The organism is uncultured Dysgonomonas sp., assembly GCF_900079725.1.
GTDB lineage: Bacteria > Bacteroidota > Bacteroidia > Bacteroidales > Dysgonomonadaceae > Dysgonomonas.
Genome location: NZ_LT599032.1, coordinates 4,292,727 through 4,350,397 on the forward strand (window position 1 = coordinate 4,292,727; position 57,671 = coordinate 4,350,397).

The 57,671-nt window shown below is 38.4% G+C and carries 51 protein-coding genes (2 of these 51 cut by a window edge); 10 read left to right on the forward strand and 41 right to left on the reverse strand.

Going from position 1 to position 57,671, the window contains the following annotated elements:
- From pyrF to QZL88_RS17710, 10 genes are all read right to left on the reverse strand, one after another.
- A protein-coding gene (gene pyrF / locus QZL88_RS17665) for an orotidine-5'-phosphate decarboxylase (RefSeq protein WP_296943345.1) crosses the window boundary here: on the reverse strand, window positions 1-800 show its 5' portion. 25 nt of this gene lie to the left of the window's left edge; 800 of the gene's 825 nt are visible here — the first part of the coding sequence; the start codon lies at window positions 798-800; the stop codon falls past the left edge of the window.
- Window positions 797-1,882 carry a peptide chain release factor 1 gene (prfA, locus tag QZL88_RS17670; protein ID WP_296943349.1) on the reverse strand — a complete coding sequence of 362 codons (1,086 nt, stop codon included), beginning with the start codon at window positions 1,880-1,882 and terminating at the stop codon, window positions 797-799. Before prfA ends, pyrF begins: the two co-directional genes overlap by 4 nt.
- Before the next feature lie 564 nt (window positions 1,883-2,446).
- Complete coding sequence (uvrA, locus tag QZL88_RS17675; RefSeq protein WP_296943353.1) at window positions 2,447-5,281, reverse strand: excinuclease ABC subunit UvrA; 2,835 nt, start codon at window positions 5,279-5,281, stop codon at window positions 2,447-2,449.
- A gap of 27 nt (window positions 5,282-5,308) precedes the next feature.
- Window positions 5,309-6,289 carry a lytic transglycosylase domain-containing protein gene (locus QZL88_RS17680; protein WP_296943355.1) on the reverse strand — a complete coding sequence of 327 codons (981 nt, stop codon included), beginning with the start codon at window positions 6,287-6,289 and terminating at the stop codon, window positions 5,309-5,311.
- A 176-nt stretch (window positions 6,290-6,465) separates the two neighbouring features.
- On the reverse strand, window positions 6,466-7,284 hold the full coding sequence (gene ispE, locus QZL88_RS17685; protein WP_296943357.1) for a 4-(cytidine 5'-diphospho)-2-C-methyl-D-erythritol kinase: 819 nt from the start codon (window positions 7,282-7,284) through the stop codon (window positions 6,466-6,468).
- A gap of 110 nt (window positions 7,285-7,394) precedes the next feature.
- A complete protein-coding gene (locus QZL88_RS17690) occupies window positions 7,395-8,291 on the reverse strand; it encodes a diaminopimelate dehydrogenase (protein WP_296943358.1) in 897 nt (298 codons plus the stop codon).
- A gap of 59 nt (window positions 8,292-8,350) precedes the next feature.
- Window positions 8,351-9,040, reverse strand: a complete 690-nt coding sequence (locus tag QZL88_RS17695) for a DUF2461 domain-containing protein (RefSeq protein ID WP_296943359.1) — start codon at window positions 9,038-9,040, stop codon at window positions 8,351-8,353.
- 176 nt (window positions 9,041-9,216) lie between these two features.
- Window positions 9,217-10,602, reverse strand: coding sequence for a phosphoglucosamine mutase (gene glmM, locus QZL88_RS17700; RefSeq protein WP_296943361.1), 1,386 nt, complete (start codon window positions 10,600-10,602; stop codon window positions 9,217-9,219).
- Window positions 10,603-10,610: 8 nt separating this feature from the next.
- Window positions 10,611-11,222, reverse strand: a complete 612-nt coding sequence (locus QZL88_RS17705) for a DUF4827 family protein (RefSeq protein WP_296943363.1) — start codon at window positions 11,220-11,222, stop codon at window positions 10,611-10,613.
- Window positions 11,223-11,249: 27 nt separating this feature from the next.
- A complete protein-coding gene (locus QZL88_RS17710) occupies window positions 11,250-12,281 on the reverse strand; it encodes a DHH family phosphoesterase (protein WP_296943367.1) in 1,032 nt (343 codons plus the stop codon).
- 229 nt (window positions 12,282-12,510) lie between these two features.
- On the opposite strand from QZL88_RS17710, the gene QZL88_RS17715 reads away from it, so the two are divergent.
- On the forward strand, window positions 12,511-13,227 hold the full coding sequence (locus QZL88_RS17715; protein ID WP_296943370.1) for a phBC6A51 family helix-turn-helix protein: 717 nt from the start codon (window positions 12,511-12,513) through the stop codon (window positions 13,225-13,227).
- Between the two features lie 62 nt (window positions 13,228-13,289).
- Here QZL88_RS17715 and QZL88_RS21230 read toward each other — a convergent pair whose 3' ends face one another.
- Window positions 13,290-13,355, reverse strand: coding sequence for a CRISPR-associated DxTHG motif protein (locus QZL88_RS21230; protein WP_363927932.1), 66 nt, complete (start codon window positions 13,353-13,355; stop codon window positions 13,290-13,292).
- 12 nt (window positions 13,356-13,367) lie between these two features.
- Between QZL88_RS21230 and QZL88_RS17720 the strand changes: the two genes are divergently transcribed.
- Complete coding sequence (locus QZL88_RS17720; protein WP_296945135.1) at window positions 13,368-14,741, forward strand: rRNA cytosine-C5-methyltransferase; 1,374 nt, start codon at window positions 13,368-13,370, stop codon at window positions 14,739-14,741.
- Here the strand turns inward: QZL88_RS17720 and QZL88_RS17725 are convergent.
- The 22 genes from QZL88_RS17725 to QZL88_RS17830 form a co-directional block, all read right to left on the reverse strand.
- Window positions 14,738-15,556: a glycosyltransferase family 2 protein gene (locus QZL88_RS17725; RefSeq protein ID WP_296943373.1), complete on the reverse strand. Its 819-nt coding sequence runs from the start codon at window positions 15,554-15,556 to the stop codon at window positions 14,738-14,740. The genes QZL88_RS17720 and QZL88_RS17725 overlap by 4 nt on opposite strands.
- 3 nt (window positions 15,557-15,559) lie before the next feature.
- Window positions 15,560-16,438 carry a glycosyltransferase gene (locus tag QZL88_RS17730; RefSeq protein ID WP_296943376.1) on the reverse strand — a complete coding sequence of 293 codons (879 nt, stop codon included), beginning with the start codon at window positions 16,436-16,438 and terminating at the stop codon, window positions 15,560-15,562.
- 1 nt (window position 16,439) lies between these two features.
- The gene (locus tag QZL88_RS17735; protein WP_296943378.1) at window positions 16,440-17,393 is read right to left on the reverse strand and encodes a hypothetical protein; all 954 of its coding nucleotides are present in this window, start codon (window positions 17,391-17,393) and stop codon (window positions 16,440-16,442) included.
- A gap of 65 nt (window positions 17,394-17,458) precedes the next feature.
- The gene (locus QZL88_RS17740; RefSeq protein WP_296943380.1) at window positions 17,459-18,157 is read right to left on the reverse strand and encodes a WbqC family protein; all 699 of its coding nucleotides are present in this window, start codon (window positions 18,155-18,157) and stop codon (window positions 17,459-17,461) included.
- Window positions 18,154-19,275 carry a DegT/DnrJ/EryC1/StrS family aminotransferase gene (locus QZL88_RS17745; protein ID WP_296943382.1) on the reverse strand — a complete coding sequence of 374 codons (1,122 nt, stop codon included), beginning with the start codon at window positions 19,273-19,275 and terminating at the stop codon, window positions 18,154-18,156. The genes QZL88_RS17740 and QZL88_RS17745 overlap by 4 nt, the downstream gene beginning before the upstream one ends.
- A 12-nt stretch (window positions 19,276-19,287) precedes the next feature.
- Complete coding sequence (locus QZL88_RS17750; protein ID WP_296943386.1) at window positions 19,288-20,136, reverse strand: glycosyltransferase; 849 nt, start codon at window positions 20,134-20,136, stop codon at window positions 19,288-19,290.
- A gap of 11 nt (window positions 20,137-20,147) precedes the next feature.
- Window positions 20,148-21,026: a glycosyltransferase family A protein gene (locus QZL88_RS17755; RefSeq protein WP_296943391.1), complete on the reverse strand. Its 879-nt coding sequence runs from the start codon at window positions 21,024-21,026 to the stop codon at window positions 20,148-20,150.
- Window positions 21,011-21,799 carry a glycosyltransferase family 2 protein gene (locus tag QZL88_RS17760; protein WP_296943395.1) on the reverse strand — a complete coding sequence of 263 codons (789 nt, stop codon included), beginning with the start codon at window positions 21,797-21,799 and terminating at the stop codon, window positions 21,011-21,013. The genes QZL88_RS17755 and QZL88_RS17760 overlap by 16 nt, the downstream gene beginning before the upstream one ends.
- 4 nt (window positions 21,800-21,803) lie before the next feature.
- On the reverse strand, window positions 21,804-22,637 hold the full coding sequence (locus QZL88_RS17765) for a DUF5672 family protein (protein ID WP_296943397.1): 834 nt from the start codon (window positions 22,635-22,637) through the stop codon (window positions 21,804-21,806).
- A gap of 42 nt (window positions 22,638-22,679) precedes the next feature.
- Window positions 22,680-23,519: a glycosyltransferase gene (locus tag QZL88_RS17770; RefSeq protein WP_296943401.1), complete on the reverse strand. Its 840-nt coding sequence runs from the start codon at window positions 23,517-23,519 to the stop codon at window positions 22,680-22,682.
- Between the two features lie 63 nt (window positions 23,520-23,582).
- Entirely contained in the window at window positions 23,583-25,469 is a 1,887-nt protein-coding gene (locus QZL88_RS17775; RefSeq protein WP_296943403.1) for a glycosyltransferase family 2 protein, read from the reverse strand.
- Between the two features lie 3 nt (window positions 25,470-25,472).
- Entirely contained in the window at window positions 25,473-26,450 is a 978-nt protein-coding gene (locus QZL88_RS17780) for a glycosyltransferase family 8 protein (protein ID WP_296943406.1), read from the reverse strand.
- Window positions 26,451-26,466: 16 nt separating this feature from the next.
- A complete protein-coding gene (locus tag QZL88_RS17785) occupies window positions 26,467-27,429 on the reverse strand; it encodes a glycosyltransferase (RefSeq protein WP_296943409.1) in 963 nt (320 codons plus the stop codon).
- Window positions 27,422-28,663, reverse strand: coding sequence for a glycoside hydrolase family 99-like domain-containing protein (locus QZL88_RS17790; RefSeq protein ID WP_296943411.1), 1,242 nt, complete (start codon window positions 28,661-28,663; stop codon window positions 27,422-27,424). The genes QZL88_RS17785 and QZL88_RS17790 overlap by 8 nt, the downstream gene beginning before the upstream one ends.
- 11 nt (window positions 28,664-28,674) lie before the next feature.
- Complete coding sequence (locus tag QZL88_RS17795; protein WP_296943415.1) at window positions 28,675-29,526, reverse strand: hypothetical protein; 852 nt, start codon at window positions 29,524-29,526, stop codon at window positions 28,675-28,677.
- Between the two features lie 11 nt (window positions 29,527-29,537).
- Window positions 29,538-30,698: an acylneuraminate cytidylyltransferase gene (locus QZL88_RS17800; RefSeq protein ID WP_296943418.1), complete on the reverse strand. Its 1,161-nt coding sequence runs from the start codon at window positions 30,696-30,698 to the stop codon at window positions 29,538-29,540.
- A gap of 28 nt (window positions 30,699-30,726) precedes the next feature.
- The gene (locus QZL88_RS17805) at window positions 30,727-31,599 is read right to left on the reverse strand and encodes an N-acetylneuraminate synthase family protein (protein ID WP_296943421.1); all 873 of its coding nucleotides are present in this window, start codon (window positions 31,597-31,599) and stop codon (window positions 30,727-30,729) included.
- Window positions 31,596-32,807, reverse strand: a complete 1,212-nt coding sequence (locus tag QZL88_RS17810; protein WP_296943425.1) for a polysaccharide pyruvyl transferase family protein — start codon at window positions 32,805-32,807, stop codon at window positions 31,596-31,598. Before QZL88_RS17810 ends, QZL88_RS17805 begins: the two co-directional genes overlap by 4 nt.
- A 36-nt stretch (window positions 32,808-32,843) precedes the next feature.
- Window positions 32,844-34,121, reverse strand: coding sequence for an ABC transporter ATP-binding protein (locus tag QZL88_RS17815; RefSeq protein ID WP_296943430.1), 1,278 nt, complete (start codon window positions 34,119-34,121; stop codon window positions 32,844-32,846).
- Between the two features lie 17 nt (window positions 34,122-34,138).
- Window positions 34,139-35,002 carry an ABC transporter permease gene (locus QZL88_RS17820; RefSeq protein WP_296943433.1) on the reverse strand — a complete coding sequence of 288 codons (864 nt, stop codon included), beginning with the start codon at window positions 35,000-35,002 and terminating at the stop codon, window positions 34,139-34,141.
- A 179-nt stretch (window positions 35,003-35,181) separates the two neighbouring features.
- A complete protein-coding gene (locus QZL88_RS17825; protein ID WP_006797558.1) occupies window positions 35,182-35,409 on the reverse strand; it encodes a hypothetical protein in 228 nt (75 codons plus the stop codon).
- A 174-nt stretch (window positions 35,410-35,583) separates the two neighbouring features.
- On the reverse strand, window positions 35,584-37,251 hold the full coding sequence (locus QZL88_RS17830; RefSeq protein ID WP_296943438.1) for an AMP-binding protein: 1,668 nt from the start codon (window positions 37,249-37,251) through the stop codon (window positions 35,584-35,586).
- 559 nt (window positions 37,252-37,810) lie between these two features.
- Between QZL88_RS17830 and mtaB the strand changes: the two genes are divergently transcribed.
- From mtaB to QZL88_RS17850, 4 genes are all read left to right on the forward strand, one after another.
- Window positions 37,811-39,121, forward strand: a complete 1,311-nt coding sequence (gene mtaB / locus QZL88_RS17835; protein ID WP_296943442.1) for a tRNA (N(6)-L-threonylcarbamoyladenosine(37)-C(2))-methylthiotransferase MtaB — start codon at window positions 37,811-37,813, stop codon at window positions 39,119-39,121.
- Between the two features lie 3 nt (window positions 39,122-39,124).
- On the forward strand, window positions 39,125-40,036 hold the full coding sequence (locus tag QZL88_RS17840) for a lysophospholipid acyltransferase family protein (RefSeq protein ID WP_296943445.1): 912 nt from the start codon (window positions 39,125-39,127) through the stop codon (window positions 40,034-40,036).
- Entirely contained in the window at window positions 40,033-41,067 is a 1,035-nt protein-coding gene (locus QZL88_RS17845) for a glycosyltransferase family 2 protein (RefSeq protein ID WP_296943448.1), read from the forward strand. The genes QZL88_RS17840 and QZL88_RS17845 overlap by 4 nt, the downstream gene beginning before the upstream one ends.
- A gap of 250 nt (window positions 41,068-41,317) precedes the next feature.
- Complete coding sequence (locus tag QZL88_RS17850; protein WP_296943451.1) at window positions 41,318-41,944, forward strand: DUF4294 domain-containing protein; 627 nt, start codon at window positions 41,318-41,320, stop codon at window positions 41,942-41,944.
- Between the two features lie 86 nt (window positions 41,945-42,030).
- On the opposite strand, the gene QZL88_RS17855 is transcribed toward QZL88_RS17850, so the two are convergent.
- Both QZL88_RS17855 and QZL88_RS17860 read right to left on the reverse strand, forming a co-directional pair.
- Window positions 42,031-42,891, reverse strand: a complete 861-nt coding sequence (locus tag QZL88_RS17855; protein WP_006797564.1) for an RNA polymerase sigma factor RpoD/SigA — start codon at window positions 42,889-42,891, stop codon at window positions 42,031-42,033.
- Window positions 42,892-43,124: 233 nt separating this feature from the next.
- On the reverse strand, window positions 43,125-44,657 hold the full coding sequence (locus QZL88_RS17860) for a Do family serine endopeptidase (RefSeq protein ID WP_296943458.1): 1,533 nt from the start codon (window positions 44,655-44,657) through the stop codon (window positions 43,125-43,127).
- A 288-nt stretch (window positions 44,658-44,945) separates the two neighbouring features.
- On the opposite strand from QZL88_RS17860, the gene QZL88_RS17865 reads away from it, so the two are divergent.
- Window positions 44,946-46,589 (forward strand): glycosyltransferase family 39 protein, encoded by a 1,644-nt coding sequence (locus QZL88_RS17865; RefSeq protein ID WP_296943460.1) that lies wholly within the window; start codon window positions 44,946-44,948, stop codon window positions 46,587-46,589.
- A 7-nt stretch (window positions 46,590-46,596) separates the two neighbouring features.
- A complete protein-coding gene (locus tag QZL88_RS17870) occupies window positions 46,597-48,039 on the forward strand; it encodes a sodium:solute symporter (RefSeq protein WP_296943462.1) in 1,443 nt (480 codons plus the stop codon).
- Window positions 48,040-48,420: 381 nt separating this feature from the next.
- Here the strand turns inward: QZL88_RS17870 and alaS are convergent, their stop codons facing one another.
- Window positions 48,421-51,039 (reverse strand): alanine--tRNA ligase, encoded by a 2,619-nt coding sequence (gene alaS / locus QZL88_RS17875; RefSeq protein ID WP_296943464.1) that lies wholly within the window; start codon window positions 51,037-51,039, stop codon window positions 48,421-48,423.
- A gap of 174 nt (window positions 51,040-51,213) precedes the next feature.
- Here alaS and QZL88_RS17880 point away from each other — a divergent pair, with 174 nt between their 5' ends.
- Window positions 51,214-52,185, forward strand: a complete 972-nt coding sequence (locus QZL88_RS17880; RefSeq protein ID WP_296943466.1) for a M23 family metallopeptidase — start codon at window positions 51,214-51,216, stop codon at window positions 52,183-52,185.
- Between the two features lie 74 nt (window positions 52,186-52,259).
- Window positions 52,260-52,610, forward strand: coding sequence for a MerR family transcriptional regulator (locus tag QZL88_RS17885; protein ID WP_296943468.1), 351 nt, complete (start codon window positions 52,260-52,262; stop codon window positions 52,608-52,610).
- 5 nt (window positions 52,611-52,615) lie between these two features.
- Here the strand turns inward: QZL88_RS17885 and QZL88_RS17890 are convergent, their stop codons facing one another.
- The 5 genes from QZL88_RS17890 to QZL88_RS17910 all read right to left on the reverse strand — a co-directional run.
- A complete protein-coding gene (locus tag QZL88_RS17890) occupies window positions 52,616-52,999 on the reverse strand; it encodes a nuclear transport factor 2 family protein (protein WP_296943470.1) in 384 nt (127 codons plus the stop codon).
- Window positions 53,000-53,087: 88 nt separating this feature from the next.
- Window positions 53,088-53,957: a helix-turn-helix transcriptional regulator gene (locus tag QZL88_RS17895; RefSeq protein WP_296943472.1), complete on the reverse strand. Its 870-nt coding sequence runs from the start codon at window positions 53,955-53,957 to the stop codon at window positions 53,088-53,090.
- A 34-nt stretch (window positions 53,958-53,991) separates the two neighbouring features.
- Window positions 53,992-55,473: an MBOAT family protein gene (locus tag QZL88_RS17900; RefSeq protein WP_363927934.1), complete on the reverse strand. Its 1,482-nt coding sequence runs from the start codon at window positions 55,471-55,473 to the stop codon at window positions 53,992-53,994.
- Window positions 55,474-55,492: 19 nt separating this feature from the next.
- The gene (locus tag QZL88_RS17905) at window positions 55,493-56,962 is read right to left on the reverse strand and encodes a LysM peptidoglycan-binding domain-containing protein (protein WP_296943476.1); all 1,470 of its coding nucleotides are present in this window, start codon (window positions 56,960-56,962) and stop codon (window positions 55,493-55,495) included.
- 16 nt (window positions 56,963-56,978) lie between these two features.
- Window positions 56,979-57,671, reverse strand: partial view of a hypothetical protein gene (locus QZL88_RS17910; RefSeq protein ID WP_296943477.1) — the 3' portion only. 690 nt of this gene lie beyond the right edge of the window; 693 of the gene's 1,383 nt are visible here — the last part of the coding sequence; the start codon falls outside the window, past its right edge; its stop codon occupies window positions 56,979-56,981.

The following is a 57,671-nucleotide window of genomic DNA, read 5'->3' on the forward strand; positions in this document are numbered from 1 at the left end:
GCCATCTCTGCTTGTACTTTCTTAGCCTCCGCTGTTGCAGCAAAAGCAAATTCGCGTGTATTATCAGCATAGATAATCGCACGTGATGAGTTAACCAATAGTCCGCATTGCGAATTCATCCCATATTTCACTACTTCGGCCAGACTACCCCCCTGAGCACCGACTCCGGGTACTAAAAGAAAATGATCAGGCACAATCTTCCGGATATCGGCAAACATTTCACCTTGCGTAGCTCCTACCACATACATCAGTTGTTCATCGGTAGCCCACTCCTGGGATTTCTTCAATACTTTCTCAAATAAGCGTTCCCCTGCTTTATCTTCCGTTAACTGGAAGTCTGCAGAACCCTTATTAGAGGTTAGAGCCAATAGGATAACCCATTTCTTCGGATATTTCACAAATGGTTTCACACTGTCTTCTCCCATATAAGGCGCTACTGTTACGGCACTTGCTTTCAGGTGTTCGAATGCCGATACGGCATACATTTCAGATGTATTACCTATATCACCCCGCTTGGCATCTAGTATGATAAACTGATCGGGATACTTGATCCGTATATATTCTATTGTTTTCTCCAGAGCAATCATACCTTTTACTCCAAGGCTTTCATAAAAAGCAGTATTAGGTTTATAGGCCACACAATATTTGGCTGTGGCATCTATAATCGCCTTGTTAAAAGCATATATAGGATCTTCTTCTTCCAAAAGATGAGAAGGTATCTTTTTTATGTCAGTATCCAGTCCTACACACAGAAAGGATTTTTTCTTTTTAATATTTTCAAATAATTCTTGCTTTGTCATAGTTCACTCTCTTTTAATCTTTCAGTATTCTCTGCTATAATCAACTGGTCTATTATTTGTTGTATTTCACCATCCATCACACCCGACAAGTTATAGAGCGTGAGATTGATACGGTGATCGGTCACTCTTCCCTGCGGATAGTTGTAAGTCCTGATTTTGGCAGACCGGTCACCCGTAGATACCATTGTCTTGCGTTTCGATGCTATTTCGGCCTGATACTTGGACAATTCTATATCATACAGTTTTGTCCTCAACATCTGCATTGCCAATTCTCTATTTGCTAACTGGGAACGGGCCTGCTGACAGACAACAACCAATCCTGAAGGCTTATGTGTCAGCTGTACTTTTGTTTCCACTTTATTTACATTCTGACCTCCAGCCCCGCTCGATCTGGCTGTTTGCATCTCTATATCGGCCGGATTTATTTCCACGTCTACTTCCTCTGCCTCGGGTAGTACGGCAACGGTAGCAGCTGATGTATGCACTCGCCCTTGTGTCTCAGTAGCGGGTACACGCTGTACGCGATGTACGCCTGATTCGTATTTCAATATTCCGTAAACACCTTCACCTGTAACAGTGAATATTACTTCTTTATATCCGCCCGAAGTACCTTCTGTAAGGCTGGTTATTTCTGTTCTCCACCCTTTGAGTTCACAGTATTTGATATACATACGGTAAAGATCACCTGCAAAAATAGCAGCTTCGTCTCCACCTGTACCTCCACGTATTTCTACAATCGCATTTTTGCTATCTTCGGGATCGGCAGGGACTAACAGGAGTTTTATTTCCTCCTCCAGTTCCGGTAAACGTACATTAGCCGTATCGAGCTCTTCTCTGGCCATTTCCCGCAGTTCAGCATCATTTTCTGAGTCGAGGATATTTTTTGCTTCTTCTACAGTAGTCAGCAACTGTTTATACTCGTTACGGGCTATACTTATTTTCTCCAAATCACGATATTCTTTATTCAACTTGACATATCGCTTCATATCAGCAATAACTGAGGGATCGGTTATAAGCTTGCCTATTTCTTCGAAGCGCATAACCAAAGTATCAAGTTTTTCCAATAAAGATAGCTGACTCATAGTAATTTATTTCTTTTCCTTTAAATTCGGGGACAAAGGTAAAAATAAGTTGTAAGTTATGAAATTATATAATATAAGTATTTTCAACAACTCTATAATAATTAAATGTTAAGTTGGTCGTATAAAAAACAGAAAGTCCGCGAAATCACCTTCGCAGACTTCCCAACCTTAACACAAACTTTACAAAACTACACAATAGAGCTGATTGCAGCCTGATATTTGGTTCATTCGTAATTTCAGGAACCAACTCTGTGTTCGATTATATCTTTTTAAGATAAAGATAACGTGTGCCTAGATAGTAACATGTCATCAATTCTTCTTATTTTATTTCTTTTCTGACAAAAACAGATATTGGAAACTATAGGTTGGATGTGATATTCTCCCGTTCAAAGTAGTAAGTGAAGTCTATTTATTGACATGAGGAAGCCCTCATTTTTCTTTACATTTCTACCTTCAAATGTTATAGTTGCCGTTTCTCTATTATCACCCGACAAAGATAGTAAATTTTACACATTGGCAATAGATAATATCTATTTTTTTGAAAAAATTATCTTTTCTCATAAATTAACTTAACTCATCTCTTAGATATTCAGCCGTAAAGCTATTTTTCTCTTTAATGACCTCTTCCGGTTTTCCCACAGCAACAACTGTACCTCCTCCGATTCCCCCATCAGGCCCCATATCTATAATATAATCGGCACTTTTTATAATATCCTGATTATGTTCTATTACAATGATTGTATTGCCTCTGTCTACCAGTTTATTTAATACACCGAGCAATACTCTGATGTCTTCGAAATGAAGTCCTGTTGTAGGTTCATCCAATATATATATAGTATTCCCTGTATCTATTCTGGCCAGTTCGGATGCCAGTTTTATACGCTGCGATTCTCCACCCGATAATGTAGTGGAAGGCTGACCGAGTTTGAGATATCCCAGACCTACCTCTTGCAACACTTTCACTTTATGCAATATAATAGGGACATTTTCGAAAAACTCAACAGCCATATTGATTGTCATATCCAGTACATCAGCAATAGACTTACCTTTAAAGCGGACTTCCAACGTTTCTCTATTGTAGCGTTTTCCGTGACATTCTTCGCATTGCACATAAACATCAGGAAGGAAATTCATACCGATAGTCTTATAGCCGTTTCCTCCACAGACTTCACACCGCCCGCCTTTTACATTAAATGAAAATCGTCCGGGTTTATATCCTCTGATTTTCGACTCCGGAAGTCCTACAAAAAGATTACGGATATCGGAAAATACACCAGTATAGGTCGCAGGATTGGAACGCGGTGTACGGCCGATAGGCGATTGGTCTACACTGATAACTTTATCCACATTGTCGATTCCGTCTAATGTCTTATATGGCAATGGATCGGTTAAAGACTTGTATAGGTGCTGGCTCAATATCGGTTGCAGCGTTCCGTTTATAAGACTCGACTTGCCGCTACCCGATACTCCCGTCACACAAATGAATGTATTGAGGGGGAATGTAACTGATACATCTTTCAGATTGTGCCCGGTCGCACCTTTTATTGTTATTTTCTTACCGTTACCTTTTCGCCTTTTCTTCGGTATCTCTATTTTGAGCCTACCATTCAGGTAATCGGCAGTCATTGTGCTTGCACTAAGCATTTCTTTCGGTGTTCCCGCAAACACGACCTTACCTCCGCGACGCCCTGCATAGGGACCAAGATCGACCACATAATCGGCATCGAGCATAATATCTTTATCGTGCTCTACTACAATGACCGAATTGCCCGAATCACGTAATTTCTTCAACGAATCTATGAGCCTGTTGTTATCCCGCTGATGCAAACCGATACTGGGTTCATCGAGTATATAAAGAACATTCACCAGTTGGGAACCTATCTGTGTGGCAAGCCTGATTCGTTGACTCTCGCCACCGGACAGCGTTACCGAGGCCCTGTTGAGTGAAAGGTAATTCAGTCCCACATCGAGTAGGAATGAAAGACGGGATACAATTTCCTTTTTAATCTCTTGAGCGATCACCTGCTGACGCTCCGAGATATGCACATCCATATCCTGTATCCACTCATATAGCCGTTGGATATCCATTTCTGCCAGTTCGGCTATATTCTTTTCATTTATCTTGTAGTGAAGTGCTTCTTTATTCAGGCGTTGACCGTTGCAATCTGGACAAACATCGGTTTTAATGAACTGCTCCGCCCATTTCTGCGCCGAGGCCGAAGAATCACTATCTTGTTGCATCTCTATATATTTGGCTACACCCTCAAATGCCACTACATAATTCGATGTTCCCAACGATTCGTTTTTAATCTGCAAACGCTCATCGGTACCGAACATGATATCATCCATCGCTTCTTGTGGTATATCCTTTATCGGGGTTTTGATAGAGACGCCATGCTTTTCGCAGATGGCTTCTATTTGCCAGAAGAACAGTGAATTCTTATATTTTCCAAGCGGGGCTATACCACCGGCATAAATACTAAGTTGGGGTTTGGGTACGATTTTACCCATATCTATCTGGTTAACTATGCCCAGTCCTTTACAGCGGGGACATGCTCCGTGCGGTGAATTGAACGAAAATGTATGTGGGGCAGGCTCGCTATACGACAGGCCTGTAGTAGGGCACATCAACTGACGACTGAAATGGCGTACGTCCCCGGTTTCCACATCCTGAATCATTATAAGTCCGTCTCCCTGTTTCATCGCCGTGCGCAAACTGGCTTTCAGGTTGTCTGCAAATTTATTGGATACCTGCAGTTTATCTATCAGGACTTCGATACTGTGCATTTTGTACCTGTCGACACGCATGCCGGGAAGTATTTCCCGTATCACACCATCGACACGCACTGTAAGGTAACCTTTCTTACTGATTTGCTCGAACAACTCTTTATAATGTCCTTTACGGTTACGGACTACAGGGGCAAGCAGGTATATCCTTTTCCCGATATAGCGCTCCATGATGAGTTCCAAGATCTGCTCTTCTGTATATTTTACCATTTTCTCCCCGGTAAGATAGGAATAAGCATCTCCCGCACGCGCATACAGCAAGCGGAGAAAGTCATATATCTCGGTGGTTGTACCTACCGTAGAACGGGGGTTTCGGTTAGTTGTTTTTTGTTCGATAGAGATAACCGGACTAAGCCCTGTTATCTTATCCACATCGGGACGCTCCATACCACCCAGAAAGTTACGGACATAGGCCGAAAATGTTTCAATATATCGTCTTTGTCCTTCGGCAAAGATAGTATCGAATGCCAATGACGACTTTCCGCTACCACTAAGGCCTGTGATGACCACAAGCGAATCGCGGGGTATTTCTACGTCTATATTTTTGAGATTGTGAACGCGTGCTCCATACACGCTTATCGTTTCTTTTGCTTCCTGTGTATTTGTTTCCATTAAATAAAAATGTTCTTTACTAAACACTTATCTGTCTCTGTAAATCCAGGCCTTATCGTGTACTTTTATATTCTCACCCTTTTTGTAATAGAGCGATTCCTGTGTAGGTAAAAGAATTGTATATGAACTACGACTTTTGGAAGTAATAGTTAGTTTTCTATCTCTGAGCCATGAATTGAAATCTTTCAACTGAGCATAAGTAAGTCCTTTTTCTTTGGCAAAGCTCGCCAAATCGGGGATAGACTGTGTCACTTCTACTTTTGTAAACTCGATAGGTTTGTATAAGTCGTTTTCGGTAAGGACAAACCCGTATTTGGACGGATCTTCGAATATTTGCTTAATTGCCAGCATACGGTAATAATAGCGGGTAGTTTCGTTTACCAACCATAGGTCGAGACTATCTTCGGCCTGCTGCTTATCCAGTTCGGTACTTATCCGCCCTTGTCCTGCATTATAGGATAAAGCGACGCTCGCCCAACTTCCATATTTGGCATAAGCCTCTTTGAAGTAACGGCATGCAGCTTCTGTCGATTTCTCTATCGAATATCGTTCGTCCACTTCCGACGACACTTCCAATCCGTAGCTGGGTGCAGTTTTAGGCATAAATTGCCACAATCCGGCCGCTCCGGCCGACGAAACCGCACGGTGGTCGAGACTACTTTCTATTACGGCGAGATATTTAAAATCTTCAGGAATACCATTTTCCTTCAATATAGGTTCTATAATGGGGAAATAGCGGTTGGCTTTCTTTATCAGGAGTAAAGTTGTAGAATGTAGATAAGTAAACCCGTTTATCTCACGGTCGTAACGTTCATGCAGATCATACCTGTCCAGAATGAGCTCTTCTCCGGCAAACTCTACCTTATGGGGAACTTCCACGGACTTAGTCATCGACAGTACATAGGGTACTTTCGATTGTACTTCTTCGCCACTATTATTGGAAAGTAAAAAAAATGCCAGAAAGCACAAAATGAGGACGGAAAGGGAATATATTATATATTTTTTCATCGGAGAAAACTAAGGTCGCAGACCTTTTTGTTAATATTTTATGTATAAAATATTCAATCAGTAAGAGCTAAACAATATTTCATTAAATACAGTCAGGCCCCTATTCTTTTTGAATAGATAATAACTATCAAAGGTACGATTTTATTTTCAGAAATGAAATTACATATATAGCCCTATTATGCGGGTCCCTGCCACACAATGCAGTCCTGATAAGAGTTTTGAATATCAGATTGCTCTTCCTTAAAAATTCCAAAAACAGAAGAGCCCGAACCTGTCATGGATGCATACAATGCCCCTTTCTTATATAAATCCTCTTTCAAACCTCCAATTACAGGATATTTGACAAATACACTTTTTTCAAAATCATTTACCATCAACCCTTTCCAGTCTGAAACAGGCTGTTTTATGATTTCCTTCAATGATATATGAGGCTGTTTCGGCTTTACTTCGGCAAAGGCATCCTTGGTAGGCACATGAATATCCGGCTTAATCAGTACCATAAAGTATCCTTTGAGAGATAAATTGATATCTTCAAATACTTCTCCTATCCCACTTGCAAATACGGGCCGGTTGTAGATAAAAAAAGGACAGTCGGCTCCCAGTTGTACCGCTAATGCAGCCAGTTCCTCGTCGGAAATATTCAGTCCGCAAGTGCTGTTTATAAGTTTCAGCATGAAAGAGGCGTCTGCCGACCCCCCTCCAAGTCCTGCGCCAAAAGGTATCTTTTTTAAAAGGTGTACCTCAACCGGGGGAAACTTAAACTGCGTCCGCATCAGCCTCAAGGCCTTCATTACCAAATTGTCTTCAGCAATAGAGTCCACTTTTATTCCGGCTTCAATAAAGGTGTCGGAAGGTTGCTCTTCACAGATTATTATCTCCAGAGCGTCTTTTATACCAATGGGGTAAAAGATGGTTTCCAGATTGTGATATCCATCTGCCCGCTTAGATACAATATTCAGACCTAAATTTATTTTTGCGTTGGGGAAACAAATCATGTTTTTGAATTAAGAATTAAGAATTAAGAACGAAGAACAAAGAATAGAAAGTGTTGTAACATGCAATACCCTATTCTTAATTCTTCATTTTTAATTCTTAATTAATTTTTTTACACCAATTTCTTTATCAAGGCTTCTTTGTCGCCATATATATAATCTATTATAGGCACTTCGATCATAGTGTACGCTCCCGGCTTTTGTTTCAGGGTAGCACGTGCCGACGCCACAAGTACCTGGGCCGTAAGGGCTGGATTGTTTATCTTCATGTTGAAGTCCAGAAGCTGATTCTGTGTATCTCCCGAAACACCTTTACGTACCATATTCACACCATGTCCCATATCCTTGAGGTTATCCACGCATTCTACCTGCATTACATGCGTTTCGTCATGTGCAAAATAGTCGTCAGCTTTGATTGCTGCCGCTACATCAGCAAAATTATGTCCATCTTCCACTTCTATATAAACCATACGACGATGAATCCCCGTACCCACAGGGATAGTCATGGACAATGCCGCTTTTACTCCTTTTATGGCTTTCACGGCAACCGTATGTCCCATACTCATACCCGGACCGAAATTTGTATATGTGATACCTTTAGGCGCCATGAATTCAAACATGGAACGCACCATAGAATCTGTACCCGGATCCCATCCCGCTGAAATGATAGACACGGTGTTGTTAGCTTTGGCTACTGTATCCAGCGATTTGCGCAAAGCAACGATCCCGCCATGTATATCGTAGCTGTCCACGGTATTGATTCCGGCAGTAAGACATTCTTTTGCATATTCTTCGACACTGCGTGTAGGTGTACAAAGTATTGCCACCTCTACATCTTTCAGTTCCTTTACTGTTTTTACTACAGGATATTTTTTCAGTTCGTCTGGAACATTATTAGGGTCGCGGCGTACAATACCTGCCACTTCGAAATCCGGCGATGATAATATCGCATCCAATACATATTGTCCGATATTTCCGTATCCGACAATTGCTGCTCTGATTTTTTTCATTGAAATATATTTTTAATTATGAATTAAGAGTTATGGGTTGTAAGTTAAAAAATTGACGATTAATCCATCGTTACTTCTTTCATAAAGTTATAGAGCCATTCCATAGCCACAAAGTCTTCTTTCATCAGGTTAGCAAAATCAGCGGAGAATAACTCTTCTCCTACCGGTCTGTGTTTGCTCACCCATATACCTTTGCGCTGTATCCATGGCTGGAAATATTCGGGTAAGTTGTTAGCTATCGGACGTTTGTATTCTTCGCCGTTTATAACATACCCCCTGTCTAATACAGTCTTTTGGGTTACTTTACGGAATTCTTCTGCATCATAGGTTATCTCTTCCCTGAATGCATCCATTACTTTCTTCTTCGGTTGGAAAAGCCCCAGTCCTAATGCATATCCCTCACCGGAAATTTCAAGAAAATAGCCCGGATAATCTTTCCAGATATCATTTGTAACAGGTATCTGAAATGCCATCCACATAAAATCTTTATACGGATCTTTATTCTTCGAAAAGCGGATGTCGCGGTATATTCTCGACAGACAGCGATGTGGGCGCAATTCGAAAGAAGTATCTATATTGTGCATAGCAGGCGATAATGTAGTAACTAAGGCTTTCAACGGGTTCAAGACCTCCTTTTCGTAGATATGCTTGTGTTCATCGAACCATTCTTTATAATTATTCTCTTTCAGGTCGTTAAAGAACCTGAATGTTTCCGGAGTAAAACCTTTAAATGTTTCTATTTTAGCCATAATGTTTCACTTAATAAGCAAAAGATATATCTGATGCAACGTTATTTGATCGTAACCAGCTATTGTTGCTATAGATATAAAAATAATAAATAAGTCTGCGACCTGACATAAAAAAAGGATAACAAATCTATAAAGAAAAAGATTGTTATCCTATATTTTTTTAGCATCAGCCTTATTTATTTTGCCAACTGCCTGATTACATTCATTATTTCGCCGCCTATTTCTTCGGCCTCTTTCATTGTATGCGCTTCGGAATATACTCGGATAATAGGCTCGGTATTCGATTTGCGAAGGTGTACCCATTTGTCGGGGAAATCTATTTTTACACCATCTATATCCGTTACATCATATTGGCTGAATTTGTCTTTAACAGCCTTCAGTATGCCATCCACATCGAGTCCGGGAGTCAGTTCTACTTTCTGTTTTGCTATATAGTACTGTGGATAAGACGCGCGTACCTCACTTACTTTCTTTTTTTCGTGTGCCAGATGCGACAGGAACAAAGCAATACCCACCAGCGAATCGCGCCCATAGTGGCTGGCCGGATAGATAACCCCGCCATTTCCTTCTCCACCTATAACAGCATCGGTAGCTTTCATCTTGGTAGTCACATTTACTTCTCCTACTGCAGCAGGATTGTATTCACAACCGTATTTACGTGTCACATCGCGCAATGCCCGACTCGAGCTAAGATTGGACACAGTATTGCCCGGAGTATGCTTCAATACATAGTCGGCTACTGCAACCAGCGTATATTCTTCACCAAACATATCACCATTTTCGCAAATAATTGCCAGACGGTCTACATCGGGATCAACAACAAAACCGACATCGGACGATGTGGTTTTCATCATTATCGATATATCTTTCAAGTGCTCCGGAAGCGGTTCCGGATTGTGCGGAAATTCACCGTTAGGAGTACAGTACAATTCGTTTATTTTATTTACACCCAATGCCTTTAACAGCTTGGGAATAACAATGCCGCCTACAGAATTGACGCAGTCGATAGAGACTTCAAAGTCAGCCGCTTTAATGGCTTCCACATCTACCAATGTAAGGTCGAGGACTGCCTGTATATGTTTGTCTGTATAATCTTTCTCTTTAATACTGCCAATATGGTCGATATGTGCATAATGAAAATCTTCGCTTTCGGCTATACGAAGAACCTCTTCGCCTTCCTTAGCATTGAGAAACTCTCCATTTTCGTTGAGCAGTTTCAATGCATTCCATTGCTTTGGATTGTGACTTGCTGTAAGGATAATTCCACCACAGGCATGTTCCATAGCGACAGCGAGTTCGGTAGTAGGTGTTGTCGCCAAACCGATATTTACCACATCGAATCCCATCCCCATAAGCGTACCTACAACTATCTGCTCCATCATTTTTCCCGAAATACGGGCGTCGCGACCAACAACAATAGCATTGGAACCATTCTTTACATTTTCCCTTATAAAAGAAGCGTATGCAGATACGAATTTCACCGTATCAAGCGGATTGAGGCCATCACCGACTCTGCCACCGATAGTCCCCCGTATTCCTGATATAGATTTTATTAAGGCCATCTTTCTATTTACTCTTTAGTTTCTTCGGTTTCATCCAATGTAAATTGGTATCTCAAACGGCCATAAAACATCGGAATGTAATTTGCCTGCTGATAAGTAGACCCGTTTGCAAACGGAACAATCAGGCTAACTTCAGCGCCATTTCCTAATCCTTGTTCTAAAGGCAAAACACATGCCTGAGACAGGAAGTAATACATCTGAAGTTGATAGGTAGTAGAAGTGCCGCTACCCATATATGTGGATGTATTTCCATAGCGGAAAGTCATATATGTACCCTGAAAATTATTTTGAGCCAACGTATCGTTTTCGTTCAGCAAATTAAGAATACTCTCATATCTGAGATACACGTCTGTTTTTCCTTTTACCGGCAGTTTACTTTCATCTCCCGGATCGATCACCCGGAAATAAACCCCGGTATTTTCATCCAGATAATACTCGTTATCGGCAAATTTATGATCGGCCGGATATGTTCCTCTGGTCGTAATCTTATTATCATTTATAAAGCGTTCGAGACCTTTCTTTTCTTGTTTCAGTTTATCAGCATATGTTTCTCCGCCACATGCAGAAAATACAATCGCTAAGCTCATAAAAGTAAATATTGCGCCAATAATCTTTCTCATGTATTCTTTTATATATTTAGTAATACTTTATTTCTTTGTCAATAAATCAGCATATTCCGGCAATGCTTTTTCAAATATAGCGATTGCCTCATCCATTGTTCCGTAAAATTCCCCTCCCGAAGCATTAAGATGGCCTCCACCATTGTAACATTGAGCTGCAAACTTGTTGCTAGGAAAGTCCTTCTGAGAACGAAACGAAATTTTTATCATTTCATTGTCTTCACGTATAAAAACAGAGAAAATAATTCCTTTAATATTTAAAGGCAGATTGGCAAAGCCCTCTGTGTCGCCTTTTTTTACTTTATATCTTTTCTGTTCTTCATTTGTCAGCCATATCAAAGCCGAATTATATTCAGGATATATCTTCATCTTTTCAGACAGGGTAAAACCCAGCATCCGGTAACGGTCTTCTGAATAATTATGATATACATTCGAGTATATCTGGTCTTTGTTTATGCCTTTTTTTAGCAATTCACCTATAATGTAATAGATTTCGGCACTATTGGAATTATAGGTAAATGCACCCGTATCGGTCATCATTCCGGTATAGATCGCGGTAGCGCTTTCGTGGCTCATCACTTCAAAATCACCCATACGGCAAATGAGACGGAAAATGAGCTCGCTGGTCGATGATATTTCGGGATATGAGATCATCACATCACAAAAATCGGTTGGTTCGGGATGATGATCTATCAATACCTTTTTCCCTTTTGCCGCTTCTATAAAAGGCCCTAAATGATAAGAGCGTTTTGGTACATTAAAGTCGAGGCAGAATATCAATTCAGCCTCAGCTATCAACTTTTGCGCAAATTCAGGATATTTTTCATAATCGAGAATATCCTTCGCACCGGGTATCCATTTCAGAAAATCGGGAAAAGAATTTGGAACAATTACATTTACATTGTTGCCCAAATTGTTCAGATAATGATATAATCCCAAAGATGATCCAATAGCATCACCATCAGGCGATACATGTGTCACAATCACTATTTTATCATATTTGTCGAGTAACTCTTCTACCTCTGTTATTTTCTGACTGGCTATTATCTTTGAAATCATTCAGTTATACTTTTTCCTCCAATACTGCATTATGCAGGCACAAAAATACTAAAAAAACAAACTAAACACACCTTTTTGAACCATATCGTTATAGGGAAAGTTCTGTTTTTGACATTCTTTAGATAATTTTGTTTGTAGATTGTTTGATAATGAAGCATCTAAATCGAACAATTTTATATTTCAAATCATTATCAAAACCCAAATCATTTATCTATACCATAAAAACCTTATGGCAAAGTATAGTGAAGAATCAGTAGAAAAAATCGTATCCCTGATAGAAGATGATTTTTGTTCGGTAGCTGAAATATGCAGGGTAATGGGTATCAGCCGTAAAACATTTTACATGTGGAAAGACACCAAGCCCGAACTGGCGAGGGAAATAGCTAAGGCCGAGAATCAGCGGGAGGAAAGAACTCGCCAGATGTTATATTCGTCCCTGAAAAAACGGCTCGACGGATATATCATGGTTGAAGAAAAAGAGATTTACCTGCCTGATCCCTGTAATCCGGAGAGAGTGTCCTTACAATCGAAAACGATAAAACGGAAGAATTGCCTGCCCGATCTGCGTACCATAAAACTGCTGTTGGACAGGCAGGACAGGAAAAGCCTTTCCCGTCCACCGCAAGACGAGGAGCAATCCGACTCAAGGAAAGGTGAGGAAAACAGTAGAATTGAAACATCCGAACAAAATGAGGAGCCGGAGAGAGAACCCGTACTTGTACCAGCAGAGATAGCGGAGGTGGAAGATGATGATATGGAACAGTACATAGCAGAGAATGGCGATGAAGATAGCTCTGAGATTGATGAAGCAGAAATGAATGAATATTTTGAGCGGATGGATAAGGCGTTTGCAGCCCGTCAGGAAATAAAGCGGAAACTGATTGCTAATAATAATCGAAAGGCTGCGAGTCAACAGAGTAAAAGGAAAAAGAGACGTAGAAAATGAAATATGTAGCAGGTGAAAAAAATGGAAAAAGTGTTACCTTTGTTACCTTTTAATCCTCCAGCCTACCTAAGGGGGCTTCGGAGAGAGTGAGTAGTATCTAAAGTCACCTCTCGGGGAGTGGGGGCCAATAAATGAAAAAAATGAATTTACCTGATGATTTTATAATACGGACCAAACCGCTCCTGAGAGAAGAATGGAATGAGCTTATCGCCGCATTAAGCAGTGATTCACCAACCAGCATCCGTTTGAGCCGAAAGAAGGGAAAAGGAATATCCGGAGTAAAAGTTCCCTGGTGCGAAACAGGTTACTATCTCGACAAACGGCCGCAATTTACGTTCGATCCGTTGTTTCATGCGGGATGTTACTATGTACAGGAAGCGTCTTCCATGTTTGTAGGGCAGGCGTTGAAGCAGTATGTTGAGGGAGATGTAAGAGTTTTGGATTTGTGTGCGGCTCCCGGCGGCAAATCTACTCTGATAGCCGATTTATTGAACAAAGATAGCTTGTTGGTATCGAATGAGGTAATCCGTTCGCGGGCAAATGTTTTGTCTGAAAATATGACTAAATGGGGCAATCCGAATGTCGTGGTAATAAACAATGATCCTGCTCAAATAGGCAAACTGAAAGGCTTCTTCGATATCATACTTGTCGATGCTCCCTGTTCGGGTGAGGGGATGTTCCGGAAAGATGAGGGAGCAATATCCGAGTGGTCTGTGGATAATGTAAGATTATGTAAAGAACGGCAGCAACGGATTTTAGCGGATATCTGGCCTGCATTAAAGCCCGACGGATTATTATTATACAGTACATGTACTTATAATCAGGAAGAGAATGAAGAAAATGTGGAGTGGATTCGCGATGAATTAGGAGCCGAAGTATTACCTGTAGATATACAGGAAGAGTGGGGGATAAGCCCGTCTTTTGTGGAGGATATCCCTGCCTATCGCTTTTTTCCTCACAAGACAAAAGGGGAAGGTTTTTTCTTTGCTTTGTTGCGGAAGCAGCAAGAAGAGGGTGTTCGTACCGACTTCAGGAGAAAAAGGAATGAGAAAAAGAACAGAGTGGAATTGCCTGATCAATACAAAGATTATATCTCGGATAAAGAGCAATTTGTATTTTATTCGAAGGGTGATTCCTGGTATGCCTTTACGGAGGAACTGTATAATGATGTCTGTATTTTAAATTCGAGTCTGAATATTGTATCGGAAGGTATTTGTCTGGGTGAATTTAAAGGAAAGGATTTTATTCCTGCGCAATCGTTGGCTTTAAGCAATTATCTGAATGTAAAAGCCTTTGAAACTTACGATATGGATTGGAAAACAGCTATAAGCTATCTAAGAAAGGAAGCCCTGATATTACAGGATATACCGAAAGGCTATATTCTTCTGACATATAAGAACATTCCAATAGGATTTGTGAAAAATATAGGGAATCGCGCTAATAACCTTTACCCGCAGGAATGGCGCATACGTTCTGCAAATATACCCGAAAGCGAAGTAAATGTGATGGATTAGCCCTTTACAAAACCGAAGATACGCCCGATTTTGCAGAATGCACGGAATCCGTTGTATATCCAACGTTTAGACTTCATAATATCGGTCACAAAACCATTTTGTTCTAGATAATAGAGCCGTTCCAGTTTTTTTACAGCATTTTCGTTGAGGAATTCACGGCAGACTTTCAGCTTTTCAGGATATATAACACTGCCGCCGATTTGTGTACTGAAGCCCTCCATATTGTAGATGACTATAAATGTGTCTACATACTTTACAGGTAGCTGGTGTATTCCTATTCCCTGAAAGAATAGTTTCCAGTCGGCTACTACCCGCAGGGTCTCGTCATATAGTCCATATTTTTCGAAGTTGCTGCGATGAATAAAGAATGCCTGATGGCAAAGGAATCCGGAAAACAGTTCGTAGATGGCTATATGCCAGTCGCGGTCTTTATATGAGGTGTCGGCTTCCAGTTTGCCTTTTTGCTCCATATAGAAGCTGCCGCAGATGAAAGGGGTATGCGGATCGCCTGTAAAGACCTTCTCAAGGGTATCTTTTTCATATAAGGCATCGCCGGAGTTGAGAAAGTATAGGTATTCCCCTTTGGCTTGTTTTATGCCTTTGTTTTGAGCGTTATATATGCCGCTGTCCTTTTCGCTTACCCAGTATGAGATTTTATCTTCATATTTGCGGATAAGGTCTACACTGCCGTCAGTGGATTTTCCGTCAATGATGATAAATTCATAGTCGGTAAATGTTTGTGAAACAACACTGTCAATGGTCTTTTTTAGACCAGTTTCGTCATTCAGGTTGATGGTTATTATGGACAGTTTCATATTTTATTTACGTTGCGATTCTATAAGGAAAGGATTAATGAATACAAGCTTTTGGAATAAGGAGAGAACAGCAGCGGCTTTTCTCAGTCTGTAACCTTTGGCATAGTAAATTTGTACCTTGTACATCCTTTTTATGCGCTCTTTGACAATCTTTTTATACTTATGACTGGTATACTTATCAAACTCATGCAATAAATATACCATCCATGCGGTTTGGTTCAAAGGTTTCAGAGTTGATGACATTCCGCCCAGATGTTGCCGGTACACAGCCATATATTCAGGTAAGAACTTGATTTTACCCGAGAGGGAAACAATGAGTTGCAGGGCATAGTCCCCATTCTTTACTGTATAATACCAGTCGGGTGTTTTATGCGCATCTTTACGGAAAAAGATAGAAGCAGTGAGCAATCCCCAGTCTTTGCTGATAAGGTCTTCCGTAGTCAGTATATCCCGTTCCATTTCTATATTTTCGTCCAAAACGCCACACATGAGCGTATGAACTTTGTGAGAACACATCGCGAAATCGGGATTAGCTTCCATGAAGTCTACCTGTTTTTGCAATTTATAAGGGTCGGTCCAGTAGTCGTCTCCATCGCAAAGAGCAACGTATTTGCCCTGTCCGGAGGTTATATTGTTTATCCAGTTGAGCATCATACCTTGATTGGTTTCGGGTAGTCTCAACTTGATAATATCAGGATATTTTTTCTGATATTCGATGCATATGGCCCGCGTGTTATCGGTACTGCAATCCTCGCCGATAACGAGTTCGAAAGGGAAAGTTGTTTTTTGCATCACAACTCCCTCGATGGCTTCGGCAATGAACTTCTCATGATTGTAGGTTATCATGGAAACAGAGACCATTATGTTTTTCTGTTCAGTCATTTTAGCTATATATCACATCTATGATCCGTTTCATATCTTCCTCGTTATACCTATGGTCGCAAGGTAAAGGTAGCAGATAATTTACAATCCTGTATTCGGCAGAATCTTTTTGTACCAAGTCCAGTGTTGCTTTCCAGTATGTAGATACAAAAATCTTATTGTCTATCAGCTTTTTTCTCAGATCAGGGTCTTCTGAGTAAAACATATAGCTGAGCGGACAAGTATCTTCGGGGAAGTTGTCGAACTCATATATATTGTCTTTACCCAAGACTGAATGCAGATACTTGAAGTTGCTTATCTGTCTTTGTTTCAGATTCTCATAGTCTATATTCGCCAGCAAGGCATTTGCCAGATTAGACATTCTTTTTATCGGCTGATCAATGAGACTGGCGCAATAGTCGAGATAATCCTGATAGGCTGCACCCGCATTCCCATATTCGATACGCTTCATCAGGTGCGTCATATGCGGAATGGCATTATCCTTCCCGAATACTTCATCCAGCAATGTATCTGTATAAAGGTATGCACCATCGGGTAGTCCAAAAAACTTGCGTGGAGAGTAGATTGTATCTATTCCTTCATATGGACGGGAATAGAATGCATGGGTATTATCCACAATGAGTTGCTTGCCAAACCTCCGGACTAGTTTTTCGACTGTATTGCATTTGATTCCATATATGTCTGAGTAAAGGAATACTTCATCCCCGGCCAGTTTCTTATCGAAGATCGGGTCTATTTTGAAATCGACGGAGTAGAATTCACACTCGATACCTAATTTCTTTATAGGCTCCCATATTACCTCCGAGTTGAGATATGGTATATATATCTTCTTATACTTTTTTGCTCTCAGAATATATTCAAGGCAATTACGGGCAGTATTCAGTTGTACTGCTCCTTTGTGATAATGCTCGCCTTTGCGGAGCTGAAGTTCGAAGTATCCTCCTATTTCTTTCATCGTTAAAAGCCTTTAGCTCCTAGCCATTAGCCATTAGCTTCTCACTATATTGGCACATTGGCATATCAGTTAATTAGTTTATAGTCATTTAGCATACTCTTTATTTTCTCCACCGGATTGAACATCATTACATCCAATATAGAAAGCCAGGGTACAAATTCATTTGCGAATTGCTTATACTCAATCGGATTGGAGGAAATAAAATGCAGGCTTATATCTTCTTTCTTGAATGCATCGGAAGAATATAACTCTTGTCCCCCAATTGCATTATAATAATCCGTAGCATTCAGTTCCTTACAGATTGCAATTACTTTATCCTGCCCTTTTAGTGAATGGTCGACATTGAGGGAAGAGGATATAATTATCTCTGTATTAATTTCCAAATATCTGCATATTTTGCGAACAGAGTTATCTATATAATGAAACAGATTGTTATCGTCGAAATTGACGATTCTCTCTGTTAAAGGCATTACCTGTTCAAGATAAGGAGCTTTCCTATAAGATTCTCTTATTTGATTTAATAATTTCTTTTTATCGAAACCAACAGATAAACTTCGTTCTTTGACATCCAGATAATCCGAATCTTTTTCCAGCGGAATAGTAATCATCAAATCTTTACCGTTTTGCAGAATCCGGTTCCTGTTAATCCAGCCTTTCTTGGTATATTGAATATTGTCGTATATCACATATTTATCAACAGCATTCAGCAATTGAAAATATCCGATATACGGCAAAAAGTAAGGCTGCATTATCCCCAGCCTCATTTCTTCCAAGGTTTATTTTTTATTAAATCGCAGATTCGGCGCACTTCGTCAAATTCCAGATTGGCATATATAGGAAGGCATACGATTTCTTTTGATACCTGCCCTGCTATCGGGAGGTTAGCCACGCTTGCCGACGGTAATCCTTTGTATGTAGGGAAATCGCTGATAAGCGGGTAGAAGTAGCGGCGTCCGAAAATATCATATTCCTGTAATTTGAAATAAAGTTCGTCCCGGTTCATGCCGTATTCTGCCGTATTGATGCGCACAGGATAATACGGGTAGGTGTGCTGTACTCCTTCGGCTACTTCCATGTAAGATACTCCAGGGATATCTTTCAGCAGGCTATCATATAATTTTGCCAATTCCAGGCGTTTGGCTATATAGCTGTCAACATATTTGAGCTGAAGGGACCCGTAAGCTGCTTGTAACTCATTCATCTTGGCATTGATACCCGGTTCTATGACAGTGGTTTCGTTGCGGAACCCGAAGTTCTTGAGTAAGTCGATGCGTTGCTTGGTCTTTTCATCCTGACAAACGATAGCACCGCCTTCAATCGTGTTATATACTTTTGTGGCATGGAAACTCAGTATGGAAAGGTCGCCCCAGTTCATCACCGACTGTCCGTCTTTCTTTACTGAAAAAGCATGGGCTGCATCATAGATTACACGCAGGCCGTATATATCGGCGATACGTTGTATTTCCTCTACATTGCAAGGATTGCCATATACATGCACAGGCATGATCGCTGTTGTTTGCGGTGTTATGGCCGCTTCGATCTTTGCCGGGTCTATATTGTAATATTTATCGTCGATGTCCACAAATACAGGCTTTATATTATTCCACCAAAGGGAATGGGTGGTAGCGACAAAGCTGAACGGCGTAGTAATTACTTCTCCTGTTATACGCAGAGCCTGCAATGCTGTAATGAGAGCCAGTGTTCCGTTAGAGAATACCGAGATATATTTCACACCGAGATAATCGGCCAGTTCCTGCTCAAACTGTTGGTGAAAAGGCCCGTTGTTGGTCAATATTTTATTGTCCCATATCTGTTGCAGATAAGGGATGAATTCTTCTAATGGCGGTAGTGCCGGTTGCGTTACAAATATTTGTTTACTCATAATCTTTGTTTTCTAAAGTTTCCGGTATATTTTCCTAATAAAACCCGGGGTAATGTTTTTTATACGTCCCCGTAGCGATTTGTCGCCATAGAGTAGTATTTCCAGCCTCCGTTTATGTTTTGTAAAAGCTTTTGTATATTTATAGTTGAAGTATTTGTCGTACTCGTTTATGAATTCAATGATTCGCAGATATTGCGTTTTATCGTCCATCTTCGACCATTGGCCGTTGTCATGTATACGATAAGCCGACGTAACATCTTCAAGATAGAGTAAAGGTCCGAATTGTCCCATATACATTCCCAGCATCCAGTCGGCAATTTCCATATCGAACAGCCTGGGATCAAGGTTTTGCACATGCTTTCCCTTGAAAACACAACATGACAGGTTACCTATCTTGTTTCCCAAAGCCAGTTGCTCGGTGGTAATGAGTTCATAATCATTATTTGCTGTCCAATCGAATATTTCGTCTCTGTCTTGGTCGATAAACAGACGCAGGTGCCTGTTGTAACTCATCGAAGATTTGGGTTCGACTTCAAGATGGTCTATGTGATTTTGTAAATGATTCGGCTTCAGCCAATAATCATCTCCTTCCATAATGGCTACATAATCACCAGTGCAGGCGGCAAAAGCTTGCTGGTAATTTTTATTATAGCCTACATTATGGGATTTTTGAAGGTGTATGAATTTGAACCCGGTCTTATTCTCGTATTCTTTTATGATATTCACTGTATTATCAGTAGAACAATCGTCAGCCACAATAATCTCTACATCATGCACAGTTTCCTGCATCAGTATGCTTTCGAGCGTCTGAGGCATATATGCAGCCTGATTATAAGTGATGAGTATGACGTTTATCTTCATAATAGTTTGTATCAGTCCTTTTCTCCGGAAAAAATCCGTCGGAATACTTTCCTGAAAAATTTGAACGGTGAATAAAAGAAGTCTCCTATCTTATATTCTATCGATTTTTTGTATAAATCAGCCTCCCATTTATAATAGGTAGCTTCAATATGATTTCTTAGAGGGTTGGTGTATTCGAGGAACAAAGGTACATGATTCTTGAAGATTTGTAGTAATAATCGCTCATTTTTCTCTTTGTCAAGGGACGAAAGCATCGAAACCTCTTTTATGCGATAGTAGAAATGGTATTTTTCCAATTTTACGACTTTGTCTTCTTCTTTGATAAATCCCAGCCAAAAGTCCCAATCTTCGAGCCCTCCTGCCATATTGGTATTGTAACCTCCTGTTTGCAGGAAATCACTTCGCCTGTATATCCCCGAGCAGAATATAGGGTTCTCGGTGAATAATCTTTTATAGTTATAGTCGGGGGTTTTAAGCTTTTGGTTTTTCGTCCCGAATAAGATGAGATTGCTATAAACGACCTTCACTTTCGGATCTTCTTCGAGAACATCCACAGCTTCGCTAATATATTGGGGGCTTATCTTATCATCAGAATCCAATGGCAGGATGTATTTTCCTGAAGCATGTTTTATGCCGAAATTGCGGGCGTCGGACAGTCCGCCGTTCTCTTTTCTGAAATATCTGAAACGCTGATCTTTTTCTGTCCACTGTGCGGCTACTTCGCGGGTATTATCAGGTGAACCGTCATCTATTATAATGCATTCCCAATCAGTATAGTCCTGCTCTAATATCGATTGTAGTGTTTCCGGTAGGTATTCGGCCTGATTGTAACAGGGAATGATTACCGAAATCGAGGGTAGGGGAGTTGTCTTATTTATAGTTTCAGCCATTTCAATAATCCTATCTTTTTAAGAAACCTAACGCTTACAGATGTCTTCAGTTTGTACAGTTCCTGTTTTTTCTCTATCCAGCCAATGTACAAGCTTTGATATAGTGGGTATATAGTAGCAATATGATTATTCCTTTCGTCTGTTAATATATGGCGGTTTTGACTATCGGAGCTCATTCCGTCAAGATAGAATGTAGAGAAACAATCATCGATATGTTTATATGAAGCATTATTAAGGCAGATAGCATCGATAAAGAAAGCCCAGTCGGAAGCTATTCTCATCTGCTCCGAATAACCGCCATAATCGATCAGGGCATTTCTTTTTATAAAAGTACCCATATGTGGGAGTCCGTCTTCAATCAGGTATTTAAAATCTATATAATCAGGATAGAACTTGATAAACTTATTGTTGTTTGTTGTATCACAAATTTCGAGGTTGTAATAGATTATATCCTCTCCTGTCAGTTTATCAATAATTCCAGTCAGTCCGGCATCTTTAAGGAGGGTATCCCCGCTATTGAGAAAAAGGAGGTATTCTCCGTTGGCGTGTTTAATACCTTTGTTCATTGCATTATATACGCCATTGTCGGGTTTGCTAATCCAATAGGTTATGTGACTGCTGTATTCTTCTATTATATCTTTACTGGTATCGGAAGAACCTCCATCTATAACGATATATTCAATTCCGGAACAATCTTGCGAGATAACGCTTTCAATTGTCCGCTTCAGGCCTATGGCATTGTTGTAATTGATTGTTATAATGGATAATTTCATATGTTTAGTCATATTTTATGAAGGGTTGCCAAAATTCGGATTCATACTTTAGCCAAGCATGACATCCAAATGGTAATCTATTATCATTCATCTCATATAATAAAGACGGGTTTGTTTCAAAACTAAATTTCAAAGCCTCTTCTACAGGTGCTACTTTATAATCAAAAATAGAAGGTACATTTAATGCCCAAACACCATCTTCTTGCATTTTAGGCTCACGATCAGAGATTAATTCATAGAAAGTATATCCATTGGACTTTTTCAAATTCAATAGTGCCCTGAATAAGATAAAGGCTCCATAAAACGATGTGAGTTTGTTGATCTTCAGTTGTGTATATAAAGTGTTGTATTTTTTTAATCTGTCTAACTTATTTAAAACAGATAATGAGGTTTGTATATTTCTGAGAGAAAAGCCTCCATTTCCCACTCCTTTAAATTTTTTGGTAGGTTTTTTCCAGCCTTCAAACCAAGGGGCTCCAATATAATCATATCCTTGCCGGCACCAATACTCTAATTCATCCCTAAATACGTAGGCGTCAAGTTGATAAATCAACATATATTCGTAAGCTATAAATCGTTGATACAATTGCTTGCTCAACATTAATTTATTATAACCTGATAAACTCTCAAAATATGCCTTATCAAAATATTCTATCGAAAAATCGACTTTGAATGTTTGCAATATGTCTTTGTACCAGTCTATATTTAATTCGCTGAATGTAACGATACAAAGCGGATGTTTTGATAATATCTTGATGCACTGCCTGAATGATATCTCTTCATATCTATCGGGTAATGGTTTATATACAGGTATAATGACTACTGCTTGTTTTGGCATATTTTGGGTTTTAATATTTTATATATTAGAGTTTGTGCCAATTTATATATGTAACATTTGTCTGATTTTATTAATCGGTTTTAATATGCTGTGACCCAACCTATAAGATCGTGAGTGATATATTGTATATCTGACATAATGGATATAGCCTTCAAAATCTAACAAAGGATAATTATTGGGATTCAGATTTCTTCTTAAGCAAGTATCATGACGAACAATTAAATTCCAGTAAATTGCCTTATCAATAGATGCGGATATTCCATTTTTGTGAGAACGATATTTATAAGTAAATTTATTTAATATATAAACATCTCCTGTTTCTTCTAATCTAAAGTAAAGGTCCTGATCTACGGCTAATTGATAGTTGGGAGAAATACCTGTGGTCTTATCATAACAGCTCTTTTTGAATGAAGCAAAATGCTCAGGTCCATAATCTCTATTCGTAAAATATGATTTATTTTCGCTTATAATTAATAATCGGCATTCTGATTTTATTTCCAAATTTTCATTACAGAAATAGAACCGAGAAAACACTAATGAAACCTCAGGCTTTTCGGTATGAATTTTTACCATATCGGCTAGAGCATTCGGCAATAACGCATCATCAGGATCTAGAAAACCACAGATTTTACCAGTAGCCATTTCTACACATTTTCTTTTTGTGAATCCGGCTCCATGATTTTCATTATTGTAGTATATTTTTATACGGTCATCATTTTTTAATTGATTGTATATCGTAAATGAATTGTCTTCTGAATGATCGTCCACGATTATAACTTCCCAATTGTTATATGATTGCCTATAAATACTTTCCAAGGCTTCTTCAAGGAAACAGCCATTGTTGTAGTTAGCTATTAAAATGGAAAATAAGGGTGTTGTCATCTCGATTGTAAATGTTATTAATGATTCAGTATTAATTTGGACAGGGAAAACAAGTCACAATTTTTACATCAATAATTTATATATATCATATTTAGAAAAGACATTTTTTATTTGCTCATCATTTTTTGTAATATTAATATTCCATAGAGCTGTTTCATCCTGAATATCATTATTTAATATGGTATAGTCTATTCCGTTTACATTATGGGTATATACTTTTCTAGAGAATGTTCCTTTTAGTAAGGACATTGCCTTAAACCATATATCATCAGCTGTGGGACAAAGCACCATGAATAATTTTTCATTTGTAACATCCTCGTGTAAACAATGAGGGGGGTATAAAATGCCTCCAACTCCGGTCGGAAAATTTAGCTTGTCAGTGAGGGTGTTATTGATAAAAAAGTCCCATCGGGTATAGCTGTCCAATATTCCGTCTTTTGTGATTTTCATTTTGTGTCCACGACAAAAGTGAATTAAATCAGGATCTTTTCGATAAGAGTGCAATAAATTTTCGATCAGATCTTGTTGGTAAGCAACATCGTCATCTATTGTAATAATGATACTATCCGGATATTTCTGCAATGCCGGCACAAGTTTTTTATAGGATTTTATATCTTCACAAAACTCGATAGTGAGTCCCCTATCTATTAATCTTTTAAGAGAAATGGGTATAGTATTCATTGTGAATTCATCTTCCGCTAACCAAAGGATTATTTTATTGGATTTTGCGGTTTGATGCATTATGCTTTCAATCGTAAGATAAACGTCATGTATCCTTTTGCCATAAGTGGTCAATGAAACAATTACTTCATGGTCAAAATATTTACTTGTTGTGACTCCGGTTGTAGTAGATTCTTCAGCTAAATGCCTGTATCGCTCAATTTTTATAAAATTTTTATTGTGTTGGACTTCTTCATAAACTATTTCTCTAACAATCTGGTTGATATGTATAGCATTATAAATTGCTTGTTTCAATTTAGAGAACATAGATATTTTATATTTTATATTTTTTAGCTTATTCTTTCCTTCGGAAAGTGATTTAGGTAATGATAGCTGATAATATGCAATTTTGTAATACCGATGTTTACCAAATCCCGGATATAGTTGTAATGTTTTTTTATAGGCTTTTTTATATTCTTTTTGCGCTTCTCTTTTATTTACATCCGGGATCATTGACAGATACATAAAAAAATCATCATATAATTGCCTTACCGGATGTTCAAAAAAAGATTCGGTAATATTATTCAAAATGCAAAATTCGAGAAAATCATTAGCAGCCCAGATATTACATATACTGCTATGTATGCTGATTGGTCTATTAACAACGGAATCGGGACTATTGTAATAATTGTATAATACTTTATTCAATGATACAATCTTGTCGCACTTTGATATATATTTGAGTAAGAAAGCCTGATCTTCCGAATATTTTAATTTATCCGGAAATTTTATATCATTTTTTTGTATTACAGAATTTCTGAATGCATATGCCCATACAGAATGTTTATAGTACGGTGTTTTAACAAAATTGTGGTTATTCTCCACTGTATATGGTGGCAAGTGAATATATTCTACGGATTGATTATTGATCCGTTGAGAGCCGAAAGTATATAAATCCAGATCGAACGTTTGTATCTTTTTTATCAGAGTTTCCAACCATATAGGTTCTATCCAGTCATCAGCATCGACAAATAGAACCCATTCACCATTAGCCATTACCAGTCCTTGATTACGCGCAGAACTTGCCCCTTTATTTTCCTGATGAAAAACCCTGATTCGATTATCCAGGATGGCATAATTATCGCAGATTTCACCCGAACTGTCACAGCTACCATCATTCACAAGGATTAATTCAAAATCCCGAACGGATTGTGATAATACACTTTTTATACTACGCGAAAGATAATCAGCAGCATTGTATACAGGGACAATAATGGTGAATTTGCACATAACTCAATAATCTTCTATATGGTATATATCTCCTCTGTATCTGTTTCTACATGTTTTATCTATAGATAATTCATGTGGCAACCCCAGACGGGAAACAATTCTATAAATAATATTTCCTATTCTATCTTTTATTCTTTGTTTTTTTGAACGTTGATAAGTATAAATATCTGAAATATATTCTTGTTTATCGGCATATTTGCAAAAAATATATTTGATCGGGCTGGAATATTCTATATGCCATGGTTTTATATGTCCACAAAAGTGGATAATCGTTGGTTTTTTAATTGCTCTTTCTATATCGCGGAAATATTTCCGGCTTATAATGAATTTACTATAGCTGAACAGAAAAAATTCCATTAAATTGAATTTGAAGTCAAGAAGTAATTTTCTGTCACAATAAAATTCATTGATAAAATCTTGATCCCAATAGCAATACTTTCTGGGATTAGAAGTTATCCTCTTTATTGCTTCCGAAAGGATATTGTCCTTTCTCCACTCCTTTAAATTCATCAGGAGAACACCGGCATTGATATATCCCAACGATGGGTCGTAACCTAAACGGTTATACAGCCTTATATTATCATTTTCGGAATCGCGGACACCGGCTATAGCATAATTTTCTATATTAATATCCCATAACTCTTTTAAATTGCCATCAACAATCATATCGCAATCCAAATATAATACTTTATCTAAATCAGTTAATACTGAGGGAAGTAGAAATCTCAGGTAGGTGGCATAGTTTATATGTCCGGATATAGGGAAATCTTGAAATAAATCTTTGTCTATATGATAAAAAAATACGGTTTTCCCATAATCAGCGACCATTTGCTGTATAGTTTTACGGTTAACCTCATTCATATTGTTTGTTAAGAGGTGAAACGTTATATCATCTTGCTTATTATTCTCTAATATCGAATACAGAAGAATTGTGCAATATGGCGCATAATTGTTATCCAAACCACAGGCTATATGTATCATTTTCTTATCATTCTTTTTAATTAAAGATACGAATAAATTTGAACTTTACCCGGAACCAACATTCTTTCATTTTATATAATCTCAGGGATAAAACAGGAAATGAAGTTTCTTTCTCCCACATTGCCCTCAATTCGTATTTTTTTTCATCCGGGTCGAACTGTACGGTATTCATCCAGGCCAGATAACGCCCTATAACCAATAGTTTATTTGTCCAGTAGACATATCCTTTTTTTATGTTGTAATGAAATATTTTCAATTCTTCTTCAAACAATAGTCCTCCGCTAAGGGATTTTGGTGTTACTTTGGAATTATGTTGTCTGAAATAATTGAGATTTTCATAATAATACATTACTTTACCTTGTGCAGCTAATTCGATCCAAAACAAATTATCACCACATGATTTATAGTTCATATATTCTTGTGATATGGAACTTAAAAAAGATTTCTTGAATATTGCTGAACTTGCATTATAGATATCGTTATTGTCTATCAGATGTTTCTTTATATAATCGACACCGTTATATATTTTATATAGCTTCCCTCTGGCTTTGGCTTTCAAGTATGGTTCGCTGCGTAATCCGTTTCGGGTAATTTCCCCTTTTTCATTTACAAAGTAAGAGGTTGAATAAGCTATTGCAGTATTTCTATTTTCTGCTACAGCTTTCGTCAGTTTCTCCAAAAATGTGATATCTGCGTAATCATCGCTTTCTGCAATCCAGATATACTCACCCTTTGCTAATTCAAAGCCTTTGTTCCATTGTATAAAAGTCGAGCCTGAATTGATTGTATTATATACAACATGGCTGACTTTTGGGTGATTTCTATATAATTCTATAATCTCTCTGCTATTATCTATTGAACAATCATCCAGTATTATCAGTTCAAAATCTTGGAAAGTCTGATGCAAAATACTATCAATGCGCTGTTTTAAAAAAGGCGCATGATTGTAGTTGGGTAATATGATAGATATTTCAGACATTTCTTAACTTCTTGTATATGTTATGCAGGTTCTCTATAAGTCTATGCCTACGCGTATTAATTAATTGTTGCAAGGGGAATAGTTCATGTCTTAAATGTTCTGATTCATCTTTTTCGGTTTGGATACATTCAATTAATTTTTTGAGATCTAATTCTAAGAAATCGATATACTTATCTTTATTTTTTATTGGCTTATTTTGCAGGATGTCCGATATTGTTTCTAAATATAAATATCCATGTTTTTTATCCGGTTCAATATGGCATCCTTCTCCCCATTCGTTCCAAGCATTTATAAAAAAATACTGCTGGTCGTCTTTAAATTTTTCTCTTGTATATCCAATTGATTCTTTTAAAGAAAATTGAAATGCTTCCAGAATATTGTTTATAAAAACTGTACCATTTTCTTTTTTTCGGGCTACGTTGTCCCAACACGGGAATACTGTTCTGTATCTCGGATAAGACCGTTTAGTATTAAGATATTGGTAGCTGATGACTTTTGCATAATCATAGAAACGTAAACTACCGTTAGTCTGTATACTTGCTCCAGACGTATTGAAATTTGGTGAAAATTCCATTGCCGCGTCGAATCCGAGTTCTAAGGGATTACTGTTCTTAATGAAGCTTTCTACCCGAATGAGATATAAATCGTTGTATCCATAATTTTTGGCCTTTGATCTCCATATTTTAAGAGTAGCTTCGATATCTGGAAATAATTCACTTCGATAGATTGCAAATACAGGCTTCCCGTCGATTTTGATATATCTCTCGTCACTAAAGACGTGTTCACAGAGATACTTTATATGCTCTGAATCATCTTCCAGAGAATAATCTTGTTTTATGATAATTTCGTTATCCAATCCATCCCATCTTTTTGTCCAGTTCTCATTGGCCCAGATATATAAGAAAGGAAAGTCGGGTTTTCCTGATTTCAGCATGTTTTCCAGAGGAGTCTCAAGCAACTGCTTCCCATTAAACCAGTAATGATAAAACGCAAAGCCATATATTCCATATTCTTTAGCTATTGCTGCTTGTTTTATAAGAACCCCAGGGTCTCGTAAATCATAATAACCGATATCCTCATGAGGTACATGAGGCTGATAATGTCCCTCAAATAAAGGTTTGGCTTTCTTTACATTGGTCCATTCTGTAAAACCATCACCCCAGGCTTTGTCATTTTCGGGTATAGGGTGATATTGAGGGAGGTATATCGCGATGGGACGTATATTATCGTTCATAAATTTAATTCTTAAAGTAAAGATTTGTATTTAACACCTAATTTGATTAATAAACTATTACTATTAATGCAATATAGAGTATTACCCGTCTTTTTTACAGAACTTATGATATATGGAAACGCATTTTCTATTGTTTTTCCATCCGTTTGCTGAAAGCTATAATGAATACCCGCATCCTTAACTAATTGGTATGTAAAGTCTTTCCACTCGAAATCTAATTTTTCTATTTCTTCCTCAAAAAAATAAGAAGATGAATTAAAATCTGTACCTACAAGAAAGATTTCTTTCCCGGGAAACATGATACCGCATATATTCAGTACGGAGGTCAAACTTCCTTTATAATGAAATACTTTCTCATTTAGATTTTCTGCCCATTTTCCACCCTCCAGTTCAGGCGTTATCTCAATGCTATATATGGTACTTTTGTGGGGATATTTATATAATTTTCTACATAGATAATCCCCCATCCAATTAGTAACACTTTCATTTAATTTCTTGTGAAATATACGTCGTTGGATTCTGAATATATTGAAACGGAAAAATGAAAAATATTTATACTTCTGAGCAAATTCTTTATTTGTAATAAAAGTAAGATGTGTCAAACGATCTTTACAACAAACTTCTAAGATATGTTTATAAAAATTTATAGAATTACCGTGTCTGTCATGAAAATATATATGAGTCGGGAGAACACCTGCTTTCTGATAGAAAGCCATAAACTTATTAAAAGCAATTACATATTTACATCTGTTTATATGCTCCTTTTCTTCTTTTGTTAGATCAAGTATAGATAAGCCACTGCCTAATACAATGACCTTATCGATATCTCTATTGTTTAAAACATTAGTATAAAAAATATTCATAATACACAATACTATGCCAGTATCCAATTATCTATAAACTCTCTAACGACACCTTCTCCCCCTCTTTTGTTGAGTATCTTTATATTGGGGATACCCTTAACTTTGTCCACAGCATCGGAAGGACACGCTGCTAAACCTACGTTAGATAATAAGTCGAAGCAATTGAGGTCATCTCCTATATAGGCTACTTCCTGCAACGTAATGCTTTCTTTCTTACATATATCTTTTGCTGCATCCAGCTTGCCTCCACTGATTTTTCCTTGATATAGATAATCTACATTCAGCTTTTTTGCCCTGTTTTCTACTATTTTTGTGTTTTCAGATGTAATTATACCTGTTTTTATTCCGTTTTCCTTTAATAGCCTGATTCCCATACCATCTCTGGTGTTGAATTTTTTTAGCTCATCACCGTTTTCTGAATAATACATTCCGGCATCAGTGAGTACACCGTCCACATCGGTAAGAAATAGTTTTATATTGTGAGTCTGTATTGCATCTCTTTTTAGGATATGCCTTCTCATTATATCCTCTGCAGCACTCCAGTCTTCGAGTTCATCTATTTCAACAGCAGTGTAGTCTGGCATTTCATATATTCCAACTTTTCCGGATAACCGATTTGTCGAATCAATAATATTCCCAACTGTATTGATATAAAAAGCCCCATTCTCCATTAATTTCCCATCAAAGTCTTGCCTGCGGGGGCGATTTTTAAAATCATAGTTGAAGGGGGTACCATCATTATTCCAAAGGAATCGCTTAAATCTTACGGTACTTAGTACCGAATCGTATTGTGATTCTAATAAAAGATTCAATCCGCCTTCTATATCGGCCTTCTGAGTGAAAGGAGATGTTGCTTGTACAAGAATAAAATAGTCGTCCTTAGTCAATGAACTCTTTTTGATATATTCTAGCATTACACTTTCTGTAGATGCCGTATCTGTTGCATTTTGAGGGAGTCTTCGGTATATTCTAACTTTTGAGAAATTAAATTGTAGTATAGTGTCTTCAATTTCGTCGCAATCTGTGGCTACTACTACTTCATCTACTTTGTCCATATCTTGTAGCGCCCCCAATGTCCAAAAAACAAGTGGCTTACCGCAAAAAGATTTAATATTTTTATGTGGTATGGATTTACTTCCACCTCTGACCGGAATAAATGCTATTATAGACATATATTTGTATATAGATAAATGTGGAAAATTACCACTTGATTTGATTCTTCTTCAGTTTATCACGTTGAACTTTTTCTATATCGAGTATTTGCTCTTTTTTGAAAGTGAGAGCTTTATATACAGCGTTGCAATCTCTTACTAATTTGCGTAGACCATCAGGTTCCAATGATGCGGCGTGGTCTGTTCCTTTCCATGTACGGTCGAGTGTAAAATGTCTCTCTATCCATTCTGCACCTAAGGCTACAGCAGCTGAATCTACAGCTATACCCAGATGATGCCCTGAAAAGCCAATTGCTTTAACCCTGTCTTTATATAGGTTCTTTAATCGTGTTATTTCTAATAGTGAGATGTCTTCGAAAGGTACTGGATAGCCCGATGTACAACTATATATAACAAGATCTTTGGCTCGCCCTTTTTGCTCAAAGAATTTAACAATAAGTTCTTCTTCCTCTAAGGTTGTCATTCCGAATGATAGATGTATCTCGCCGGGAAAATGGCCACATAGATGTTTCAATAAATCCTTGTTAAGATTGCAGGCCGAAGGTACTTTTATCAGTTTAGGATCGATACTGATTATTTCTTTTGCAGATGTCTTATCCCATACGGAAGTTGAGTATATCACACCATATTCTTCACACCATTTTTTCAATTGCTTATGCTGTTCCAAATCAAATTCGAGGAATTCTCTATGCGCACCGTAAGTGGCTCCGTATGAATTTGCCGGATTGGGGTGGGGGGCATTATATTCCTCTGAAGTTAAAAGTTCTTTATTACACCTCTTTTGAAACTTTACAACATCGGCTTTACAAAATGTAGCTGCCGTAATTATCATTTCTTTGGCTATGGCCATATCTCCTTTATGGTTGCCACCTATTTCTGCAATAATGGTTGGTTTGGTCATAAGTCATATATTTTTCTAATTTCAGAGACATTATCCATTGTTATATTAAAAAATGTTTCTTGGATATTTGTAATGTCTTCAATAACTATATTCTTATTGTTAAGTAAATATATTGCTTTTTCTAGTAAATCATTTTCGAAATCAGGATTAGTTACTTCACTGCCCCACTCAGAGCGATTGATATCTTTGAGAAACCAACCCATTTTCTCATGGGAAATAATGGATAAAATAGGAGTTTTACAGCCAAAAGGAATCATTTGTGAATGCCCTCTCATCCCAATGACTAATGACGGCTTACTATACTCTTCTATTATTTCAATGGGTGTTTTTATATGCATTAACTCATATTTTATACCGAATGAGTCTAAAAAGGGAATAAAATAATTATCACTTGGCATATGTGAATAATATTTTATCTTGTAGTCCTTACTCAATACTTTTACAACCTTTGCTATAGAAGTCAATATGTTCCCTATCTTTTCACCAAATCGAAGTTGAGTTCTATCAAAAGCACAATTTAATGCAATAAACTTTTCTTCACTATTTCTTTTAACTATGTTTACATTATCAGGGTATAACATTGAAATGATTGTAGTAGGGCATGGCTGGTATCGTAACTTCTCAAAATTTTCCGGATGCAAATAATTTTTTATCATCTCTATTGAACCATAATTTCTTAGCCCTAAGAATGTGCTTTTTTCTGCTAATATATTTAAATGCTCTTTGAAAACGGGTTCAAAATCAGCCTGATTACGGAATCTATTATATCCCACTGCAAATAAGGCTATAGGAACATTAATTTTTTTTAATTGATCCACAGAACAATTCCATTGCCATCCGCTATTATTGTTTGGATTGGTATCCTTAAGAAAAAGACCACCTCCTCCTATGATAATTCCATTACTGCTATTAGCTAATTCAACAATTTTGTCATCTACATATTTGTGAGCATGAATACTTCTCCAATCATATTCGTAATCCAATCCATATTCAATACTGTCTTTAACATTTATCGGTAATATGACGTCTCCTGCATTACCATAGTTGAAAGCGGAGAAGTGAACTACTTTTTTTTCTTTACATATCTCTTTATGAGGTAATATCTCAGGTAGTGATAACTCTTCTATATCATTATTAATCCGACTTTGTTCCTTAACTGCTGGAATTCCTTTTAATAACCTATTCAATATATTTGTAATCTTTTTCATAATAATCATAACTATCTTATTCTAATAAAAGATTGCTTAACTTATCTTTTTTGTAGCCCAAGGGGGAGTGATTTTTATCATTCCACCTCTACTATAACTGAGTGTATGCCCATCTTGAATAATATTTTCCACATCAAATACAATAATATCTTCCATGATTTGTATGGGGCCAACTCCAATAATGCCACAAGCAACGGTCAGGCTATAACTCCCAACGTTTAGTAAGTCAGGTAAAGATATATCCGCTTCATAATCACCTGCTTTTCTCATTTCATAGAGTTGTTTATCTGTATCTATGTCCCACGACCTGAAAAGAAGAGTTGCATCCTTACTCAGAGAAAAAGACATATTTGTTCCCTTTATATCACGATGAACTGTATATTTTATTTTTATTTTGAATTTATCATTAATGTCATAAATATCCTCCTCTGTTTTGTTTTCGGCCAGTATAGAGACATCAGTAATTGAGATTTCTTTTCGAGGGTCAGCTTCTATATGTACGCTTTTTTGTCCATCCCCACCATTACTCCTGATGTATAGATCTGTAATTTTTTCGATTCCTCCGATTTCTCTGATTGTTCCGTTTTCCAATAGTACTCCGGTGTGGCATAATCTTCGAATAGATGCCATATTATGACTTACGAATAAGACAGTCTTACCTTCACCGGTTGAGACTTCCTTCATTTTATTGATTGCTTTTCTTTGAAATTCAGCATCCCCAACAGCCAAAACCTCATCAACTACCAGTATTTCCGGTTCAAGATGTGCGGCGATAGCAAATCCCAAACGTACAGTCATACCTGAAGAATATCTTTTAGCAGGAGTGTCTATATATTTTTCCACGCCAGCAAAGTCTATTATTTCATCCAGTTTTCGTGTTATTTCATGTTTGGTCATACCCATGATGGTACCATTCATGTAGATGTTTTCTCGTCCGGTCAGTTCAGGGTGAAACCCTGTACCTACCTCTAATAAGGATGCAATCCGTCCTTTTGCTTTTATTATTCCTGTCGAAGGAGTAGTTACACGCGATAATAGTTTCAAAAGGGTGGATTTTCCCGCTCCATTTCGTCCTATAATCCCAACTACATCCCCTTGTTCGACTTCAAAATTGATATCTTTCAACGCCCATACATATTGGCTTATAGCTTTAGAGCTTCTGTCGTTCACCTCTCCCACTTTCAGGTATGGGTCTTCTTTCCCTCTTACAAGATGCCACCACCGGTTAAGGTCATGGCTGATAGTTCCCGTACCGACCACCCCAAGACGATATTGTTTTGATACGTTTTCAAACTTTATTGCTATATTCGACATTTTCCGTTTTTTTATTATTATACTACATCTATAAAGTTTCTTTCAACTTTATTAAAGATCCCAATCCCGGCAATCAATACAACCACGGTAACACCAAAACTATATCCAAGTGAAGCCCACGAAAACTCGCCTGTACCCATCGTGGCAAATCTGAAGGTTTCTACGATAGGAGTCAGTGGATTTAATGCAATAATCCATTTGTATTCACTATATCTCTCCGACATTATCGACAAAGGGTATATTATAGGGGTTATATACATCCACAATGAAACCAGAAAGCCAATGAGGATACCCATATCCCTGTATTTTGTTGTCATAGAAGAGATGATAATGCCTGTTCCGATGGCGAAACAAGCTGTCATTAATATCAGAAGAGGGAATAATAATATGTATATATTGGGTGCTATATTTGTTCCTTCAGCATAATGAAAATATAGGTAGATCACTGCAAAAGTAATAACCTGTATAGCCAGTTTCAACATTGTGGATATGGCACCCGAAATAGGTACAACCATCCGGGGAAAATACACTTTGCTGAAGACGCCCGCATTGCCAAGAAATGTTCCCTGAGCTCTGCCTAAGCATTCTGCAAAATAGTTCCATATCAAAATTCCCGATAAGTAAAATAAAGGCTGAGGTAAGCCGTCTGTCGGAATATTTGCAATTCCTGCAAAAACAAACATGTACATAATTGTAGTAAACAAAGGTTGAATAATGTACCAGAGAGGGCCTAAAACAGTTTGTTTATATGCTGTTACAATGTCACGATGTATGTACCTCTTTATGAGGTCTCTATACTTCCATGTCTCCCCGAAGTTCAAAGAGAAGTTACTTTCACGAGGTTTTATTATTATATCCCAATGCTCTTTTTCAGATTCCATTTATTATGTTTTTGTTTGTGTTCTATTGATCCGCGTGCAAAGATAGCTATTTTTACTCAATTATTTATTAAAATAACTGCCTTTGATTGTGAATATTACGGATAAATAGTTAATAAAAAAAACCTATATGAGTCTTACTCATACAGGCTTCTGTAATCTTTAGCTGGTTATAGCTCAGATTATTTCTTTGGAGCAGTAGCAGCAGCGATTGAATCTTCAATAGCTTTAGTAGCAGCAGCGATTGAATCTTCGATAGCTTTAGCTTTAGCAGCAGCTTCTTCAGCAGCTTGAACTGCAGCGATTGAGTCGGCAGTAGCTTTAGCTTTAGCTTCTTCAGCAGCTTTATTACTACATGATGCGAAAGAGATTGCAATAACAGCAACAGCAAATAATACTAATTTTTTCATTTTTCTTTTCTATTAAAACTTAAACGGTAAATGTATTTGAGTTATTTCTGATAACACGATGCAAAGATATATATATTTCTTTACATGTTGTATAGCATAATTATGTTTTTTTTAGTGTTTTTCTTATTTTCTTCCAAAATGATGCATTTAAGTCTAATTTTGTGAAATAACTCTTTAGTTTTCATAGAGATATCTTTTTATGCTTTTTTTAGGAGTTTTCTCAAACTCGCTCGGATATATCTGTATTGCTGTTATGTTTTCGTAACTGGCCAACTGCTTATTCAGGTTCTGCCTGTTTTCTTCCATGATAGCCGGAAGCATTTCCTGTTCTACATGTGCGGCATCCATTGTTTCATAATCGGGATGAGTTAATGCAACCAGCTTCCCGTTCCTTTCTACGACAAGGCTTTCGAGTACAAACGGCATATTATTCAATCGGGCTTCTATCTCCTCCGGAAATATGTTTTGTCCGCTTGGGCCTAACAACATTGTTTTGCTACGACCTCTGATAAATATCCTGTTGTTGCTGTCTATTGTACCCAGGTCGCCTGTTCGCAGCCATCCGTCTTCGGTAAATGAAGCTTTGGTTGCCTCTTCATTCTTATAGTATCCCATCATTACATTCTCCCCTCTGACCTGTATCTCTCCTACTGTATTGTAAGGATCGTCGGAATCAATCCTGACCTCCATTATATTATCTAATATTTTACCGCATGAGGTTGGAATAAAATCATAATTATGGTCATATGAAATAAGAGGTGCACATTCGGTCATGCCATAACCTACAGTAAACGGAAATTTTATTTTGTGCAGAAAGGCTTCCACTTCTTTGTTTAAAGCGGCTCCACCGATAATTACCTCATGGAAGTTGCCGCCAAGACCTTCCATCATGCCCTTTCGTATTTTTGAATATATCTGATCTCTTACAATCGGTATTTTCAGAGCCATTTTAATGGCCGGCTTTTCTATTTTTGGGAGTATGGATTTTTTGTATATTTTTTCTATAACCAAAGGTACGGAAATAATTAGGTGAGGTTTTATTTCGGCAAAGGCTTCTGCCAGTATCTTCGGAGATGGCGCTTTCCCTAATAGGGTTGTATGAGAACCTTCGGTAAGGGAATACAGGAATTCGAAGGCACAGCCATAGGCATGGGCCAAAGGCAAGAATGATACTATGTTTTGCCCTCTGAATAAAAGTTTCAGGTAATGCGCATGCGTGATATTGCCGGCGAGGTTGTTTGCAGAAAGCATTACACCTTTGCTAAATCCCGTTGTACCTGAAGTATAATTAATGAGTACAAGTTCTGAGTTGTCTACCTTGGCATATTTTATATCGTCTTTTTTATATCCGTCGGGATATTTCTTTTTCATCTTTTCGTCTAATGAATCGACGATAAGCGATAGTTTTTCGCCTTTTTGTTCATGGAGGCATTTATAACTGTTGTCGTTCACCGAGAATACCCCTCGTATTTTGGGTAGGTGATCTTCGTCAAGAGAGTCCCATATCTGGCTACTCGAAAACAGAAGGACTGCTTCGGAATGATTTATGATATGCTGAACACTGTCGGCATGGAAATCCTGTAGTATAGGTACTATAATGCCGCCGTATGTGATGACAGCCAGGTAAGTGACGCACCAAGGTATATTGTTTTTTCCTATAAGGGCTATTTTTTCACCTTTTTTTATTTGAGCTTCTTCCAGTATAATATGTATACGGGCTATCTCATAAGCTAAGTCTTTGTAGTATAATGTTTTTTGTTCTGAATAATCGGATAGTCCTTTTAATTCCCAGTTATTTTTAAAGCTATTGGCGTATAAATCGATCAGGTTTTCTTTAATCATGAAAATTGCTCATTTTAGGTGAATTTGTGCAAAAATAAATAGTCTCCTTATATTCTACAAGTATTTTATCACTAAAATTGCGACAATTGTTGTAATTTTGTACTCTTTTAAATTGAGGGTTCATTCGAATTTGGTGCTATATGGTTTAATCCCAGATGAATGTATGATTCCCTCGAAAATTTATCTATATACTAAACAGCGTGATATTTTCAGCTGTTTAATTTATGGTTCTTTGAAGATTGGAAAAAGTAAAAATAAAAAGTCTGTGATAGGTGTTACTTTTGTTACTTTTTTATCAGAGGAGGATGAACGGTTGATGCAGGAATGCAAATTGGTAAATAGTAACATGTGAGGGCAGATTAAAAAGTTGTCACCTTTGTTACCTTTTAACGATGTTTTGCAAAAGAAGGTTAATATAATGAAAGTTCTGACAGATTATAGTTAATATATAGATAGGTCATAGTTTGAACCTGTTACTTTGTTTACATAATATTTTATAGTTTTTAGATATACAATACTGAAGCTGATAATGGAATTTGTCAGCTAAAAGCTAAATGCAATGATAGATAATTCGATATTTGAAAATAAAAAAGCAGCCTATCTCACATTAGGCTGCAAATTGAATTTTGCCGAGACTTCTGCTATCGGGAAGCAGCTCTCGCAAGTAGGTGTTCGTCGGGCCAGAGAAGGGGAAATCGCAGAGATATGTGTAATAAATACTTGTTCGGTTACTGAGTTTGCTGACAAGAAATGTCGTCAGGCTGTTCGTAAATTGATCAAAGAAAATCCGGGGGCATATGTAATCGTGACGGGTTGTTATGCTCAACTCAAACCGGAAGATATAGCCGGTATTGAGGGTGTGGATATTGTATTAGGCTCAGAGCAGAAGCTCGATGTAGTTGCATATTTGGATGAGTTGAAGAAGAAAGACAAGGGGGTAGTACATACATCGAAAACAAATAAAATAAAGTCGTTTGTTCCTTCCTGTTCGCAAGACGACCGTACCCGTTATTTTCTGAAAGTGCAGGACGGATGTGATTATTTCTGTTCATTCTGTACTATACCTTTTGCACGTGGGCGTAGCCGTAACGGCACTATTGAGAGTATGGTGAAACAGGCTCAGGAAGTGGCAGCAAAAGGAGGAAAGGAAATTGTGCTTACAGGAGTGAATATCGGTGATTTCGGACGTACGACAGGGGAGACATTCTTTGATCTGATAAGGGCATTAGACGAGGTAGAGGGTATTGAACGCTATCGCATATCGTCTATTGAACCAAATTTGCTGACTGACGAGATTATAGATTTTGTGTCAAAGTCGAACCGTTTTGCACCGCATTTCCATATTCCGCTGCAATCGGGTTCTGATGCAGTGTTGAAGTTGATGCGCCGCCGGTATGACACAGCATTGTTTCGTCACAAAGTGGAGAAAATAAAGGCGATTATGCCTGATGCGTTTATCGGGGTGGATGTAATTGTAGGTACAAGGGGGGAGACAGATGAATACTTCGAAGAGACTAAACAGTTTCTGGAAGGCCTTGATTTTTCTCAGCTTCACGTTTTTACATATTCTGAACGCCCGAATACGCAAGCCTTGAAGATAGAACACGAGGTGGATCCTAAAACAAAACATGCCCGATGCAAAGTTTTACTCGATTTATCGGATAATAAACTGGAAGCATTTTACCAGTCGCAGCAGGGTACACAACGTAAAGTCTTGTTTGAGCATGCTCAGCATGATAATATGATGTACGGATTTACTGAGAACTATGTGAAGATAGAAACACCATACCAGGCAAGTAAGGCAAATGAAATAAAAATAGTTACCTTAGGAGATTTTAATAAAGTAAAAACAGCACTGGTAGAAAATTAAGAGATGAACGGACTGTTATATTACATACTATTTGCATGGATGTATTTGCACGCCCTATTGCCATTCAGGGTATTGTATATATTATCCGATATACTTTATTTTTTCGTCTATAAAATAGCCGGTTATCGATTAAAGGTAGTCAGGCATAATCTGCAAGCCTGCTTTCCGGAGAAGACCAAGCAGGAAAGATTGACCATAGAGCGGGAATTCTATCATCACTTTTGCGATTATTTTGTGGAAACACTGAAGCTATTGCATATATCTGATGAAGAAATGCAAAGACGGATGCAGTTCAATAATGTGGAGCAAATAAAAGAACTGATGAAAGATGGAAATTCCGCCTTGATGTTCCTTGGGCATTATTGCAACTGGGAATGGGTTACGTCTATCAATCTTGATTTTAAGCAAGAGGGAAAGATTCTTTTAGGTGAAATATATAAGCCGTTGAAAAATAAGGCTATAGATGACTTGTTCCTCAAGATACGAAGCCGCTTCGGCTCTCTTGCCATCTCTAAACAAGATACATTCCGGGTCATTGTAAAGCTTCGCAATGAAGGCAAGCAGACCTTGATCGGTTTTATGGCAGACCAAACACCTGCATGGAGGAATATTCATTACTGGACTCCTTTTCTTAATCAGGAAACGCCTGTCTTTACCGGAGTAGAGCGTATTGCGAAGCAAACAGGCTTCGCGGTTGTCTATCTGGATATGGAGAAAGTAAAGAGGGGGCATTATAAAGCTACCGTTCGCCTGATTACAGACGATCCGAAAGAAGAACCCGAAAATAATATTACAGAAACATATATCAGGGCTATGGAAAAGACGATTCTTCGCAATCCGGCTTACTGGCTCTGGACTCATAAGCGTTGGAAACGGACTAGAGAAGAAGTGGAAGCAATGCAACAACAAAAATGAAAAAAGTAGCAGTTGTTATTCTTAACTGGAATGGTAAGGTGCTTTTAGAACAATTCCTGCCTTCCGTGATACGATATACTACACATCCTGATGTGGAACTTGTTGTCGCTGATAACGGTTCAACAGACGATTCTGTCGCATTTCTTCAATCTGTATATCCTCAGATTACCCGGATTGTCTTACCTAAGAATTACGGTTTTGCCGAAGGGTATAACAAAGCCCTGAAAGAAGTGGAGGCTGAATATTATGTCCTGCTCAACTCGGATGTTGAAGTAACCGATGGTTGGCTGTTGCCTATGATAGACCATCTGGATAATAATAAAGATATAGTTGCTGCTCAACCCAAAATGCTGGCTCAGAGAGATAAAGCATATTTTGAATATGCGGGAGCATCCGGCGGATTTCTCGATAAATACGGTTATCCCTTTTGCCGAGGACGTATTTTTATGCACGTGGAGGAAGATAGGGCGCAATATGATGAGCCGATCGATGTGCTTTGGGCTACTGGTGCGTGCCTGTTTATCCGTTCTAAGGATTTTTTCGAGGTGGGAGGTTTTGATGCATCTTTCTTTGCTCATATGGAGGAGGTTGATCTTTGCTGGCGTTTGAATTGTCGGGGAAAGCGGATTGTTTGTCTGCCTTCATCGGTCGTTTATCATGTAGGTGCCGCCACATTGAAAAAAGAAAGCCCGCGCAAGACTTTTCTCAACTTCCGCAACAATCTGATTATGCTTTATAAGAATTTGCCACAAGAGAATTTAAAGAGGGTAATGATTATCCGGCTCATTCTTGATTATATTGCCGCCATTCAGTTTACTCTTACAGGTAAATATACCAATGCGAAAGAGGTTATCCGGGCACATCGGGACTTTTATGATAATAGAAAGAGGTATCGTCAGGCACGTTGCGAGAACTTGCAAAAAAGAGTGGTGAGGGAGGTTAAAGTGATTTACCCGAAAAGTATCCTTGCTGCATATTACCTGAAATGGGTGAGAACTTTTTCTAAATTACAGGGCTTTGCTGACTTATAATTATTCTGCGTATTAAGATTATTTATGTGCGTTTTTTCGAAGAATCTTTATCTATGGTTGTGAGTGTATAACTTTTATACAGGCTCACCGTTCTTTGAAAAAATGATATACCATACCATATTACGAAAAACAACAACTAGTCACTGTTATATTCTGATGCAAAATAAAACACCTGCCAGCTTAATTTATTCTAAAAATGATTTCTCTGTCTATTTTTCTTGTATATTTGAATGTTTTTATTCACTGAAATATGAAGAGAGTTTTATCTGTACTATGTTTCCTTTTGCTTCTTTCTGTGTCGGTTAAGTCGCAGGATGAGAAGCCTAAGACATATATTGATATAGCAGCTATATATGAAGGTGATACTATTGCTGTGGTTCAGCTAAAACCTGTTTATATATTTGGACAAATCAAATTTAAAAACAATAAGGAGAGACAGGAATATTCCAAACTGGTGCGGGATGTGAAAATAGCGTATCCTTATGCTAAAACAATAGCATACTCCATCATAGAAACCTACGAATATATGGAGACTTTGCCCACCGAAAAGGCGAAGCAAAAATATCTGGAAGATGTGCAGAAGTATATGATGGCCGAGTATAAGCCTAAGATGAAAAAGATGACCAAGAATCAGGGTAAGATATTGGTAAAGCTTATCGACCGGGAATGTAATACTCCTTCATACAATATTGTAAAAGCTCTTGTCGGCAGTTTCAAAGCGGGAGTATATAATGCTTTTGCGGGGCTTTTTGGCAACAGCCTGAAAACGAAATATGACCCTAATGATAAGGATGCATCGATAGAGGCTATTGTTATTCAGATAGAGCAGGGGACAATAGATTATAATTACGCCCGTAATTATCACGGATTCAGATAAAGCGATAAAACTTCGGACGAGACAAAATAAAAAGAGAGCAAGTCTCCTTACTCTCTTTATCCTTTGAACTTTCGGTTAAGAACCTTTTAACCTAAGTAGCTTTTTAGTAATTTGCTTCGTGAGTTTTGACGTAGACGCTTAATTGCTTTTTCCTTGATCTGACGTACACGTTCACGTGTGAGTTGGAATTTATCACCAATTTCTTCCAGGGTCATTTCCTGATATCCGATACCGAAGAACATTTTGATAATTTCACTTTCTCTTTCTGTCAATGTTGATAATGCACGCTCAATTTCTTGTTGTAGCGATTCGTTTATCAACGTACGGTCAGCAATTGGGGCATCGTCATTTACAAGTACATCCAACAAGCTGTTGTCCTCACCTTCGACAAAAGGTGCGTCCATTGAAATGTGTCGTCCTGAAACTTTCAGCGAATCGGCGATTTTATCAACTGGTATGTCTAATTGCTCGGCAAGTTCTTCTGCAGACGGTTTGCGTTCGTTTTCCTGTTCAAATTTGGAGAAAGCTTTGCTGATCTTGTTCAGCGAGCCCACCTGATTGAGTGGAAGGCGTACGATACGCGATTGTTCTGCTAATGCCTGCAATATAGATTGGCGAATCCACCATACTGCGTAACTGATAAATTTAAACCCTCTGGTTTCGTCGAATTTTTCTGCAGCTTTGATAAGTCCCAGATTTCCCTCATTGATTAAGTCGGGTAAGCTTAACCCCTGATTCTGGTATTGTTTTGCAACAGATACAACGAATCTAAGATTAGCCCTCGTAAGTTTTTCAAGCGCCGCTCTATCACCTTTTTTTATGGCTTGCGCTAATTCTACTTCTTCTTCGACTGTAATCAGGTCTTCACGACCAATTTCTTGCAAATACTTGTCTAGAGATGCACTCTCACGATTTGTAATTGACTTTGTAATCTTTAACTGCCTCATATATAAGTATATATGTTAAAATGTCCCAAAAATGTTTGCAAATATAGTAAAAATAATGCTATATATGGCTATCTGTTTGGGCTTAATGTCAGATAGCTTTAGTTAATAATACTCAATTGTTGTTTTTGCTTACTTACTTAAAGTTTATATCTAAGTTATATACAAATAAATAACGCTTAAGTAAGATGTTTAGTTTTTTACTTAAGCGTTATTTGATATTTGTTAAGTTAATGTTACTCGCTTAAATCTACTGCATAATATTTTCTTGATCCGTTAGCTGTTATTCCGGTTATGAATAGCGCCTTGTCCTGACTGTTGGCTGTGGCGGTGATGATGCGTTCTACCTCGTTGGCTGAAGATACAGGCTGATTGTTGATTTTCTGTATAATAAATCCTTTAGCTATACCTTCTTTGTGGAATTTACCGCTATTGTCTACACCTGCCACTTCCACACCATAGCTAACGCCTAAAGATTTCTTCTTTTCGGCAGTAAGGTCTTTGAATGCAGCTCCTACACTGGCAATACCGTCTTCTTTTTTCACAACCGAAGTGCTGCCTGCGCTGTTTTTGAGAGTTACATCGAATGTCTTGGTTGAAGTTCCACGTACTACATCTACTTTAACTTTGTCACCCGGACGGAATCTGTTTACTTGTTCCTGTAGTTCGCTAACTGTTTTTACCTTCACTCCATTCACCGCTGTGATGACATCCCCTTCTTCTATTCCGGCTTGTTTAGCAGGACTCATATCTGCAAATCCACCAACATAAGCACCCTCATTTATTTTCAGGTTCTTTGTTTTTTCGGGGTCAGCTTCTTTTGCCGCAGCCACTTCGCCTATCTGTACGCCGAGAACAGCGCGTTGTACAGTGCCATACTCCTTAATGTCAGCTACTACTTTTCCGGCAATTGAAATAGGTACGGCAAATCCATATCCGGAAAAGTCACCGGTCTGAGAGTAGATGGCAGTATTGATTCCTATGAGTTCACCATTGGTGTTAACTAATGCACCTCCACTGTTTCCCCGGTTGATGGCAGCGTCGGTTTGTATATATGATTGAATACTCATATCTACTCCACCTCGGTTACCTCCGCTTATGTTTCCACGACCTTTGGCGCTGACGATTCCGGCTGTAACTGTAGATGTCAGGTTGAATGGGTTTCCTACTGCCAATACCCACTCACCAACTTTCAGATTGTCGGAGTTTCCAAATGGAATATATGGAAACTCTTTGCCTTCTATCTTCAGTAAAGCTATATCGGTAACAGGGTCTGTTCCTACCAGTTTTGCAGTGTATTTACTGTTGTCGTTCAATGTAACTTCTATTTCATCGGCTTTGTCGATGACATGATTGTTTGTGATTATAAATCCATCGGCAGAGATTATTACACCCGAACCAAAACCGACGCTCGGCTGAGGTTGTCCGTAACCCTGTCCGCCACGGTCACCGAATCCGAAGAAATATTCGAAGGGATCGATCATTCGCTGGCGTCCCTGACCTTGCGAGGTCTGTGCCTTCACAGTAGACTTGATGTGTACTACCGCATGAATAGAATTTTCTGCAGCTTTTGTAAAATCAGGATAACCGTCAGCAGTCAGGCTTGCCAGATGTACTCCTTTCTGGTCAAATTCGGTTCCGTAATTATAGGTGTCAGCGGTGCTGTATCCTCTTTTGTAATCCATGAAGCTATACATTCCATATGTAGCTCCTATACTCACTAATGCAACCACAATGTAGGTTGAAATATTTTTCCAAACTTTATTCATATGCAAGTATTATTTAAATTGTTTGTTAATCCATTTATTTTTATTTCAAATGTAAACACAAAAAGTGTACACTTAGTGCGGTATAACTCCATTTTTTAACACTTTTAACCGAGATGAAAATCTTTATTGCAATTTTAACAATTCGGTCGGACTTTTTGTCAGTTTAACGTAAATGTTCTAAAGTTAGAGATGACAATCTTTTGAAAAATCGTACCTTTGCGCGCAAAATATGAATGCGGATTTTTATCTGTCTTTAAAAGCTAATTCATTCAGCTAATAAAATTTTAAATGAAAAAGACTTTACAAGCCTTTCTAATATTGATAGCAGTATTACTTGTATTATTCCTGTTATCAATAATTTTTATAAAAATCGGCATCTTTTACGAAGAAAATCAATCTTTCAAAGAACTTTTTCAGATAGCAAATGATCTGTCAGGCTTAAATTATATCATTTTTCTAAGTATATTGACTTCTTTCATCATTCTTGCTGTTTATTGTATACTAAAGATAAATATTTTGTATCCTCATACAGCATCTTTCTGTTCGTACATCGGCAGGGCAATAAAGAGTATATGGAACGATTTGAATGGCAGATATGTATTGTTAATATTGCTCACGCCTCTTATTACATCTATCTATTTCGCTATTGTATTACCTATATCATATGACGAGGCACTCACTTATGTTGATTTTACAAATAATCCGATCTTATATTGTATCTCGTCTTATCCCGCTCCGAATAATCATGTTTTTCATTCTATAATAACGCATATAACCAAGCATATTCCGGTTTTTGATATCTTATTCCGTTTGCGGATATCGTCGATTGTGATCTCTATACTGACATGGGCTATTGCTTATTCTTTTGTCAAAAGATACTATTCGCGGAAAGTGGCGTTGTTTTCAGTTGCCATTTCGTCTATGTTATTTATGTCTATCTACTATAGTTATATGTCGAGGGGATATGCTTTGGTAACTTTCTTCTTTGTCATATCCCTGTATGCTACATTTAATATAATAAAGCATGGCAGTAGAAATAAAGATTGGGCTATATTCTCTATATGCAGTGTTCTTGGTTTTTATGCTGTGCCTTCTTACCTCTATCCTTTTGTTACTCTGAATTTCATAATCTTATTGTATAACTATAAGAATATAAAACAACAATTCGTATTCAACCTATTCATAACGCTTGCAACATTGCTCTGTTATACACCGATTATATTACATCAGGGTTTTGGAGTGTTGTCTATAACACCGGGTGACCGCATGGGAGTATTGGCTTTGTTCCCTCTTTTCTTCAGGAATACTTTCAGTGAAATTTATGGCCTGCATCTTATATACACATTTATTGCTATCGGCATACCGTTTATAATAGCCCTATTGAAAAAGAAAAAGGAGATACTTAAACTCTGGATCATATTTGGTTTGGCTCCGGTCATACTTTTAGCAATACACTCTGTCATTCCCTTTCCTCGTACATTCATATATTATGGTTTTGTAGTCTTATTCCTGATGGGTATATCTGTTTCGGAATACATAGAAAAGATACCTGTGAAATGTCTGATAATATTGCTTCTCGTGTTACAGGCCGGGCTGTTTTATAACTTCAAAAATAATATTGAGGAATATGAGAGTTTCAATATAGGCTTCCACGATGTAAGCGAGAAATTTATTGAAGATGGTAAAACTTTCTATGTCCTCAGTGGACTGAATATCGAGAGTCACAAATTTGAGATGATGCTGAGAGGATACGATTATAGTAAATCAAAGTATGACAGGGTATTCATAGACTTTGAAGATTTCAGATTGGTAAATACAGATACTCTCAAAGGCAATTTCGATTACATTGTCATTGATAAGGAATGGGATAGAACAGAGGCAAGAAAACCTGTATATTCCAATAAAACATTGAATGTGTATATAATGAATTGAATGCGTTATGGGTATTACTATTCTGATTATCATTGCAGTATATTTTGCTGTGTTATTACTTATCTCTCATGTTGTAAGTAAAAAAGACAGCAATAATGATGCTTTCTTCCTCGGAAACAAAAAATCCCCATGGTATATTGTTGCTATAGGCATGCTCGGAGATTCTATTTCGGGAGTCACATTCGTTTCTGTTCCCGGAATGGTGGGACAATTCGATATGGCTTATATGCAGATGGTCCTGGGCTTTTTTCCCGGTTATCTCATTGTTGCCTTTGTGCTATTGCCCTTATACTATAAGCTCAACCTGACTTCTATTTATGGTTACCTGCAACAGCGTTTTGGCTTGTTCTCATATAAAACAGGTGCGTCATTCTTTATATTATCGCGAATTGTAGGAGCGGCCTCTAAATTATATCTAATCGTATTGATCTTGCAGACATTGGTTTTCGATCAGTGGCATGTACCATTTTATGTGACGGTTATTGTTATTGTAGCCCTGATATGGACTTACACGCATCGAAGCGGGATGAAGACAATCGTCTGGACCGATGCTCTGCAAACTATATGCCTTTTAGCGGCGCTAGGACTTATTATCTGGCAGGTGGCTTCGAAGATGGGTTTCGATATCTCGCAGGTTGCTGATACTATCCGGAGTAGCAGGCATAGCCGCATCTTTGTTTTTGATGACTGGGTGTCTAAGCAAAACTTTTTTAAGCAGTTCTTCAGCGGGATACTTATTGTGATAGTTATGACAGGTCTGGATCAGAATATGATGCAGAAAAACCTTACATGCAAGACACTGAAAGATGCCCAAAAGAATATGGTAAGTTATGGATTTGGCTTTATTCCTATGAACTATCTGTTTTTGTCGCTGGGTATATTGTTGCTCGCATTTGCGACCCAATATGGAATTACGCTTCCGGATAATCCCGATCAGATATTACCAATGTTAGCTACCGAATATTTAGGAATGCCAGTCCTGATTTGTTTTACCATAGGTATTATAGCTGCATCCTTTTCCAATGCAGATTCCGCACTGACATCACTTACGACCTCTGTATGTGTGGATCTGCTGAATGTGGAGAAGAAGGATGCTAAAGAAGCCAGGAAAATAAGAGGTAGAGTACATCTGCTTGTCTGTATAGTATTTTTACTGGTTATCTTCTTTATTGACCATATAAATCAGACGAGTATATTAGATACTATTTATAAAGCGGCGTCATATACTTACGGACCTTTGCTGGGACTATTCTTTTTCGGTCTATTTACAAGGATAAATATAAAGGACAGGTTTGTCCCTATTGTCTGTATTCTTGCTCCTCTGTTAAGTTACGCCTTTGAATATACCTTACTGCATACTCTGGACTATAGGGTAGGATATGAGATTCTTCTTCTGAATGGTTTACTTACTATAGCCGGATTATTACTTTTATCAAAGAAAGGGGAATGAGATTAAAGTAGAGTTGAATTGAAAAAGTAACAAAGGTAACACGAAAAGCAATGAATAATTAATAATTAGCTTGTCATGCTGAGCGGAACGAAGCATCTCGTCAGTGAACCTCGTACCTTGTCTATTTTACCTATTCACTCACTACTTATTACTTAAAACTTACTACTTGTTAAAAAGTAACAAAGGTAACACCTTTTACATATTTTTTCGGTGTTACTTTTCTGCAATCTTATAATTGATAAATGATTTCAAAGAACGACAAGATTATCGCTGTCTTTAATCTTATTATATAGATAAACTTTTATGCTTTTCTCAATGCAAATATAAAATAAGTAGGGACGGTAATTTACCGTCCCTAATAACCTATTAATAGAATAAATCTCACTTTATCTTTTCCATAATCTCATGCAATGCATTCGACAAACCTTCCAAATTTTTTCCTCCTGCAGTAGCAAAATGAGGTTGCCCGCCGCCACCGCCTTGGATATGCTTAGCTGCGTCACGGATTATTTGAGAAGCATTTAGTTCGTGATCCTTCACCAGGTCGTCACTGATCATCAATGTAAGCATTGGCTTATTTTCATATTGAGTAGCCCCAACGAAAATAGAATTGACAGGGAACTGGCCTCTGATCTGGAATGCTATATCTTTTGCAATATCGGCAGGGAATGGCCCGGCTAAAGAATATACATTTATACCGTTGATAACCTGTTTTTTCTTTATTAAAACGTCCTTAACCTGAACGATTTTTTCCTTGACGTATTCATCCACCTGTTTTTTTAGTTCTGAATTTTCTTCGAGGAATTTCTGGAGAGCCTGAGTCAGATTAGGCGTATTGTTGAAGAACGATCTCACTTCCGTCAATACGTCCTGTTGCGTATAGAAGTAGTTTTCACACGCTTCAGCTGTAATCGCCTCTATACGGCGTATACCGGCAGCAATAGAGCTTTCATTCACAATGCGGAACGAACCGATACGGCCGGTAGATGATATATGTGTACCTCCGCAAAGCTCAACGGAATCACCGAAACGTATAACACGTACGTCATCACCGTATTTTTCGCCAAACAGTGCCATTGCTCCCATTGCCTTAGCTTCGGAGATAGGAACATGGCGTTTTTCATCGCGGGAGATATCTTCGCGTATTTTTGCTGTTACAAACCGTTCCACTTTACGTATCTCCTTGTCTGTCAGTTTCTGGAAATGTGAGAAGTCGAAACGCAGGACACCGGGAGATACATATGAACCTTTCTGTTCTACATGGCTTCCCAGTATTTCGCGAAGGCCTTCGTGCAATAAGTGTGTCGCGGTATGGTTACACTCGGTAGCCGTACGGTTCTTCGTATTGATGCGTGCGATAAATGTAGCAGTCACATCTTCCGGTAGCCTAGAAGAGAGGTGGACAGCCAGATTGTTCTCACGCTTTGTATCAGTGATTTCTATTTTTTCATCGTCATGTATCAGCCAGCCACTATCGCCGACCTGTCCACCCATTTCGGCATAGAAAGGTGTACGGTTGAATACTATCTGATAAAATTCCTGATTCTTTTGTTTTACTTTCCGGTAGCGGAGTATTTCCGTTTCACATTCCGTGAAATCGTATCCAAAGAATTCCGGGTCGCCTTCTTTCAGTACTACCCAGTCCCCTGTTTCCACAGCGGCTGCGTTACGGGCACGGTCTTTCTGTTTCTGCATCTCTGCCTTAAATCCATCGTTGTCTACGGTCATGCCGTTTTCGCGGAGGATGAGCTCTGTAAGGTCGAGCGGGAAGCCGAATGTATCGTATAGCGTGAAAGCGTCCGTACCATTAAGTTCTGTTCCGTTCTTCGCTTTTGTTTCGGATATTTGCTTATCCAGTAATTTAATACCTGTATCCAGTGTGCGCAGGAATGATTCTTCTTCTTCCTTTATTACTTTTTCAATCAGTGTTTGTTGTTGGATAAGCTCCGGATATGCATCACCCATTGTCTCAATCAAAGCAGGAATAAGCCTGTACATAAATGCTTTGTGTTGGTCAAGAAATGTATATCCGTAGCGAACGGCACGGCGGAGAATACGCCGGATTACATAACCTGCTTTAGCATTCGATGGCAACTGACCGTCGGTAATAGAGAACGCGATGGTGCGGATATGGTCGGCGATGACACGCATGGCGATGTCTTGTTTTTCATCCTGTCCATATACGCTTCCGGTTAATTCGCCGATAGCTTTTATAATAGTCTGGAATACATCTGTATCATAATTGGATGTTTTCCCCTGTACTGCCATACATAGCCGTTCGAATCCCATACCGGTGTCAATTACTTTTGCTGGTAACGGTTCCAGTGATTTGTCTGCTTTACGGTTGAACTGCATAAATACAAGGTTCCATATTTCAATCACTTGCGGATGGCTTTCATTAACAAGGGTCAGCGCGTCCACCTTTGCACGCTCTTCGTTGGGACGTAAATCGATATGTATTTCCGAACATGGGCCACATGGGCCTGTATCGCCCATTTCCCAGAAGTTGTCTTTCTTATTCCCGTTTATGATGCGGTCTTTGGACAGGTATTGCTCCCAGTATCCGGCAGCTTCGTCGTCACGCGACAAGCCTTCTTCGGGGCTACCTTCGAATACTGTTACATATAAACGGTCTTTATCCAGTTTGATTACTTCTGTCAGATATTCCCAAGCCCATTCTATAGCCTCTTTCTTGAAATAGTCGCCAAAAGACCAGTTACCCAGCATTTCGAACATCGTATGGTGATATGTATCATGCCCTACTTCTTCAAGGTCGTTATGCTTACCGCTAACACGAAGGCATTTCTGTGAATCCGCCACACGTGGATATTTGATAGGTGCATTTCCCAGTATAATGTCTTTGAACTGGTTCATACCCGCATTTGTAAACATCAGAGTAGGGTCGTCCTTGATAACCATCGGGGCTGACGGTACTATCTGGTGTCCTTTGGAAGCAAAGAAAGATTTGAAAGAGTCACGAATTTCTTTAGAAGTCATCATTTTAGTTACTAGTTACGAGTAAACGTGTTACAAGTTATAATTTTAGTTTCAACATTGGCATATTGGTACATTAACCTATTGCCACATTAATTAAATATAAACGATTTGCAAAAATAGTTCAAAAACTTTACTTTTGTCGAACTCTCTAAACAAAATATCAGAGAAGTACTAAAAATGAAGCGAAAAGTATACTATCGTTACAATCCGCAAACTCTCACATATGAACGGATTTATCCTAGCATGAAGGATAAAGTTATCACCGTTTTCCGTCATTTGATATCGGGTATAGTGGTTGGGATAGGAGCATTGGTCGCTTTTGTTTATTTTTTTGGTACACCTTGGGGAGAAGCACAAAAGAAAGAAAATCAGCTCATACTTACTCAGTACGAAGTATTATCGAAGAGGGCAGATGAGATGTCTAAAGTTCTGAGGGATATACAGCAGCGTGACGATAATCTGTACAGGGCTATTTTTCATGCCGATCCTATACCTACATCTATCAGGACTTCCGGAGTAGGTGCTCCGGGCAGGTATGATTATCTGACGGAGTTGTCAAGTCCGGAACTGATTATTCAGACCACAAAGAAGATAGACTATATCTCGAAGCAGATCTATATTCAGTCGAATTCTTTCGATGAAGTGCTAAGTATGGCAAAAAATCAAAAAGACCGTCTTAAGCATATACCAAGTATTCAGCCGGTTCCCGATAAATATCTGAAACAGGTAGCATCAGGTTACGGTACACGTATAGATCCTATATATGGAACAGCCCGTTTTCATGCAGGAATGGACTTTGCATCCAATATCGGTACTCCCGTATATGTTACGGGTGACGGGGTGGTTACTCTTGCCGACTGGAAGCAAGGCTACGGGAAATGTATAATTGTTGACCACGGGTTTGGCTATCAGACCCTATATGCTCATCTGAATGACTATAAGGTACGATATGGACAGAAGGTCACACGTGGAGAGCAAATCGGCGAAGTAGGTAATACAGGAAAATCAACTGGCCCGCATCTTCATTACGAGGTGCATGTAAGGGGAGTTCCCGACAATCCGGCGAAGTATTACTTTATGGACTTATCTCCGGAAGAGTATGACAAGATGTTGCAGATAGCAGCCAACCACGGGCAGGTAATGGATTGATGTCAGTTAACAGTTAGCAGTAAACAGTAAAAAAAGAAACTAATAGCTATCGGCTACAGGCTAAAAGCTAAAGAATGAAAATTGATTTAGAAAATAGTAATCGTTTGTACTATTCCATCAAAGAGGTTGCCGCCCACTTTGGTGTAAATGAATCATTGCTTCGTTTTTGGGAGACCGAATTTGATATAATCAATCCACGTAAGACAGATGGCGGTGCCCGCCAATATACAAAAAAGAATATTGAAGATATTGCAGTTGTATATCATCTTGTAAAAGAAAAAGGGCTGACCCTCGAGGGCGCCCGTCAGACTTTAAAACAAAGAAAGGATGAGGAAACACGCAAAGTACAGGTAATACAGAAACTGGAACAGATAAAGAAGGAACTGGAAGACTTGGAGCGTGAGTTCGATTCATCCTTTGACTAAAAGTTTTATACAGGTTTAATCAAAGACCAGTGATTATGGATAATCTTCCATTCATTTGCTACTAGCTTATAAACCTCGGTACAGTTCCACTTATACACCGTTTCCCCTGTGTATGATATCAGATTATAAGTTAAGACTGCCATTTCGTCGGTAGCCTGTACCACAGGTTCAATCATTTCATACTTATCTACCAGCACCTTACCTCTCATTTCCTCGTAAAGAGCTTCTATTTTATCGAAGCCATCCGATCTTTTTTCCAGAAAAGGGTCGAAATAAGTGAAGTCCGGGGTGTATAGCTCCAGATAGCCCGACGGATTACCGTTGTTCCATTTCTCTAATGCGGCTGTTTCCAGTGCGATAATCTTTGTTGCGATGTTTTTGTAATTCATGTTTGTAATGATTTAAATTATTTCATTACAAAGGTATTATCTCGCTGTAGAATGCTGGTAATGCATATGATGGGGAAAATAGCACTTTTTATGGTTTATTGGTATTTCGGTATTGTAAAGGTGTATGGCCTGTTTGTTTCCTGAAAAAACGGATAAAGTATGATGTATTTTCGTAATTGAGAGACGCAGCTATGTCTGATATGGAATCGGATGTGTATAAGAGCATTTTTTTTGCTTCTTGTATAAGCTTATTCTGAATAACTTGTTTGGCGCTAATCCCCATTGCGGATTTTATCAGTTCGTTCAGATAATTTGGAGTAATACAGAGTTTGTCTGCATAATGACGGATAGAATGGTTTTGCTTATATCCGATGTCTACAAGTTTTATAAAAGTGTCGGCATGTCTGTTTTTTACATTTTCGGTATTACCGGAAGATGAATTTCTAAGGATATAAATTCTGTCCAGAGATTTCAGTGTCTGATATAGCAACGCTCTTAGTATATGCTTATCTTTTTCCTTATAAGAGTTTATTTCCTGTTTAATTTCATTTATCAGCCGGAGAGTCTGCCCGGATTCTTCACCCAGACTTAATTTACTAAAAGTATGTGAGTCTCTGAAATATGATAAGTGTTGCAGAAAATCAGGATCATTGAAGAACGTGAGTAGAAATTCTTTTTCAAATATCAGGGCGTAGCCGTCGGTAATATTGTCGATATCCCACCAGCGTATCTGATTAGGCGAGGAGAATATTATATCCCCTTCCTTTACATGATATTCCTTATCATCGATTCTAAACTTTCCATGGCCATCAGTAATCAGCGTAATATCGTGATAGCCTAACCTATGGACAGCGTTCTCTTTCAGGTATATCTTTATATCTTTTAACCGGACAACATCAATCAGTAGTTCTTCGCCGTATTTGGTCTTGTAGAAAGCGTATTGTTCGATCCGGTGCATAGGATACACATTTTTTAGACTTTCGTGATACCGTTTAAAACTGGAAATAGATAAACGGCTGAGGGCCGCTCGACATAGTAGCATACACCAACCAGAATACTAACCCGGCCAATCCGGCTTTGAACACCAAGGGTGTACTGTTGAATCCGGATTTTACCATGTTCACAAACTTTTCAGGTAAGAAATGCATAACATATCCTATAGCAACAAGGATAAATACATTCTTGTATCCTTCGAGTACAATCAGCCAGTCGTGTGGCGCGAATGTCAGGTTGCCGATACTCATAATCACATCACCGGCCAGTTCGAAACTACCCGCACGGAAGAATATCCAGCAGAAGGCCACGAAGTGGAATGTGAGCAGTATGCAGATGATACGGGTAAAACGGTTGTCCGGTACTTTTATAAATTGTCTGAAGAAACGCTCTACCACCAATATTCCCCCATGTAATCCGCCCCACATGACGAATTTCCATGATGCCCCATGCCAAAGGCCACCGATGAGCATTGTGAGGAAAAGATTTACATAGGTTCTTATTTTCCCCTTACGGTTTCCTCCTAATGAAATGTATAGATAGTCACGTAGCCATGATGACAATGAAATATGCCAGCGACGCCAGAATTCGGTGATGGATTGTGATTTATACGGAGTCAGGAAGTTGGGCGGAATGGTGAATCCCATAAGTAAAGCCAGCCCGATTGCCATATCTGAATATCCCGAAAAGTCGCAATATATCTGTAATGTGTAACCATATACAGCCATCAGGTTTTCGAATGCCGTATAACTCAATGGGGAATCGAATACCCGGTCGACAAAGTTGGTCGATATATAATCCGATATGACGGCCTTTTTTATCAGACCTATGAGTATGAGGAATATGGCAGTGCTGGTTTCCTCCTTGGTCAAATGCAGTTTTTTGTACATCTGCGGAAGAAAATCCTTTGCCCTGATGATAGGTCCAGCTACCAGTTTAGGGAAAAAGCTGATGTAGAAGCAGAAGTCGAGGGTAGACCTTGCCGGTTCCATCTGCCTGCGGTAAAGATCCACGGCATAACTAATGGCCTCGAATACGAAGAATGAAATACCGATAGGCAATATTATATTCTGGAACGATAAATCTCCATGGAATATAGCGTTAATATTATCAATCAGGAAGTTTGTGTATTTGTAATACGATAGCATTCCCAGATTGGCGATGATGATGAGTGCAAGTAACAGTTTCCGGGAAGAAGGTTTCTCTATCTCATACATTTTTTTTGATAAGAGGTGGGTAACGACTGCGCAAACAACCAGTAGTATATAGTAATTTCCTCCTGCTTTATAATAGAAGAATAGCGAGAAAACGATAATATATATCTTGCGGAAAAGCTCAAGCTTCTGAGACTTTGTGAGTACATATATAATATAGAATACAAGGAAAAGCCCCAAGAACAACGGGCTATTGAATAGTAACGGGTGTTCGGGATTATATACAAACCACGAATGAATATCCAGTTCTCCAAATAGTCTGGAGATGTAATCGGGAAGATATATATCAGTTATGTTTAACAGTGCTTTCAATTTTTCTTTTTTTCTTAAAGTTATTATATGCGTCAATGAAGTCGGAAGCAAATAACTGTCCTTGAGCCTGATATCCACTGGTAGTGTAGTGGACTTTGTCGCGGGCAATCAAACGTGCATACTCTCCTTTGGGCGCGATACCGGATGCTCCACCCATACGTGTATATAAATCCCATACAGGCAGATTACTCAGTCCCATGAGGGCATTACTATAGTCGGTAATATAAGTATTTACCCGGCGCCGGCGAAACATGGATGGCGGTGGGGTCATAACTAATACCATTGCGAAAGGGTTGAGCCTTTTTATATTTTCTACGAATTCCTGTATCTGATAAATATATTCTGTATCCGATAGCTTCCCGAACGACTCGTTTGTGCCAAAAGACAAGATTACCAGATCGGGTTGGAGAATAGGCAACTGTTCGAAAAATAACGGATATTTATTATAATCCGATAGTTTTGCTCCATTAACACCTATCGAGTGGTATATGACACCGGGTTTGTCGTTCTCTATAACGAACCCGTTGAGATTATACATTGGTTGTTTTTCGGCCGGTAAGATAGTAATACGGCTCATCAACGTATCGCTGGTATAGGATGAGTAATAGGGTTTAGTAACCATACTCACATAGTCTATACTGTCTTTCGCTATATTGGATATCTGGGCTTTAGCTTGTACAGGCTTGGTGCTTCTAGCCCCTGCTTTTACCGGGATCTTAAGCCTCTGCTTTGGTCTTATCATATTCGACTTCATACCATTGGCTTTTTTTATCTGTGCTACGGTAACCCCATATTTACGCCCTATTACCGATAAGCTTTCCCCGCTTTTTACAGTGTGGTATCTCATCCCTATGGTGGATGCGGTGACAGTGCCCGATGACGAAACCTGTAATGGTTCGGCTGTTACGGACATTCTGTATTGAGGCTCTTTCGTAGGGTAGATGATTTTTATTTTATTAAATTCATATCCTTCCTGTGTAGATAGTTGCAGGACAAAGTCTTCGGCCGAGGTATAAAGTGCTATCCCGCTCAGACCCACACCCACATCGGCAACAGGATATACATTCAACAGGCTCTGCCATGTCGCATTACATGTATATTTTACATAGCGGGGGCCATTCGTTCTTACCAGACTGTAAGGGAATGTAAATCCGAATCCTCCATTTCCGAACTTAAACTGTAAAGCCTCCCGGATTGCATTGGTGAAAAAATCGGCCTGAATATGTGAATCGCCTATATGCACTATATTTACTTTGCCTTGCTTGTTTTTCTCTAAATTGTATAATTTTTCAAAAACGGCTGATAGTAAAGCCTGATTAGCAAAAATATTATCACCGCTATCCGTTGTTTCCTTGCTGTCGTATCTACCTTTGGCAGATAGCATGGTTGAAGGCAATAATAAAAACAGGAAGAATAGGGGTAGTATTTTCTTTGCAAACTTCATCAGCAGGTTATTTTCTTTATTGTTTCGCTTTAAATTTCGTGTATCCTTTATCTATTTCAGTATATATCAGTTTAGCCACCTTCTTTGAGCCTGAGCCATTGAAGTGGGTATAATCCTTATTGGCCAGTTTGTTATCTACCCAGGTTACCATCGAACCTTTGCCTCCCATCACTTCATACAAGGATATAAAGCCGGAGTTGGTCTTGCGGGCATAATTCCGTTGCGCATTGGCGAGAGGTACTACAGCTGGGTCGGTTTGCATAGTTCCGTCTATCTTCAGTGCCCTGTCGGCTGTGGAAATAACTAATATATCGGCATTGGGGAAACATTCATGCAGATTATTCACTACTGTTGTCATATTTCGTTCGTACCAACTGTAATTAAGTGAACCATAACCTAGTACGTTTGCTCCATAGTGAAGGATTATTAAATCATAATTTAATACCTTGTCGAAAGCATTCATCAAAGCAGGGTTCAGGATAGATAGTGGCAGGCCAGAATTTCCACGGATCGAAAAATTATCGACATGCACCCCTTCCCCGTTATCGAAATTGAATCCGTAGATAGGTATTGAATCTGCGTTATGGAAATTGACCTGTATCGATTTGGCATTGTGGGACGAAAGGGGTAATGTATTTAACAGATTTACCGGATTCAGACTCTTGCTGGAAACGGAATCTTTATCTGCCGCGACCGTTACATAGGCCTT

Bases quoted from the DNA above. Each gene is read 5' to 3' on its own strand.
- QZL88_RS17690 (WP_296943358.1), bottom strand. From the start codon at position 8,291: ATGAAAAAAATCAGAGCAGCAATTGTCGGATACGGAAATATCGGACAA.
- QZL88_RS17755 (WP_296943391.1), bottom strand. From the start codon at position 21,026: ATGGCTGAAACTATAAATAAGACAACTCCCCTACCCTCGATTTCGGTA.
- QZL88_RS17760 (WP_296943395.1), bottom strand. From the start codon at position 21,799: ATGAAATTATCCATTATAACAATCAATTACAACAATGCCATAGGCCTG.
- QZL88_RS17815 (WP_296943430.1), bottom strand. From the start codon at position 34,121: ATGTCGAATATAGCAATAAAGTTTGAAAACGTATCAAAACAATATCGT.
- QZL88_RS17840 (WP_296943445.1), top strand. From the start codon at position 39,125: ATGAACGGACTGTTATATTACATACTATTTGCATGGATGTATTTGCAC.
- QZL88_RS17795 (WP_296943415.1), bottom strand. From the start codon at position 29,526: ATGAATATTTTTTATACTAATGTTTTAAACAATAGAGATATCGATAAG.
- QZL88_RS17805 (WP_296943421.1), bottom strand. From the start codon at position 31,599: ATGACCAAACCAACCATTATTGCAGAAATAGGTGGCAACCATAAAGGA.
- QZL88_RS17785 (WP_296943409.1), bottom strand. From the start codon at position 27,429: ATGTCTGAAATATCTATCATATTACCCAACTACAATCATGCGCCTTTT.
- QZL88_RS17720 (WP_296945135.1), top strand. From the start codon at position 13,368: ATGAATTTACCTGATGATTTTATAATACGGACCAAACCGCTCCTGAGA.
- QZL88_RS17750 (WP_296943386.1), bottom strand. From the start codon at position 20,136: ATGAAGATAAACGTCATACTCATCACTTATAATCAGGCTGCATATATG.
- QZL88_RS17870 (WP_296943462.1), top strand. From the start codon at position 46,597: ATGGGTATTACTATTCTGATTATCATTGCAGTATATTTTGCTGTGTTA.
- QZL88_RS17800 (WP_296943418.1), bottom strand. From the start codon at position 30,698: ATGTCTATAATAGCATTTATTCCGGTCAGAGGTGGAAGTAAATCCATA.
- QZL88_RS17695 (WP_296943359.1), bottom strand. From the start codon at position 9,040: ATGGCTAAAATAGAAACATTTAAAGGTTTTACTCCGGAAACATTCAGG.
- QZL88_RS17890 (WP_296943470.1), bottom strand. From the start codon at position 52,999: ATGAATTACAAAAACATCGCAACAAAGATTATCGCACTGGAAACAGCC.
- QZL88_RS17825 (WP_006797558.1), bottom strand. From the start codon at position 35,409: ATGAAAAAATTAGTATTATTTGCTGTTGCTGTTATTGCAATCTCTTTC.
- QZL88_RS17680 (WP_296943355.1), bottom strand. From the start codon at position 6,289: ATGAAAAAATATATAATATATTCCCTTTCCGTCCTCATTTTGTGCTTT.
- QZL88_RS17745 (WP_296943382.1), bottom strand. From the start codon at position 19,275: ATGAGTAAACAAATATTTGTAACGCAACCGGCACTACCGCCATTAGAA.
- QZL88_RS17790 (WP_296943411.1), bottom strand. From the start codon at position 28,663: ATGAACGATAATATACGTCCCATCGCGATATACCTCCCTCAATATCAC.
- QZL88_RS17705 (WP_296943363.1), bottom strand. From the start codon at position 11,222: ATGAGAAAGATTATTGGCGCAATATTTACTTTTATGAGCTTAGCGATT.
- QZL88_RS17895 (WP_296943472.1), bottom strand. From the start codon at position 53,957: ATGCACCGGATCGAACAATACGCTTTCTACAAGACCAAATACGGCGAA.
- prfA (WP_296943349.1), bottom strand. From the start codon at position 1,882: ATGAGTCAGCTATCTTTATTGGAAAAACTTGATACTTTGGTTATGCGC.
- QZL88_RS17740 (WP_296943380.1), bottom strand. From the start codon at position 18,157: ATGAGGCTGGGGATAATGCAGCCTTACTTTTTGCCGTATATCGGATAT.
- glmM (WP_296943361.1), bottom strand. From the start codon at position 10,602: ATGGCCTTAATAAAATCTATATCAGGAATACGGGGGACTATCGGTGGC.
- alaS (WP_296943464.1), bottom strand. From the start codon at position 51,039: ATGATGACTTCTAAAGAAATTCGTGACTCTTTCAAATCTTTCTTTGCT.
- QZL88_RS17715 (WP_296943370.1), top strand. From the start codon at position 12,511: ATGGCAAAGTATAGTGAAGAATCAGTAGAAAAAATCGTATCCCTGATA.
- QZL88_RS17765 (WP_296943397.1), bottom strand. From the start codon at position 22,637: ATGCCAAAACAAGCAGTAGTCATTATACCTGTATATAAACCATTACCC.
- QZL88_RS17850 (WP_296943451.1), top strand. From the start codon at position 41,318: ATGAAGAGAGTTTTATCTGTACTATGTTTCCTTTTGCTTCTTTCTGTG.
- QZL88_RS17770 (WP_296943401.1), bottom strand. From the start codon at position 23,519: ATGACAACACCCTTATTTTCCATTTTAATAGCTAACTACAACAATGGC.
- QZL88_RS17855 (WP_006797564.1), bottom strand. From the start codon at position 42,891: ATGAGGCAGTTAAAGATTACAAAGTCAATTACAAATCGTGAGAGTGCA.
- QZL88_RS17820 (WP_296943433.1), bottom strand. From the start codon at position 35,002: ATGGAATCTGAAAAAGAGCATTGGGATATAATAATAAAACCTCGTGAA.
- QZL88_RS17860 (WP_296943458.1), bottom strand. From the start codon at position 44,657: ATGAATAAAGTTTGGAAAAATATTTCAACCTACATTGTGGTTGCATTA.
- uvrA (WP_296943353.1), bottom strand. From the start codon at position 5,281: ATGGAAACAAATACACAGGAAGCAAAAGAAACGATAAGCGTGTATGGA.
- QZL88_RS17880 (WP_296943466.1), top strand. From the start codon at position 51,214: ATGAAGCGAAAAGTATACTATCGTTACAATCCGCAAACTCTCACATAT.
- QZL88_RS17775 (WP_296943403.1), bottom strand. From the start codon at position 25,469: ATGTGCAAATTCACCATTATTGTCCCTGTATACAATGCTGCTGATTAT.
- QZL88_RS17735 (WP_296943378.1), bottom strand. From the start codon at position 17,393: ATGAAAGAAATAGGAGGATACTTCGAACTTCAGCTCCGCAAAGGCGAG.
- QZL88_RS17730 (WP_296943376.1), bottom strand. From the start codon at position 16,438: ATGACTGAACAGAAAAACATAATGGTCTCTGTTTCCATGATAACCTAC.
- QZL88_RS17905 (WP_296943476.1), bottom strand. From the start codon at position 56,962: ATGAAGTTTGCAAAGAAAATACTACCCCTATTCTTCCTGTTTTTATTA.
- QZL88_RS17810 (WP_296943425.1), bottom strand. From the start codon at position 32,807: ATGAAAAAGATTACAAATATATTGAATAGGTTATTAAAAGGAATTCCA.
- QZL88_RS17725 (WP_296943373.1), bottom strand. From the start codon at position 15,556: ATGAAACTGTCCATAATAACCATCAACCTGAATGACGAAACTGGTCTA.
- QZL88_RS17830 (WP_296943438.1), bottom strand. From the start codon at position 37,251: ATGATTAAAGAAAACCTGATCGATTTATACGCCAATAGCTTTAAAAAT.
- mtaB (WP_296943442.1), top strand. From the start codon at position 37,811: ATGATAGATAATTCGATATTTGAAAATAAAAAAGCAGCCTATCTCACA.
- ispE (WP_296943357.1), bottom strand. From the start codon at position 7,284: ATGATTTGTTTCCCCAACGCAAAAATAAATTTAGGTCTGAATATTGTA.
- QZL88_RS17885 (WP_296943468.1), top strand. From the start codon at position 52,260: ATGAAAATTGATTTAGAAAATAGTAATCGTTTGTACTATTCCATCAAA.
- QZL88_RS17780 (WP_296943406.1), bottom strand. From the start codon at position 26,450: ATGATACATATAGCCTGTGGTTTGGATAACAATTATGCGCCATATTGC.
- QZL88_RS17710 (WP_296943367.1), bottom strand. From the start codon at position 12,281: ATGATTTCAAAGATAATAGCCAGTCAGAAAATAACAGAGGTAGAAGAG.
- QZL88_RS17865 (WP_296943460.1), top strand. From the start codon at position 44,946: ATGAAAAAGACTTTACAAGCCTTTCTAATATTGATAGCAGTATTACTT.
- QZL88_RS17845 (WP_296943448.1), top strand. From the start codon at position 40,033: ATGAAAAAAGTAGCAGTTGTTATTCTTAACTGGAATGGTAAGGTGCTT.